Here is a 56,925-nt window from a genome sequence, read left to right as displayed (position 1 = left end):
CGGCCCAGACGATCGTGACGTCGAACCCTGGCTGTCATTTGCAAATGCAGCTCGGGATTCAAGAACATGGCACCCCGACGATGCGGGCCGTTCACTTGGCGGACGTGCTCGCCGAGGCGATGGACCATTAATAAATAAGAAGAGAGAGGCGCGGAAACGCCCTCTCTTTTCGTTTGTCCATACATTCCCCTTGACGGATTCACACATACTTCACAATTCCGATTATTTCACATGGAATTAAAGTTTACACACTTTTTCACATGGGGTAAGAATTGAGTATAGACTGTTTACCTGTCTGTCTAAATGGAGCAAAAGAGAAAGGGGTTTTGAAATGGAAGAAAGGCACTGGCACACGCTATCGATTCATGAGACCGAGGAGCACCTCGACACCGATATCGATCAAGGGCTTCGCGAAGAGACTTCGAAGGAGCGAATCGAGACGCACGGGAAAAACGTGCTCCCGGAACCGAAGAAAGACCCGAAATGGCTCAAATTTTTACGGCAGTTTAACGACGTGCTCATCTACGTCCTCCTTGCCGCCGCCGTCATCACGGCCGTCCTCGGATATTGGTACGATACGATCGTCATCGCGCTCGTCGTCCTCATCATCGGGATCATCGGCTACTTGCAGGAGAACAAGGCGGAACAAGCTCTCGAAGGCATCAAGAACATGCTGTCCCCGTCCGCCCTCGTCCGTCGCGACGGGAAACGGAAAGAGATCGAGGCCGAGTACCTCGTTCCTGGAGACATCGTCTACTTGAAGCCGGGGGATAAGATCCCCGTCGACCTCCGTCTCATCACGGCGGAGAACATGAAAGTCGAAGAATCGGCACTGACCGGTGAAGCGATCACCGTCGATAAGACGCTCGACCCGCTCGAAGAGAAGATTGGTCTTGGAGACCGGACGAACTTGGCGTTCTCCGGGACGTCCGTCGCCGCCGGTACCGGCAGCGGGATCGTCGTCGCGACCGGTTCGAAGACCGAGCTCGGAAAGATCAACGCCTCGATCGCCGAAGTCGAGAAAGTACAAACACCGCTCATCCAACAGACGCAGCGCTTCGGTAAGACCGTCGCCAGCGTCATCGCCGGTGTCGCCGTGTTCGCTTTCATCTTCGGCTACTTCTTGCGTGACTACGAGACGGCCGAGCTGTTGCTCGCGGTCATCGGGCTCGCTGTCGCCGTCATCCCGGAAGGACTCCCGGCGATCATCTCGATCATCCTCGCTCTCGGTGTCCGCCAAATGGCCGACAACAAGGCGATTGTCAAGAGCCTCCCGTCCGTCGAGACACTCGGCGCCGTATCCGTCATCTGTTCGGATAAGACGGGCACGTTGACGAAAAATGAGATGACAGCCCAAAACATCCAACTCGCCGACCGCACGCTTCAAGTGACGGGTTCAGGCTACGCGCCGGAAGGGCGCATCGAATTTGAAGAGGACGTCTACTCGAACAAGCAAGACGAGATCTTAAACGAGATTCTCCTCGCCGGGGTGACGTGTAACGACTCAGACTTGTTCTTCGATGAAGAGTCGAAGCAATGGAAGATCACCGGCGATCCGACCGAAGGGTGCCTGCTCACGCTCGGTGAGAAAGCGGATGAGTCGATTCGCCCGCTCCGTGTCATCTCGAAGATCCCGTTCGACTCGGCGCACAAATATATGGCGACACTCTCGCCACGCGACGACGAACACGTCCTATACTTGAAAGGGGCACCGGACCGTCTGTTCTCGATGGCCGAAGCAAGTGACCCGGACTTCCCGAGCGACATGTGGGAAGAGAAGATGACCGACCTCGCCAAAAAAGGACAACGTGTCATCGGTGTCGCCAAACGGACGTTCAACACATCGAAACAAAAAATCGACCACGATGACTTATATGAAGGCATCGAGTTCCTCGGGCTCATCGGCATCATGGACCCGCCGCGCCCGGAAGCAATCGAAGCGGTCAACGAGTGTCAATCGGCTGGCATCCAAGTGAAGATGATCACCGGTGACCATAAAGAGACGGCCATCGCCATCGGCAACGAGCTCGGCATCTCGACAGAAGCCGGCGCGCTTCAAGGGACCGAGATCGATGACTTGACGGACGAAGAGCTCGCCGACGTCGTCGGCCAGTACAACATCTTCGCCCGGACGAGTCCCGAGAACAAGACGCGCCTCGTCAAGGCGCTCCAGACGCAAGACCATATCGTCGCCATGACCGGCGACGGTGTCAACGACGCCCCTGCCCTTCGCCGCGCCGATATCGGTGTCGCCATGGGGATCAAAGGGACGGAAGTGTCGAAAGAAGCGGCCGAGATGGTGCTCGTCGACGATAACTTCAACACGATCTTCAAAGCCGTGAAAGAAGGCCGCCGCGTCTACGACAACTTGAAGAAGACGATCCTCTTCATCTTGCCGACGAACGGGGCGCAAGGGTTCGTGCTCTTGATGAGTATCTTCCTTGGCACCCAGCTCCCGCTCACAGCGCTTCAAATTCTTTGGGTGAACATGGTCGTCGCCATCACACTGTCATTCGCCATCGCCTTCGAGCCGCTCGAGCCGTCGACGATGCAACGGGCACCGCGTCCGAAGAAGACACCGCTTTTGAGCCGGTACTACATCTTCCGGATCCTGCTCGTCTCGCTCATCATCGGTGGAGGAACGCTCATGTACAACTTGTACATGAACGCCGGCGACTATAGTGTCGAATATATCCACACGATGACGCTCAACACGATCGTCATCGCTCAGATGTTCCACTTGTTCAACGTCCGGGTCGAGACCGAGCCTGCGCTCAACCGCTCGTTCTTCGAAAACCCGATCGCGTTCTACGTGTCCGGGGCGCTCATCGTGCTTCAGTTGTTCATCACGTACGTGCCGTTCATGAACACGGCGTTCGGTACGACAGCGATCGCGGCGACGGACTGGATCATCCCGATCGTGTTCGGTTTCCTCGTCTTCATCGTCATCGAGATCGAGAAGTTGATCTCACGCACCGTGATGAAACGGAGACAATCATAAGTTTCAACGATACGTTCAAAATAATAAGAGGAGCGACGTCCGAACGCGTCGCTCCTCTTATTTGTGTCCTCTTTTTATCATGCCGTAACTTCTCCTTATCCCGTTTTACGACGGTTTCAAACCTTAATTTCAAAAAAAGATGTTTACATTTTCATAACAAGGGAACATTAAGGTTATGTGAAAATAATTTTTGGAAAGAGTTGAGTTGATGATTGAATTTAAACAAGTGAAGAAAACGTTCAAAACGACGACCGTTTTGAAAGAGATGAACCTGACGATTAACAAAGGCGAACTCGTCGTCTTTATCGGTCCGTCTGGTTGCGGCAAGACGACATCGTTGAAAATGATTAACCGATTGATCGAGCCGACGGCAGGAACGATTATCGTTAACGGCCAAGACACGCGAAAGATGGACCCGATTGAACTACGCCGTCAAATGGGGTACGTCATTCAACAGACGGGCCTCTTCCCCCACATGACGATCCGTGAGAACATCCAGTTGATCGCAAGCCTCGAAGGACACGCCGAACAAGACATGGACGCCCGCACGGAGCACCTTCTCCGCATGGTCGGCCTCGACCCGGATCAGTTCATCGATCGGTATCCGAGCGAACTGAGCGGCGGCCAGCAGCAGCGCATTGGTTTTGCCCGCGCCCTCATGAACGACCCGGAAGTCATCTTGATGGATGAGCCGTTCAGTGCCCTCGATCCCGTCACCCGCAACGACCTGCAAGAAGAGCTGTTCAACTTACAAGAAGAAGTGAAAAAGACGATTGTGTTCGTCACCCATGATATGGATGAAGCGATCAAATTGGCCGATCGCATTTGTATCATGCGCGACGGGGAAATCGTTCAATTCGATACACCCGAGCAAATTCTACGTAATCCGAAAGACGCGTACGTCGAATCGTTCATCGGGAAAAATCGGATTTGGAACAGCCCGGAATACATTAAGGCGAAAGATATCATGATCACCGACCCGGTGTCGATCAGCGGGAAACGGACCGTCTTGCAGGCGATCGAGATCATGCGATCACGCAAAGTCGACAGCCTCTTAATCACGGACCGGGACCATGTCCTGAAAGGATTGATCAAGCTAAAAGACGTCCACGGCATCCAAGACAAGACGAGACGACTCGAGGAAGTCATGAACGTGGACTACGCCTTCGTTTCGAGCGACGACTCGCTCCTCGACATTTTAGACGTCATGAACAAGACCGACCAAGGGTATCTCCCGGTCGTCACCGGTCCAACGCTTGATGGACTTATCACCCGCAGCAGTTTGCTTTCCGTCCTCAGTGAGCAATTCATGCAAGAGGAGGAAACTTTATGAACACGATCCAATCATTCTTCACTTATTTCGCGAGCAACACCGACCAAATCGGCACGCTCTTACTCGAACATTTGCAACTGACCGTCTTCGCGGTCTCGCTCGCTGTCCTGCTCGGCGTTCCGCTCGGTATCTTGATCTTACGCATGCCCCGCCTCGCCAAACCGGTACTCGGGTTGACGAGTGTCGTCCAAGCCGTGCCAAGTTTAGCCCTACTCGGCTTTCTCATCCCGTTCATCGGGATCGGCTCGACACCGGCCATCATCATGGTCGTCCTTTACTCGCTCCTCCCGATTGTGAAAAACACGTACACCGGGCTCTCGAGCATCCCGGGCGACACGCTTGAGTCTGCCAAAGGCATCGGGCTGACCGACCGTCAGATTTTAAGCAAGATCCAACTGCCGCTCGCCTTGCCGATCATCATGGCTGGTATTCGCATCTCGGCCGTCACGGCCGTCGGGCTCATGACAATCTCGGCGTTCGTCGGGGCAGGCGGACTCGGTTATCTCGTCTTCGCCGGCATACAGACGGTCGACAACAACCAAATCCTCGCCGGTGCCATCCCAGCCGGTCTGCTCGCCTTGTTGATCGACTTCGTCGTCAGCCGGATCGAGTATAAAGTCGCGCCGAACGGCATCGTCCTCGCCGACGGTCGGATGAAGAAAAAGACACGCCGCTCGAAGAAAGTCGCCAAGCCGGCCATCGTCATCGCGACGGCGTTCGCGCTTCTCCTCGGCGGGTCGATTTACGCCTTCACCCGTGAAGACGACACGATCGTCGTCGGTTCGAAAAACTTCACCGAACAGCTCATTCTCGGGAACATCGTCGCCGACTTGATCGAAGAAGAGACGGACTTGAACGTCAAACGTCAACTTAACCTCGGTGGCACGCAAGTCGCATTCAGCGCCCTCCGTACCGGAGAGATCGACACGTACGTCGAATATACCGGGACGCTGTCGGTCGACGTGTTGAACCAAGAAGTCGACAACGACCCCGATGCCGTGTACGCGAGCGTCAAACCACAAATCGAGGACCGCTTTGACGTCCATACGTTCGACCCGATCGGCTTCAACAACACGTACGCTATCGCCGTCAAACAAGAAGATGCGGAACGATACAACTTAGAAACGATTTCGGACCTCGCCGACGTCAGCAATGAGCTCGTGTTCGGTCCGACAATCGAGTTCTCGAACCGCGAGGACGGGTACCTCGGCTTGAAAGAGACGTATCCGCTCCAGTTCAAAGACGTGAAGCCGGTCGATGGCGGTCTCCGCTACACGGCGCTCATGAACGGTGAGAGCCAAGCGATCGACGGTTTCTCGACCGACGGACTGTTGAAACGGTTCGAACTCGTCGTGCTCGAAGATGACAAACAGTTCTTCCCGCCATACTACGCCGTCCCGCTCTTGAACGGCGACACGCTCAAAGAACATCCCGAGCTCGAAGGTGTGCTCAACTTGCTGTCCGGCAGAATCACAGACGAGGTCATGCAAGAACTGAACTACCTCGCCGACGTCGAAAAGCAACGCCCTGAGAAAGTCGCACGTGACTTCTTAGTGCGCGAAGGACTGATCGCCGAATAAAAAAAAGGACGAACCGAAAATCGCGTGTTGCGATTTGGTTCGTCCTTTTTTTGCTTATTTCGTTCCGAACAAACGGTCACCTGCGTCACCCATACCAGGGACGATGTAGCCGTGGTCGTTCAACTTCTCATCGAGTGCGGCGAGATAAATCTCGACGTCCGGGTGTTCGTTTTGAACACGCTCGACGCCTTCAGGCGCTGCACAGAGGCAAGCGAGCTTAATCGACTTCGCGCCGTGCTTTTTGAGCGCTGCGATCGCATCGGCCGCTGAACCGCCTGTCGCAAGCATCGGGTCGACGACGATGAAGTCACGTTCCGTGATGTCCGTCGGCAACTTGAGATAGTATTCGTGCGGCTCGAGCGTCACTGGGTCACGGTATAAACCGATGTGACCGACTTTAACGTTCGGCATCATTTTGAGGAAGCCATCCACCATGCCGAGGCCCGCCCGTAAAATTGGGACGATTCCCAATTTCTTGCCGGCGATCATCTTCTGTGTCGATACCGAGACCGGTGTCTCGATCTCCACGTCAGTAAGTGGAAGGTCGCGTGTAATTTCATATGCCATGAGCGACGAAACCTCGTCAACGAGTTCGCGGAACTGCTTCGTCCCCGTCTCTGCTTTGCGCATAATCGTCATCTTGTGCTGAATCAATGGGTGGTCATAAACGTGTACTTTTCCCATCATGCTTCACTCCTCTCTCAATCTCTCTTGAGCATTGTACCCTAACTCTTCTGAGAAAGGTAGGGTCAACTTCTGTTTTCCAAGAGGTCAGACGAAACCCCAAGGGCTCATTTTAAATTCCAACCAATTGACTCAGCTGGTCCGCGTCGAGGACGTGTTCACGCCCCGAGTCGAGATCGACAATCCATACGTCCTTGTTGTCGGGCGTCACGTATACATCCAACGTCTGCTCGCTCAGTCGTTCGTACAACGTGATCGTCCCATGGTACATCGCTTCTCGTGGCCGTTTTCCCGCTTCCACATCTGCCAGCAAGGCGAACAGCGCTTGCGTGTTCGGTCCGTCCAGATGCCCCGTCACCCCGTCCCGCTCATACGTCGCCAGCCGAATCCGATCGCTGGCCGGCGACGGCATCATCAACGTCGTCGTCAGCGGCAACCTGACATTGCCCCACACTTCGATGACCGTGCCGTAGCGTTCGGATAACGTCAACGACGATTCGTCCCCGACGTCTGTGATCGGATCATCGGAGACGATGACCCGCTTCATCAACTGACGCTTCGACCCGTCGAGGACGATCATCTCCTCTGAAGAGTCGAGCTGCACGTATTCCCCCGAAAAAATGTCCGGCAACACTTTCCGTTCGAGTTGAACGTCCGTCCCGATTTGGAGTGAGACACGGCCGTCGGCAAGGCGGGTCAAGAACGAGTGCCCGCTCGTTCGCTCTCCATTAAAGACGAACAACCCGGGCTCGATCATTCGGTCCATCGTCCGCCCGTTCCGCTTAACTTCATACGTGACGTAGAGCGAACCGCTCTCAGGTGTCTCATAGCGGAACATCGACCCTGGGATGACCGACTCGTGGATCGGGTCGATATGGAACAACTCGTTTATGTACGATACGTCGGACTCGGATTCAAACGTCATGGCGCGTCTCGCTTCGGTCTCGGCCGCGCCGACCCTCGCAGATTCAAGAACTGCGAGCGGCTCGACTTCGAACGTCCGTACGAACTGCTCATCGCTGTTTGCGCACGAGACGTACCGGCTGTCCCCGCTCGCCCAATAACTGACCGTCTTGCCGCCGAGCTCCTCATATACCGGATGGACGAACGTCGCCTCCGTCAATTTCGCCCGGCGTGCCGGCAATACGTCTGTCGGTTGTTTCTCGCAATATGTAAGAATATGTTGTTTAATTTCCAATGGTAATTCAATTCCGCTTATTTGCTCGAGCGATGATGCCGCGAGCGGACGCATTTCGAGCGCGTTCATGTCTTTTGCCCCGCACCCGCTTAGAATGCCTAGTGCGAGCAAAGTTGTACAATACGGCCGCATCCCCGGCACCTCCGTCCCCGTTCCTTCATGTTTAGGATATGACCCCCTAAAAATTCCTTATTCATCATATCATACAACGTGTTTCAATTATGTTTTCAGAAGTGTTACGAATTCAAAAAGGCGCCACAGCTGTGGCACCTCTCAATCAATCGTCATCGCGGTCATCGTCATCGTCATCATCACGGTCATCACGGTCGTCATCACGATCATCGTCCCGTTCGATTTCCTTGACTTGCTCTTGCATGTTCAACTCGAGCTTGACGCGATCTCCTGCTTTCGGCATCCCGTCGTCAAGCTCATAGCGGGCTGCGAGCGGGAACGTGAGCGTCTGGCCTTCACGCTCGATTGTCACGTCACGATCCGTCAGGCTGACGAACGAGCCGTAGATGTCAAAATCATCGTTCTCCCGATCCACTTCTTTCACTTCGTTGTTGCGGTTGAACTCCAACTTGACGCGATCGCCCGCTTTCGGTGTGTCATCATCGATTTCATGACGTGCGGCGAGCGGATAAGTCGACTCTTTGCCGCTGAAGCTGATCGTCACTTCACGGTCGGTGAGAGCGACAAGCGTCCCGTACAACTCATAGTCATCGTCATCGTCGACCGATTGAATCGGGATCTCACTCGATCCTGACTGTCCTTGTTGCGAGGCGGCCGCTTCTTGGCTCGCGGCTTCGGCATCCTCACGGACGTCATCCCGCGCATCCTCTGACTCGTTTCCTGCATTGTTCGCACTGTCGATCGCCCGCGGGATGATGACCGTGTCCGTCTTGTCGTTCGCGACATACAAGCCGATGCCAGCGACGGCCAGCACCGCCAAGCCAACCCCTAAAATCCATCCGATTAGTTTCATGATGTTTTCCTCCTCGTGTCATGTGGTGTTCCTGATCTACATCTTCATCATAGACGGACGACCTTAGAGCACCACGAGGATTCGATTAGAAAATGATGAGAGTTCGCGAAATGTTTTTCATTTCGTGACATAAAAGACGCTGCCGGTCGGAGCGTTCGCATAACTGCCGACCGACCAGCCATTCAAATCAGCGACTTCTTTGGCGATGGCGAGACCGAGACCGAGACCGCTCCGGTCCCGTGCCTCGTCGAGCCGATAAAAACGGTCGAACAGACGCGCTCGCTCTTCTTCATCGAGTGTCGGGCCGTGGTCCCGCACTTCGATTCGGTTCGGCGTCAGCGTCACACGCGTGTCGGTGGCATACTTCAAACTGTTGTCGATGAAGATGACGAGCAACCGCTGCAATGAATCACGATGTCCGACCCACGTTCCGGTCGCCTCGATCGGGACGTGCTTCCCGTGGGACCGTTCGAAGCGCTCGGTCAAATAACCCCCGAGTTCGAGTAAGTCGATTTCTTCTGACTCCACGTCCTCTAGTGCCGTGAACCGGCTCAGCTCGAGCATCGGCTCGATCAACTCTTCACGCATTTGACGAGACTCGGTCAAAATATGATCGATCGCCTCGTCGCGAACGGCCGGGTCGCTTTGTCCCCATCGCCGCAACAACTTCGCATAGCCCTCGATGACGGTGAGTGGCGTCTTCAATTCATGTGAAACATCGGCGACGAAACGGCGCTGTTGATCCATCGACCCTTCGACACGTGCGATCATCTGGTTGAACCCGGTCGCGAGCGTCGCCACTTCATCGTTACGCTCGCCGACTTCAATCGTCTCGAGCGTCCCGGAGGCGGTGATCCGTTGCATCGTCGTTTCAAGGTTTCGTAGCGGGGCCAACCCTTGCCTTACAATCCACAGGCTGCCGACGAACGTCATCGCCACGGCGATCATGAAAATGATCAACAGAATCGTCGCGAGCGTCCTGAGCGTCTCGCTCACGGCCGCGTCCTCGAACCCATAGGCGAGCCCATTCGATGTCGCGATGACGAACCAATCACCGATGAGCGCCGGTTCGCCATAATTGACAGGGAACCGCAGTCCGTCTCCGGCTGCGCCGCCGATGACGGCCCATTCGTCGTTCGCTTGCCGTTCGAGCACGACACTGTCCTCATGGAGCGAGACGACGGCATCCCGGTTCCGCTCATCTTCTTCGAGCAGACTGAGCGCTTGACGAAGCACGTCATAGCGCGAGTCGATGATTTGATGACGGGAAACGAGCCAGGCGACGCCGAACGACGTGATGAGGAGGAACAGCATGAAGCCGGTCATTGCGAGAGCGATTTTTGTCCGTAGCTTCATGTTACTCACCGCGCTTCAACATATACCCGACGCCCCGTACCGTCTGGATCCAATTGCCGCCAAGCTTCTTCCGGACGTAACGCACATACACGTCGACGACGTTCGTATCTCCATAATAATCAAAACCCCAGACGTGCTCGACGAGTTGGTCCCGGGTGAGGACACGTTCAGGATGTTCAAGGAAGTAGACGAGCAAATCGAACTCACGCCGGGTCAACTCGACCGTCTCTCCGTCGCACGTCACTTCATGACGATGGACATCGACCGTCAGGCCCTCGTAAGACAACACCCGCTCACTCGTATCAGTCTGGACGTGCTGCCGCATCCGTAAAAAGGCACGGATGCGCGCGAGCAGTTCCTCCATTTCGAACGGCTTCGTGATGTAATCATCTGCCCCTAGGTCGAGCCCGCTCACTTTGTCGTAACGGTCCCCCCGCGCCGTCACCATGAGGACAGGTAAGAGCGGTTGTTCTTCTTTGACGCGGCGCACGACTTCAAGGCCGCTCATCTGCGGCAACATGACGTCGAGAAGCATCAGGTCAATCCCTCCTCCGAGCGCCCGCTCGAGCCCCGTGCGCCCGTCGTGAGCGACCTCGACCGCGTACCCGGCATGCATCAGTTCTAGTTGCAACAGTCTCGCAATTTTAGCATCGTCTTCGACGACGAGAATCGTTGGCATCTCATTCATCCTTTCTGAAAAAAGCGCCGAGCAGTCCGCCCGACGCATCCTTATTCTGTTCCCGGACTGTTCAGTCAAAAAACGGACGGACCGTCTCCGGGATCATCTGCTCGAAACGCGTCTCAAGCGAGTCAGTCCACTGTTCGAATCGCAAATCGAGCCCTTCAGCTCGGAACGACAACTCGTTGCCGTATGACAACAGTTGCTCGAGCCATTCGTTACCGCTCATCGTAAACATAAAAAATCCGGCGACCCCGGCCGCCATGAACATCACGGCCAGTATCGTCATCATGAATCGTTTGACGAACCGATTGATTCCACCTCTTCTACTGCGCTGCATCTAATCTCTCCCTCTCTTTTTTCTTCACTATACGAGGTCAAGCTGAGAGGGACGGGTGAATTGCATTAGAATTTGATGAGAAAAAGGCTGCAGCACAGGCTGCAACCTCAGTCTTGTTTCAACACCGATTCGGCGATCGGGGCCCAATACGTCCCTTCCATCGCCGCGACCTCGGCGAGTGTCGTCCGGTACGCGGCATCCCCTTGTTTTTTCTCGGCAATGCCTTTCATCCATAAGACGTCTGCTTTGTAGCCTGATTCCGGGTACGCCTCGATGTAGGCGGCATAGTCCGAAATGTCGGCTTTCTCCAACTTGTTGTCGACGAGCAACCGATAAAAACCGACCGCCTGCTCTTGTCCGGCTTTCGCTTTGCCGACGAGAAGTGCGTCCGCTTCCTCGTACCGTTTATCCGACACGAGCGACTCGACTTCGGCGAGCGGGACCTCTGCCTGGGCCGCTTCCGCCGGGGCGGTCTCTTCCGTCGCCGGGTCTTCGGCTTGGAGCGCCTCGTTCTCTTGTTCAAGACGCGCGACTTCTTGCTCGAGTTCTTCGAGCCGTTTCGCGAGCGCCTCCTCTTCGGTCACGGTCACGACTTCCGGAGTTTCCGTCACGGGAGCGGCCGGCGGTGTCGATGCCTCCGGCCAAAAGACCAAGGCGGCAAGCGCGAGCGCGACGACAGCCGGGAGCCCGAACCATTTCATGTCCCACTTGAAGGCAGAACGCCAATCCGATAAGTCCGCGTGGTTCACGACGGCCGATGAGAACGAACGAAAGCGGCGCTTGGCCGCCTTCTTTCCGTTCGCTTTCACTTCGAGCGCGAGCCCGAGCCGATGAAATGCCGCGGGCACTTTCATCCCGAGAAGCGGGACGATCCGCTCACTCGCTTCGCTGTAATAGCCGTGGTCGAGGAGTGTCATCACGACGCCGAACTCATTGGCGACGAGCCGAAACGTCGGGTCGTGCTCGCCTTTCCTTACGAGCCATTCCGTCATGTCGATGAGCGGCAGTTCCGTCAGTTCTCGGTCTGCGAGTGTCCGTACGTCCATTCGTCAGCCTCGTTCAGGGTAGAGCGGAAACTTCGCCGTCAAGTTGCGCACGGCTTCGTGCGCTTCGGCAAGCACTGCCTCATCTTCATGGTTCGTCAAGACACGGCCGATCAAACGAGCGACTTCGCCCATATCGTCTTCTTTGAAGCCGCGTGTCGTCATCGCCGCCGTCCCGAGACGAATTCCGCTCGTGACGAACGGAGATGCCGGGTCGAACGGGATCGTGTTCTTGTTCACGGTGATGCCAGCCTCATCGAGTGCATGTTCGGCCGCTTTTCCGGTAATGTCGATACCACGGAGGTCGACGAGAAGCAGATGGTTGTCCGTACCGCCCGATACGATGCGGAGCCCTTCTTCTTCAAGACCTTTCGCGAGCGCCTGTGCGTTTTTGATGACTTGGGCTTGATAGTCTTTGAATTCAGGTTGGAGCGCTTCACCGAACGCCACCGCTTTCGCGGCGATGACGTGCATGAGCGGACCGCCTTGAATGCCCGGGAAGATCGACTTGTCGATCGCCTTGGCGAACTCTTCTTTACAAAGGATCATCCCCCCGCGCGGTCCGCGAAGCGTCTTGTGCGTCGTCGTCGTCACGAAGTGCGCATGCTCGACCGGGTTCGGATGAAGACCGGCCGCGACGAGTCCGGCGATGTGGGCCATGTCGACCATGAGGTAGGCACCGACGCTGTCAGCGATCTCACGGAACTTGGCAAAATCGATTGTGCGCGGGTACGCAGATGCACCGGCGACGATCAGTTTTGGCTGATGTTCTTTCGCGAGGGCGGCGACGACATCATAGTCGATGTGTTCTGTATCTTTGTCCACACCGTACTCGACGAAGTTGTATTGCACGCCCGAGAAGTTGACCGGACTTCCGTGCGTCAAATGACCGCCGTGCGACAAGTTCATCCCGAGCACCGTGTCGCCTGCTTCAAGTACCGTGAAGTAGACGGCCATGTTCGCTTGCGCGCCCGAGTGTGGTTGGACGTTAGCATGTTCTGCACCGAACAGCTCTTTCGCGCGGTCGCGCGCCAAGTTCTCAGCCACATCGACAAACTCGCAACCGCCGTAGTAACGACGGCCCGGATAACCTTCCGCGTACTTGTTCGTCAGCACGCCGCCTTGCGCTTCCATGACCGCTTCTGAGACAAAGTTCTCCGAGGCGATGAGTTCGATATTCTCCCGTTGACGACCGAGCTCATGTTGCATCGCTTCAAACAATTCCGCATCCTGCACTTTCAACTTCGTCGTGTTTACCATGTTGAAACCCCCTCTGAATGTCTAAAAATCAACACCCCCATCGTACCATATGCTCGTTTTTTTGGGTATCGTCTTAATCACGTGCAAAGTTGGGTATGGTATGGAAGAAGAACATTTGAGGAGGATCCTTATGATTGAGACGAGACAAGTGACGATCACCCCGTTCGAGCGCGAGCGAGTGATTCGAATTTATACGCCGGACGACTACGAGCTGACAGACAAGCGCTACCCGGTGCTCTACATGCACGACGGGCAAAACGTGTTCCAAGATGAAGATGCGAGCTATAAGATGAGCTGGCGCGTCGGCGATTACTTAGCCGCCTCGAAGCGCGACTTGATCGTCGTCGCCATCGACAGTGCCCCAGGCGAGATGCGGCTCGACGAGTATGGCCCGTGGGAGAACCCGTACATCGGTGAGAGCCTGCTCGGGCAAGACGTGACTCTCGGCGGCCAAGGTTCGGCCTATATCGAATATATCGCCCAAGAGTTGAAACCGATAATCGATGCCAACTATCGGACGAAGCCGGACGAGACCGGGATGATGGGCAGCTCGATGGGCGGATTGATCTCGATTTACGCCGCTTGCGTCTATCCGGACGTCTTCACCCGCGTCGCCTCGCTCTCCTCGGCGTTTTGGTTCAACCAGACCGAGCTCGAGCAGTTGATTGAGGCTAACGACATGAAAGGCGTCGAACGGTTGTATATGGACGTCGGCCGCAAAGAAGTCGAACAGCCGACGGCGGACGGACCGACGAACGAGATGTACTTGGAGTCGAGCGAGCGTGTCTACGCCTTGCTCCGCGACAAAGTCGAACACCTCCGTTTCGAAGTGATCGAAGAAGGCGTGCACAATGAAATCGCCTGGCGCGAGCGTTTCCCGATGGTCGTGTCATACTTGTTCAGTGAAGACTTATGAAAGTAAGCCGGTGTTGGACCGGCTGGTTGCTTATTGACGAACAAAATGCTCACGCCCATCCTTTTGGCGCCTCCGCTTTCCTAGGGGCGAGCAGGAGCCGCATCGCTATACGCTGCTGGGTCTCCCTTTGCTCGCTGGATCCCTCAGGAGTCTCCGGCGCCTTCGGATGAGCGACGCGAGAGTCCCCGACGGCCGATAGAAATAGCCGCCACATGCGAATTAAGAATCAAAGGCTCCGTTTCATGTTCTACCTAGGTCGGAAGGCGTTATAATGCGGTAGTCAGAAGCCGCCACCACGTTGTGTCGAACAAAGCACCTCAAGGTATTCATACATTAAAAAGACGAACCCAATCGCGATATGCGATTAGGTTCGTCAACAGACTTCCAGCCGGTCCATGACCGGCTGGTTTTGTTATTTGGCTGGATAGTGTGCCCGCGGGCCGCCAATCAGCTTCGGCCGTGTGACAGCGAACGTGACGTACGCCTCGCCGAGCTGTTTTGCCGACAAACGGACCGGGATTGCGACCGGCTTCAAATGCATGCCAATCAACGTCGAGCCGATGTCGATTCCCGCGTCCGCTTGAATCGATTCGACGACACACGGGGTCTCGAGATGCTCGTACGCTTTCTCGGACATCGCACCCCCGGCCGCCCGAATCGGGACGACCGTCACTTCCGTCAATCCGAACTGCTTTAACGTCCGGCGCTCGACGGTGAGGGCCCGGTTGATGTGCTCGCAGCCTTGAAAAGCGAGGTGGACACCGGTCCGGTCCCGGAACGACAAGAAGGCGTCGATGAACTCCGCGGCCACGTCGATGGACCCGGCCTTGCCGATCGTCTTCCCGATCACTTCACTCGTCGAACAACCGATGACGAGAATCTTTTCCTCATCTAACGGAAACCGTTCATGCAACTCCGTCAATAAGTTCAAAAGCTCCGTCTTCATCGTCGTCACTTCGATTCGTAAGCACTCATCTTGCCGACACGGTTCGAGTGGCGTCCGCCTTCGAAGTCCGTATCGAGCCACGTTTCGACCAAGTCGAGCGCGAGGCCCGGTCCGATGACACGTTCGCCCATCGTCATAATGTTCGAGTCGTTATGTTGACGCGTCGCTTTCGCGCTGAACGAGTCATGGACGAGTGCCGCACGGATGCCTTTCACTTTGTTGGCGGCGATGCCGATGCCGATCCCCGTCCCGCAAATCAAGATGCCGCGGTCAAATTCACCGGCAGCGACTGCTTCCGCGACCGGGATGGCCACGTCCGGATAATCGATCGACTCGGCCGAGTGTGTCCCGAAATCTTTGTACTCGTGCCCGAGCTCCTCTAATAATCCGATGATGTCTTTTTTCAAGTTGAATCCGCCGTGATCGGCGCCGATTGCGATTTTCATTCCGTCATTCCCCCGTCTTCTTTGGTAGGCGTCTCGGTGGTTTCGTCACCTTTGACCCGTCATTCGTCAATTTTAACACAAGTCGGTTGACGAGTGGTTCGAGCTCGTTCCGCACTTGACGATACACGTTCATCGACCCGCCGAACGGGTCATTGATGTCACGTTCGAGCCCGGTCACGAATTCGTAAAGTGTATACGTCCGGTCGGCGAGTTCCGGGTGCGTGTCCCGAATCTGCTCGCGGTGCGCCCGCGTCATCGTCAAGATGATATCGGCCCAGCGGCCGAGGACGTCGTCAAACGTCTGCGTCACGTGGTCAAGTTCAATCCCACGCTCGCGCAATACTTGAAGGGCATTCTCTGAGGCGTCAAATCCTTGCATCGTCCGCAGACCGGCCGAACGAATATCAAACTCGTCACCGGTCACTTTCGAGCGCAGCAAGGCCATCGCCATCGGGCTTCGGCACGTGTTTCCGCTACATATGAATAATACGCGTTTTATCGACATCGCGTGATCCTCCTCTATGTCCTTAAGCCTCTTCCTCTTACCGGACGACCTTCCCGCCCGCCGCCTTGTAGAGACGGTTATAGACGGCAAGCGCGACTCCCGTCGGCTCGATCCGGTTCACATAAATCTCTTCCACATCGGTCTCATCAAATTTCCGTAACGCTTCGTATAACCGCTTTGCCGCCGTCTCCATCGAAGTACCGAGGGACAACGTGACGTCAGCCGGGGTCGGCTGTTCATCGAACACGAGCGCGCCGACTCGCTTGCCCGACCCTTGCCGTGCGGTGATGATCCGGACGAGGTCGTCGCGCCCACCGTCGACGAGATAAAGCGGGGCGCTCGGGGCATAATGGGTGTACTTCATGCCGGGTGACCGTGGTGCGGCTGCTTCGTCGCTCAAGTTGGCGTCCAAATGGACCGGACCGATAACGGCCTCGATCGCTTCTTTCGTCACACCGCCGGGACGTAAAATCGTCGCCGGTTCCGTCGTACAGTCAATCACAGTCGACTCGACGCCGATGCCTGTCGGTCCCCCATCCATAATACCCGCGATGCGACCGGACAAATCATCGGCCACGTGTTTCGCAGACGTCGGGGACGGTCGTCCGGAGCGGTTCGCACTCGGTGCCGCAAGGCCGAGACCAGACGTACGAATCAAATCGAGTGCGGCTTCGTGGTCCGGCATCCGGAGCCCGATTGATTCGAGTCCTGCCGTCACGAGTGACGACGCCCGACCGTTCGACGGTAAGATGATCGTCAAGGCACCGGGCCAAAACGCTTCCATCAAGCGTCTGGCGGTCGGCGGGATGGTTTGCGCGAAATGTTCGGCTTGCTCGACCGATGCCACATGAACGATGAGCGGGTTGTCTGCCGGTCTGCCTTTCGCCTCAAAAATTTTGCGGATGGCGACATCGTTCGTCGCGTCTCCAGCGAGGCCGTATACCGTCTCCGTCGGCATGGCGATGACTTCGCCCGCTTTCAAGAGATCTACCCCAATCTTCACTTCAGTCGGCTTGATCCATTTCGTTTCCATGCGCAATCCCTTCCCTCACGGCGAAGACGATTCGGTCTTTACCGTTTATATCTTTTAAAATACCCGTTTCTGCTTCAGGATAACGTTCGGACAGGTACGTTTTCACAACTTGTCCTTGGTTATACCCGATTTCAAACGCGATCAACTGCCAATCCGGCCGCAAGACACGCTTTGAATCGGCGATGATCTGACGATAAAAGTCGAGCCCGTCCGCTCCGCCGAACAAAGCGAGTTGCGGCTCGAACGCTGCGACCGTCTCATCGAGCAGTTCGTCCGCTTCGATGTATGGCGGATTCGAGACGAGCACCCGAATCGATTCGTCCGCGATCGGGGCTAAACAGTCACCTTCATGGAATACGACGTCGGCGCCGAGCACCTTCGCGTTCCGCTTCGCCACCGCGATCGCTTCCCGGGAAATATCGACGGTGTGGACGCGTTTCCCGAGCTCGAGGCTGAGCGTGACGGCGATGGCACCCGTACCGGTGCCGACGTCGACAATCTCGTCCTCCCCGACCGTTCCGACATGTTCGACGACCCACTCGATCAACTCTTCCGTCTCCGGCCGCGGAATTAAGACGTCCCGGTTCACCTCGAACGTCCGTCCGTAAAACGGCGCGGACCCGATCAAATGTTGGACCGGCTCGCCAGTGACGAGTCGCTGCATGCCTTCGTCGAACGCGGCTGCCTCTGTAGCGGTCAACGACTCGGACAGACGGACGAGCAGACCCGTCCGGTCGACACCGAGGATATGCATGAGCCACCACTCGGCCATCGAGGCGTCGCGACCGGCTTCGGTCAATGTTCGTTCAGCTGCTTTCAAGACGGCGGCGATCCGCATCATTCCGCATCCTCCATGAGACGAGCCTGTTCGTCCATGACGAGGGCGTCGATGATGTCATCGAGCTCACCGGCGAGCACGCGGTCAAGTTTTTGAAGCGTGAGCCCGATCCGGTGATCGGTCACCCGGCTTTGCGGGAAGTTATACGTCCGGATCCGTTCCGAACGGTCCCCGGTCCCGACAGCCGACTTGCGTTGGGCCGACAGTTCTTCCAAATGTTCGCTCTGCATTTTGTCGTACAGGCGGGCCCGGAGGACTTTGAGCGCCTTGTCCTTGTTTTTATGTTGCGACTTCTCGTCTTGACACGACACGACGAGACCGGACGGGATGTGGGTCAAGCGCACGGCCGACTGCGTCGTGTTGACGGACTGGCCGCCCGGACCGGATGACGTGAACGTATCGACCCGGACGTCTTTCATGTCGATGTGCACCTCGACGTCTTCCGCTTCCGGAAGGACCGCCACAGTTGCCGTCGACGTATGGATGCGTCCGCCCGATTCCGTGGACGGGACGCGTTGGACACGATGGGCCCCGTTCTCGAACTTCAGCTTCGAATAAGCGCCGGTCCCGTTAATGAGGAACGTCACTTCTTTAAAGCCGCCGAGCTCGGTATAGTTGGCGTCGATCAGCTCAGCTTTCCAATTTTGCCGTTCGGCGAAACGTGTGTACATCTTATAGAGGTCACCCGCGAAAAGCGCCGCCTCGTCCCCGCCGGCCGCCCCGCGAATCTCGACGATGACGTTCTTATCGTCGTTCGGGTCTTTTGGCAAGAGCAGTACCCGGAGTTTTGCCTCGAGCGCTTTCACTTCTGGTTCGAGAAGCGACATCTCTTCTTTGGCGAGCTCGCGCATGTCACTGTCGAGCGTGCGGTCCTCGAGCATTTGCTTCGCTTCTTTATAGGCCGCGCTCGTCTCTTTGTAGCGTCGGTACGCTTGCACCGTCTCTTCGAGCTGAGATTGCTCTTTCGAATATTGGCGCAATTTATTGGAGTCGCTGAGCACTTCTGGGTCAGCGAGCATCTCATTCAATTGCATATAGCGTTCTTCTAATACACTTAAACGGTCAAACATGATGATCCGTCCTTTCTCCGTCAAATCGAACTGTCTTCATTATAGCAAAAAACGAACCGCCGAGGCGGTCCGCATTGGTCATCAATCGGCCACCGTATGGCGGACCGGGCGTGGTTTGTTCGGGACGTCATGACAGTGGCGGCAACGCGGTTCGTACGATTCCGCGGCGCCGACCAAGATGACCGGGTCCTCATAGCGGGCCGGGTGCCCGTCAATCAAGCGCTGCGTCCGTGACGCCGGGGCGCCGCAAGACAGGCAGATCGCCTGCAGCTTCGTGACGAACTCTGCACGCGCGAGCAGTTCCGGCATCATCGTGAACGGTTCACCGCGGAAGTCCATGTCGAGACCTGCGCAGATGACACGTTTGTCTTCTGACGCTAACTGCTCGATGACGTCGACGATCCCTTCGTCGAAAAACTGGACTTCGTCGATGGCGATGACTTGCGTCTCTTCACGCACCGCGTCGTACAAATCTTGGCTCGACTGAATCGGGACGGCCACGACCGAGTTGCCGCTATGCGACACGACGTTCTCCTCGTGATACCGGTCGTCGATGGCCGGTTTGAACACTTGTACCGGGATTTTGCCGTAATGGGCCCGGCGGACACGACGAATCAGTTCCTCCGATTTCCCAGAAAACATACTCCCACAAATCACTTCAATCCAACCGTATCGGTTCGTCACATGCATCATTTTTCTTCGCCCTCTCCATCGATAATCGCTTCCCGATTATACCCATCTTTTTCTTCAAGAAAAAGGGTTGACTTCTATCTACAAAAAATAAAAACCGCCAAGGGCAATCCCTAGGCGGTGTGCATACAAGTTGACGATTAACGTTGGTACTTCTTGTTGAAGCGCTCGATACGACCGTCCGCAGATGCGAATTTCTGGCGACCTGTGTAGAACGGGTGCGAGTCAGAAGATACATCGACACGGATGAGTGGGTATTCGTTACCATCTTCCATCGTGATTGTCTCGTTAGAGTAACGAGTCGAACCAGAGATGAATTTGAACTCAGTCGTCGAGTCCATGAATACGACTTTACGGTATTCTGGGTGGATTCCTTGTTTCATTGCTTTTCAACTCCTTCGGCCCTAAGTATTCTTTCAACCTAGAGAAAGTTCACTAGAATATAATAGCACCCGGTCCACAGATTTACAAGTCAGTTTTTGTTTTTTTCACCGGGCGGCGACTCTTTTTCTTATCGGCCTCAAGCGCCGCGAAAAAGTCGACGTTCGTCTTCGTCTCGCGGACACGCCGCAGAAACTGATCGACGAAGTCTGGAGACTCGTTCATCGTGCGTCGAATCGTCCATAACATATCGAGCTCGTCCTTGCCGAGAAGGAGCTCTTCTTTCCGCGTCCCCGACCGACGGATGTCGATGGCCGGGAAGATGCGGCGTTCCGCGAGCTTCCGGTCAAGATGGAGCTCCATGTTGCCCGTTCCTTTGAACTCTTCATAGATGACGTCATCCATCCGTGAACCGGTATCGATGAGCGCCGTGCCGAGGATCGTCAAGCTGCCGCCGTCTTCGATGTTCCGGGCCGCTCCGAAGAACTTCTTCGGCTTGTGGAACGCGGCCGGGTCGATCCCACCGGAAAGCGTGCGGCCGCTCGGCGGGACGGACAAGTTGTACGCCCGCGTCAAGCGCGTGATCGAGTCGAGCAAAATGACGACGTCTTTTTTATGTTCAACGAGGCGCATCGCCCGCTCGAGCACGAGTTCGGAGATGCGGGCATGGTTTTCCGGTGTCTCGTCGAACGTCGAGTAGGCCACGTCGGCCCCAGGCACAGAACGTTGGATGTCCGTCACTTCTTCCGGGCGTTCGTCAATCAACAAGATGATCAGTTCAACGTTCGGGTGGTTCGTCGTGATCGAGTTGGCGATCTCTTTCAATAGAGACGTCTTCCCCGCTTTCGGCGGCGCGACGATCAAGCCGCGCTGTCCGAATCCGACCGGTGCGATCATGTCCATGACGCGGACCGACAGATGGTTCGGTTCCGTCTCGAGCACCATCCGCTCGTCAGGATAGATCGGCGTGAGCGCCGGGAAGTAGTCGCGGTTGCGCGTCGACTCGGTCGTCTCTCCGTTGACGGCCTCGACACTGAGCAACCCTTGGAACCGTTCATTCTCTTTCGGTTTCCGGACTTTCCCCGTCACGAGATCTCCGTTGCGGAGATTGAAACGACGAATTTGGGAAGCGGCGATGTAGATGTCTTCGGAAGACTGCGAGTAGTTGATCGGACGGAGGAATCCGAAGCCGCCATCGTTTTGTGACTGCGGGTTCGGCGGGATGATTTCAAGGATGCCTTCGAGGAAGTAGAGGTCCTTCGATTCGGCTTGCGATTTTAAGATGCGGAACATGAGCTCCCGTTTACGCGCCTCCCGATATTGCGGCACGTTCACTTCTTTGGCGATCTCATATAACTCTTTCAACGTCTTCGTCTCAAGTTCACGAAGCGTATAATTTCTGGCCGGTTCAGTCTGTGGACTCATTCAAGTCACCTGTCTTTCATGATTCTATATTTGAAAAATAATTGTAAAGTCCTCATTCATCTAATCACAATTCATAGATGACGTCACTTGTTAAAAATGGCTTTATGACAGTCTATTCCCCTGATGTTTAAAAGATAACAGTCATTTTTGTTTCTATGTAACAAATAAGTCTTTATCCTCGCATATTGTTTCAAATATGTTACAAGAAAACCGTTTTTGTCTTGTGATTGAAAAATGCCATTGGTCTCGCGCATGATATAGTTTATTTGCAAAGGAAACCGGGTAACACTCGTAACTTATGCTTAACAATCGTAAATACACATCGTCCATATACAATCACAGGGTTTTATTTTTGAAAACGGAGGGAATTACATTATGTTAAAGCGTTTCGCATCTATCATCGTCGCTGCCACTCTCGCGTTCTCGGGTCTCGCCTTCACTACGAGCGAACAAGCAGAAGCTTCAACTGGAACATTTGCTTACTCGAAAGTAAACGGTTTGAACATCCGTACATCGGCGTCACTCAACTCATCAGTCGTAGCTAAGATGGATAAAGGCCAACGTTATACATACCTTGGTAAAGTCGGATCTTTCTACAAGATTAACTACAAAGGGACTCACCGTTACATCTCAGCTTCAGCAACGTACACGTACTTGCAAGCAGCTACAGCAACGACTGTAAAGACTGCTTCAACAACAACGGCAACAGACGCTCGTTCGAAACTCGTCGCTGAGTCGAAGAAATACCTCGGCGTACCGTACCGCTTCGGCGGCACGACAACAGCTGGTTTTGACTGCTCTGGTTACACAGGCCACGTTTACAAGAAAGCGATCAACAAGTCGATCCCACGTGACTCACGCTCACAATACGCAAACTCGAAAAAAGTTTCGAAGTCAGCGATTCAAGCTGGAGACCTCGTGTTCTTCTCACATAACGGAAGCACGATCCAACACGTCGGTATGGCACTTAGCAAAACACAAATGATCAACTCAGAAACAGGCGGCGTTAAATACGCGAGCTTCACATCAGGTTACTGGGCGCCACGTTACGTCGGTGCTGGAACGTACCTCTAATCAAACGACTTCAACGACTCGGTTCATCGGAACCGAGTCGTTTTTTTGTGTCCACATGTTGAAGCACCTTCTCTGTTCCCGTGAGCACGGAAAACGTTCCGTCCGTCTCGAGAACGACGGCTTCGACTTGTTTAAAATCAGTGCCGCTCGAGCGGATTGCTTGGAGCACTTCAATCTCAAGCACACGCTCTTTACGCATCGGTCCTTTTAGATACGTCCCTCTATAAAATAAGAGCGTCGGGGTCGACTTGATCATCTGATTGATCCGTTCGGATTTCGTCGCCAGCTTCGCCACGATGTATTGCAGCAAGACGAGCGTCGCAAAAGCGGTCAGCCCGTTTAAGAGCGGCGTCTGCTCACTCGTCAGCGTCGTCGCTACAATCGAGCCGAGCGCCACGGTCACGATGAAATCAAAAGCGTTCATCTTGGCGAGCGTGCGCTTGCCTGAAACGCGTAAGATGACGATGATCGACACGTACGCCCCGATACCTGTCAAAACAATCCGCAGCATCGCGTTCAACTGTTCCATCTATGCTCCCTCCCTTCTTCCCGTTGTTCCACGCGTGAACTGAAGTTAACCTTCATTCATATTGCGTTCACATTCGTCCGGTACACTTGAGACGATTCTAATAAGGAGTGATCACATATGGTAGAAAAAACTTGGAGTCTGCGTCTCATCCGCCTCGCCGCCGTCTTCGGCGTCATCGGGACGGCCATCGGCTCGCACATGTCAGGGGCCGGGAGCTATGCGTTTCGACCGATTCACGCCCACATCTTGCTCGCCGGTTGGTTATCCGTCTTTGCTTGGGGCGTCTTTTATCGGTTGTATCGCGTGAAGCACCCGTTGCTCGTCACTGTCCATGGCTGGACGGCCGTCATCGGCTCGATTGGATTGACGAGCGGGATGTGGCTCTATGCGATGAACCCGTTTCAGTGGAACGAGACGTTCACGATGGTTTATTTCATCATCGGTGGTACGGTCTCCTTGATCAGTTTCATCTTCTTTTTGATCGTCACCTATATGATTGAACATGACGAGCAGGATTAACCCTGCCCGTCATTTTTGTTTCAAGGCTCCCCTCGCGTTCGTCGCGGCGAAGACGACCATGATGACACTCATCGCACCGGCGACGGCGAGGCCCGCCGACAAGGCGCCCCAGTCAATCGTCGGCTGTGTCAAGACGGCGCGCATCCCCTCGAAAATATACGTCGTCGGATTGAGCGTCGCCGCTACTTTGAGCCACTCCGCTTCAATCAACTCTTTCGGGACGAACGTCGTCGACAAGAAGATGAGCGGGAAGAAGAGAAGCGTTCCGGCTTGTGCCGCCTGAGCATTCCGCGTCTTCAACGCGACCCCGACCGAATAACCGGCAAAGCCGAGCCCGAAGCCGAGCGCGAGCAACACCGTGAACAAGAATCCCGGCAAACCGACCGGGATGTCGAGTCCGAGCATGAACGCGACGGCAAAGATGAGGAGCGTCTGGACGAACAACTGCAACATACCGGCGATCATCGGACCGAGGACGATTGCCGTCCGCGTCGCCGGCGTGAGGAGGAGCCGCGCAAAATAACCGCTCTCAATGTCACGGACGAGCGCTTGTCCGGTCCCCCCGGCCCCGCCGACCGCCCCGGAGACGATGGAGACGGGCAAGATGAAGTTCAAATAGGCGCTCCCGTCAAATTGAGGCAACGAGGCTATGCTTGACAGCCCGCTCGTATAAACGAGCAAGAAAAACACGGAAATGATCAAGTTCGGAATGAACGAGAACGGATTGCGGATCGTCGTGACCAGACTCCGTTTCGTGAACAGCCACGTCTCAGTCCACATTCGGGACACCCCCTTCATACGACTCGCCGGTCACTTTTAAGAACACGTCGTCGAGCGATGGTTGCTTCACGGTCAAACGTTCCGGTTGTAAGGCACGGTCATCGAGCAACCGAATCACTTCCATCAGCGTGTAGTCGCGCAGCTCGAACGTGACGTTCGCGCCCGTCGCCGCATGACCGAACAGACGGGCCGCCGTTGCCGCTTCTTCATCGTTGTGAAACGTCATCGCGATCGTCTCGCCGCCGACGAGCCGTTTCAACTCTTCGGCCGTCCCTTCACTGATGAGCTTTCCATGATGAATGATGGCGATACGATCAGCGAGTTCATCCGCCTCTTCCAAATACTGCGTCGTCAAAAAAATCGTCGTTCCGAATTCGCGATTGAGCCGTCTCACTTCGTTCCATATCTCGATACGGCTCGCCGGGTCGAGCCCGGTCGTCGGCTCATCCAAAAACAACACGGTCGGCCGGTGCACGAGCGTGAGCGCCAAGTCGAGACGGCGCCGCATCCCGCCTGAGTACGTCCCGCTCCGCCGGTCGGCTGCATCTGTCAACGAGACGACCCGCAACAGTTCCTCGGCCCGTTGTTCCGCTTCTTGCTTCGTCATCTTGAAGAGGCGTCCTTGGAGGACGAGCAGTTCACGACCGGTGAGCACCTTGTCGATTCCCGTCTCTTGAAGGGCGACCCCGATCGAGAGCCGGACTTCTTTCTCTTGTTTGACGACATCGTACCCGTTGACGCGCGCCGAGCCTGCCGTCGGGCGGACGAGCGTCGTCAACATTTGTACCATCGTCGACTTGCCGGCCCCGTTCGGACCGAGAAAGGCGAAAATCTCTCCTTCGTCCACAGAAAACGAGACGCCATCGACGGCCGGGACGTCCTCGTACGTCTTGACGAGCGTTTCGACTTCAATCATTCGCTCCACCTCCTGCCTGTTTTATTCCCGTTCCCGTCGCTTCTTAAATATGTAGACACACATCAAAAAAGCTGCAGACACGAAGTCTGCAGCTCGAGAGAATCAAGGTTTCATGACCATTTTCGGTTTTTTCTTCAAGGAATGGATCCCTTCGACGAAACGGACCGTCCCCGACTTCGCCCGCATGACGACCGAGTGGGTCTGTCCGCCCTGTCCGGTGAACTGGACACCGCGAAGCAACTCCCCGTCCGTCACACCGGTCGCGGCGAAGATGCAGTCCTCACCTTTGACGAGGTCGTCGAGAAGTAAAATCCGTCCCGTGTCGGCAATCCCCATGTCTTGGCAACGCTTTTCTTGCGCCTCGTCTTCCGGGAGCAAGCGCCCTTGGAAGTCACCGCCGAGACATTTCATGGCGACGGCTGCGATGACGCCTTCCGGCGCCCCGCCCGACCCGAGCAACAAGTCGACCCCGGTTTTCGGGAACGCCGTGTTGATTGCCGCGGCGACATCGCCATCCGGAATCAATTTGATTCGGGCACCCGTCGCCCGAACGCGTTGAATCATCTCTTCGTGGCGGTCGCGGTGCAAGATTGTGACGACGACGTCTTCGACGTTTTTGCCTTTCGCCTTGGCGACGATGGCGATATTTTCTTCAATCGAGTTGTCGAGACTGATCAGCCCGGCCGCTTCCGGTCCGACCGCAATCTTATCCATGTACATGTCCGGTGCGTGGAGAAGGTCACCGGCGTCGGCAACGGCGAGCACGGCGAGCGCACCCCACGTTCCGGTCGCGACGATGCTCGTCCCTTCAAGCGGATCGACGGCGACATCGAGACGTGACCCATAGCCGTTTCCGACTTTCTCGCCGATATAGAGCATCGGGGCCTCGTCCATCTCGCCTTCGCCGATGACGACGATTCCTTTCATCGGAATCGTATCGAAGACGTCACGCATTGCCGTCGTCGCCGCGTCATCAGCCTCCACTTTCAAACCTTTTCCCATCCAGCGGGCCGAAGCGAGCGCTGCCGCTTCCGTGACCCGGACCAATTCCATTGATAAACTACGTTCCACCCGAATTCTCCCCTTCGTTACTCGGACACCTCATCTACCCAGACGAGCGCGCCGAGTCGTTTTAGTTTGCCGACGAAGTCGACGTATGAGTCGTTCAATCTTTCTGCATGAAGCACGGTCGATTCCCCACTCGCCTGAAGGCCCGATAAGACGAGCGCCGCCCCGCTGCGCGCATCCGCGCATTCCATCTCGGCGTTCGCGAGCGGATTGCCGCCGCGGATGACGGCCGATGCGTCTTCGAGCGTGATTTGTGCGTTCATGCGGCGCATCTCGGCGATGTGACGGAAGCGCTGTGCATACAGCTTGTCCGTCACGATGCTCGTCCCGTCCGCCTTTAAGAGTGCGGCCGACATGATCGGCTGAAGGTCGGTCGGATATCCCGAGTAATGGAAGACGCGGATATCCGTCGGCACGAACGTGTTCGCCCGGACGGTGATCGCCTCTTCCCCGACTTCGACTTCAGCGCCGTAGTCGAGCAGTTTTTGAATGACCCCTTCGAGATGGTGCGGGATGACGTTTTGAACCGTCACTTCCCCGGCTACCGCCCCGTAAATCATGAACGTCCCGGCTTCTAACCGGTCCGGGATGAGCGTGTGCGTACATCCGTGCAGACGCTCGACCCCTTTGATGCGGATCTCGTCCGTTCCGGCGCCGATGACGTGCGCCCCCATCGAAGTGAGCATCGTGGCGACGTCGACGACTTCCGGGTCGATCGCGGCGTTCTCGATGACCGTCGTCCCTTCGGCAAGTACGGCGGCGAGCATGGCGCTCACCGTCGCCCCGAACGAACGCAAGTCGAGATAAATCCGATCGCCGACCAATTTGTCGACACGGACGTGATAAAGACCCGACTCATTTTCGACATGGATGCCGAGCCGCTCTAACGCTTTCAAGTGCAAATCGATCGGTCGTGGACCAATCGCATATCCTCCCGGCAATCCGACGGCTCCTTTTTTGAACCGGGCCGCGAACACGCCGAGCAAATAGACAGCAGCCCGGACTTTTCGTGTCTCCGAGCCGAGTAACGGCATGGCGACGGCATCTTTGGCGTGAAGTGTCACCCGTTCGCCGTCCCGTTCCACTGTGACCCCGAGTTCTTGTAATAGACTGAGCATCACTTCGACGTCCTCGATGCCCGGGACGTTTTCGATCGTCACCGGTTCCTCGGTGAGGAGCGCCGCGACGAGGCACGGTAACGCGCTTTGTTTGGCGCCGCTGATGTCGACTGTACCTTCAAGTTTTTGCTGTCCTACGATATGGAGAATTTCCACGATGATCAAACCTTTCTACGACGAACTTATTTGGATTGAGCGTTGTTCCAATCCGCTAGGAACTGCTCGATTCCTTTGTCAGTGAGCGGATGTTTCATCATCTGTTCGATGACTTTGTACGGTACGGTGGCGATGTCGGCACCAAGTAAGGCCGCTTTCGTCACATGTACCGGATGACGGACCGATGCGGCAATGATTTCCGTCTCGATGCCGTGGATCGCGAAGATGTCTGCGATCGTCTCGACAAGGTCAAGACCGTCTTGCCCGATATCATCTAGACGACCGATGAACGGCGAGACGTATGACGCGCCGGCACGTGCCGCTAAGAGTGCTTGGTTGGCGTTGAAGATGAGCGTCACGTTCGTCTTGATGCCGAGTTTTGAAAATTCATGGACGGCTTGCATGCCATCCGGTGTCATCGGTACCTTGACTGTAATATTCGGTGCGATGGCCGCAAGTTCCTTTCCTTCTTCCACCATACCCGCTGCATCGAGTGCAATAACTTCCGCACTGACCGAGAGATCCCCGACGATCTCACAAATCTCACGAAGCCGTGTATGGAAGTCGACGCCTTCTTTCGCGACGAGCGATGGATTGGTCGTCACGCCCCCGATGACGCCCATCCGGTGAGCTTTCTTGATGTCTTCCACGTTTGCCGTGTCAATGAAAAACTGCATGTGTATTCCTCCTTGAAATGTGATCGCTTACACTCCTTATTATGAGGAAACCTCCCTCGAATTGCCACACCATTTACACCCTTGTGCACCAGAGATCGAAAAATGAAAAAAGCCGACTCTTCGAAAAGAGTCGACTTGGTGGGACAGGATTAAGCTTGGTTGCTTGAACCGAACTCACGCATCTTGCCAGTAACGACGTTGTAGATCGCTTCGATACCAGGTCCGATGATTTTACGTGGGTCATATACTTTCGAGTCAGCAGCGACTTTCTCACGTACTGCACGAGTCCATTCTTGTTGGCACTCTGTGTTAACGTTGATTTTGCTGTGGCCGAGCTCGATTGCTTTTTTGATTTGGTGCTCAGGAATTCCTGAACCGCCGTGAAGAACGAGTGGAGTTTTTGTCGCTTCCGCGATTTCTTCCATCTCTTTGAAGCCGAGTTTTGGCTCGCCTTGGTATTCGCCGTGTACAGAACCGAGTGCTGCCGCAAGAGCGTCAACTTTCGCTTCTTTGACGACACGTACGCACTCTTCGAGGTCAGCGTATTGTACGCCGCCAACGACGCCGTCTTCTTCGCCGCCGACTGTGCCGACTTCCGCTTCAACTGAAGCGCCTTTAGCGTGTGCGTATTCAACGACTTGTTTCGTCATTTCGACGTTTTCGTCGATCGGGTGGTGTGAACCGTCGATCATGACTGATGTGAAACCAGCGTCGATCGCTGCTTTACACTTGTCGAATGAAGAACCGTGGTCGAGGTGGATTGCAACTGGAACAGTGATGTTGTAGTCGTGCATGAGACCTTCAACCATTTTGACAACTGTTGTGAAGCCACCCATGTACTTCGCTGCACCTTCTGATACACCGAGGATAACTGGTGATTTCTCGTCTTCCGCAGCGCGAAGAATCGCTTGCGTCCACTCGAGGTTGTTGATGTTGAATTGGCCTACTGCATACTTGCCTTCGAATGCTTTGTTAAGCATTTCTGTCATTGATACTAATGGCATAATGACATCCTCCTGTCTGTTCGCTATTGTGCACTTTGGGAAAAATGCCCCCGTGCAATTCGTTCCCATTATAACACACGTCGAAACGTGTGCCTATGCTATTCGGAGATAGAAATGGCTCTGCGCAAGCGTTTACATATGTCATCTTCGTGACGAAACATCAGATTTCTAACACTTCTTTCACTTTCTCGATCATTCCGTAAATGTCGAACGGCTTCTCGAACTGGGCGGCGATGCCGAGCCGTTTTACTTCTTCGATCGTCGTCTTCTCCCCAAACGCCGTCATGATCATGACCGGTGTGTCGATGTCTTGCTGTCGCATGTTCCGAAGCACTTCATGCCCGAACATACGCGGCATGTTCATGTCGAGTAGTACTAAATCATATCCGTTCTGTTCGAGTTTTTCCCAGGCAGAGAGCCCGTCGTTCGCCGTATCGACCTCGATGCCGAGGTTTTGAAATACTTGGGCGAGCATCAATCGAATCCCGTCCTGGTCGTCTGCAATTAACATGCGTGACATCGGTTACCCTTCTTTCCTGTTCGTGATCTAGTTTACGCTCCATCCATAACCATACCAAATCCGGTTTCGTTTGGCGACGCGTCGATTTCTAAAAGAAGGGAACGAGGCTCAAAGCCCCGTCTCCCCGGCCTGTTCCATCTTCAATTCCGGCGGGACGTCCCGTTCGTCGACTTTCTCGAACGTCGTCACCGTTCCTTCGTCTTTCACGTACAGCTTGAAAAAATCGCCTTCCGCGAGCCGTGAGGCGGACGTGAACGTGAAAGATCGTTTCTTCTTCTCTTCATGATAGCCAATCGTCGTATATTCGTAATCTGCCCCGTCTCGGCCCGCCGTCTCGATGCTCGGGATGCGGACGTAGTAAGTGTCCGCAAACAGACGGTCCGTGTCGATGAGGAACCATCCGGCGAGAGCGGCAAGAAAGAGGATCGTGGCTAGTAGTCGCTTCCGCTTCATCGGTATCCCTCGCTTCATATGATCGCTATCTTTCCATACCATATTCTAGCGATTCCTAAACACCGCACCGCTTGCTATACTGAGTTCATTGACACAGATAGGAGATACGATATGAAATCATTATTCGGCTTTATGCTGTTTTTGCTCGCCATGTCCGGCGGTGTCGCCGTTACCGCTTGGGCGTTCGGGAATGAAGCGGTCCCTCTCGCCTACGATGAGTTTTACGAAGACGACGTCCCGCTCGCCACGTCCATCGATGCCGAGCTAGAAGACATCCCTGAGACGTTCGGCGTCATCTCTGAAGTGTTTGACACACCGATCGCGGCAACCGCTGTCGACGCGATTCAACAACAAGTGTCGGACCCAAGTTTGCAAGAAGCGATTCTCCATCCGCTCGGTGAGATCGACGTCATGTTTGAAGGGCGTCCGACCACACTCACGGTCGAGGCCGAAGTGTATCGGGAAGACGGAACGTATATCTTGTTCTACTTCACCAGTGACGAAGATGTCGTCCTCGCACTCGACGACCGAATCATGGCGTATTACGACGAGCTCGGCATATGAAAACGGAACTCCGCCCTTGAGCGAAGTTCCGTTTTTTTTGCTCGTTTATTCGACTGTCACCGGCACGACCGCGAGTTCGATCTCTTTCTCGACCTCGGCCCGCTCTTCTTCGAGACGTGCGTCCGACCATTTGAAGACGTCCGCCATGCAGCGCAACACGCCGTCTTTGTAATTTTGGACGAAATCGATGTCAAAGAACATCGCGCCCGTACGGCGAACGAGGAAGTCGATGGCCCGGACGACCGCCTCTTCTTCGATGCCGTAAAGAAGTTGAGCGTAGACGATCTCTGGGAGGTCGTACGCGTTCGAGTCCATCCGTTCAGTGACACGGTCAATGTTTGATCCATATAGACGGACGAGTTGTTCCGCCTTGTCGTCTTCGATCCCGAGGTTTTTCAACTCGGCTTTCTTCTTCGTCAAGAAGTCTTCGAAGCCTTTCGAGCCGCCGACGTGACCGCCCGACATCGGCATGTGCTTCGTCCGCGAAGCGAGGAAGACGATGCCTTCTTCTTGTTTCAACAGTTTCGCCACGAGATCGACGACCGTCTCTGACATTTTGCGGTAGCCGGTCAGTTTCCCGCCGGCAATCGTGATGAGGCCGCTCTCCGACTGCCAGACTTCATCTTTCCGCGAGATTTCAGACGGATCTTTCCCTTCTTCATAAATGAGCGGACGGATACCGGCCCAGCTCGACTCGACGTCGTCCGCCGTCACCGTCACATCCGGGAACATATAATGGATCGCGTCTAAGATGTAGTCACGGTCTTCCGTCGTCATACGCGGGTGCGCCTTGTCTTTATCAAAGAACGTATCCGTCGTACCGACGTACGCTTTCCCGTCGCGCGGGATGGCGAACACCATCCGGCCGTCCGGTGTATCGAAGTAGATGGCTTGTTTGAGCGGGAATTTCGATTGATCGATGACGAGGTGAATCCCTTTCGTCAAACGCAACATCTTCCCTTTGTTCGAGCCGTCCTGTTCGCGCAGCACGTCGACCCATGGCCCGGTCGCATTGATGACTTTCTTCGCATACACTTCGTACGTCTTCCCGTCGATTTGATCCTCGACGTTGACGCCGACGACTTTGCCGTTCTCATAGATGAGGCCGGTCACTTTCGAATAGTTCAACAAGAGCGCCCCATGGTTCGCCGCTTCCTTCGCGACTTCAATCGTCATCCGTGCGTCGTCCGTGCGGTACTCGACGTAATAGCCGCCGCCGACAAGGCCGTCTTTTTTGACGAGCGGCGCTTTTTGGATGACTTCTTCCGGTTTCAACATGAGTCGGCGCTCGGCCCGTTTGACACCGGCGAGGAGATCGTACACCATCAAACCGACCGCCGTCGAGAGCGGTCCGAACGTGCCGCCCGTGTGCATCGGCAACAACATGCGTTCCGGTGTCGTGACGTGGGGACCGTTCTCATAGACGATGGCCCGTTCTTTTCCGACTTCGGCGACGAGCGCGATTTCGAACTGTTTCAAATAACGGAGTCCCCCGTGGACAAGCTTCGTCGAACGGCTCGACGTGCCGGCCGCGAAATCTTGCATCTCGAGAACAGCCGTCTTCATCCCCCGTGATGCGGCGTCAAGGGCAATCCCCGCTCCCGTGATCCCGCCACCGACGACGAGGACGTCGTGACGTTCCCCTGTCAATTGTTCGTATCGCTTGGCTCGTTCTTTTGCTGAGAAGTTTCTGATTTCCATCTTGTTCCCTCCTATAATGAATCCGGCTCGATGTATACGAAAAGAGACCACAACAAAACAAGGCTTCGCCCCCCATGTCGTGGTCTCTCTGTAGTCTCCAACCGGTTATCAACTTTTCTCCTGTATTATACCCTATTCTCCTACGTTCAACCATCGAACGGCTCACGCGACGTGCGACGTGCCGAACCGAAAGCTTCCGGCTCGCAATTTTGAAACCATAAGACTAGACTTCAAAGTATCATGACGAAGGAGGAGTTTGAATATGCAACGCATGCTACAACCTTTCCATTTCAAAAACGGTGTCGAGCTGCCAAACCGGCTCGTACTCGCACCGATGACCCATTATTCATCACAGCCGACAGGGGAAGTATCGGAACACGAACTCGCCTATTACCGGAAACGCGCGAAAAACGTCGGGCTCGCCATCACGGCGTGCGCTTACGTAACCGAAGACGGCAAAGGTTTCCCGAACGCGTTCGGCGTGAACGATGACAAGTTCATCCCGGGTCTGCGCCAACTCGCCGAAAGCCTGCAAGCGGAAGGCTCGAAAGCCATCTTACAAATCTTCCACGCCGGTCGCATGTCACCGCCGAATCTCGTCCCGAACGAGCAACCTGTGAGTGCGAGCGCGGTCGCACCGGTCCGTGAAGGAGCCGTCACACCACGTGCACTCGAGACCGAGGAAGTCGAGGCAATCATCGCAGCGTTCGGTGACGCGACACGACGTGCGATCGAGGCCGGATTTGACGGTGTCGAGATTCACGGGGCGAACACGTACTTGATTCAACAGTTCTTCTCACCGCATTCGAACCGACGCGACGACCGCTTCGGCGGAGATGTCTTTGGGCGTCTCACGTTCCCGCGCGAAGTCATCCGGGCGGTGAAACGGGCAGCGGAAGGCGCGGAGAACTTCCTCGTCGGCTACCGCTTCTCGCCTGAAGAAGTCGAGGAACCGGGCATCACGCTCGATGATAGCGACGTATTGATCGACATGTTGCTCGAGGAAGGGCTCGACTACATCCACGCCTCGCTTTGGAACTTCAACACCGCCTCGATGCGAAATGAAAATGTGACGGAGCGGTCCATCGATCGAATCGCCAAGCGTATCAACGGTGCCGTCCCGCTCATCGGAGTCGGACAGCTGCATCGCCCGGGCCAAGTCGAAGACGCCCTCGACGTTGTCGACCTCGCCGCGCTCGGCCGCGAGCTCATCATCGATCCGGACTGGCTTTAAAAAGTGAAAGACGGCCGTGAAGACGAGATCGAGACCGAGCTCGACTTGAACAAACAAGCCGAGCTCGCTGTCCCAGCCCCGCTTTGGAACGCCATCACGACACGTGCCGGTTGGTTCCCGATTAAAGATCAACACGTGAAGTAAACGAAATGCCCGCAGCGATCTGATGGCACTGAAAAACTTTAAATGATTTTAAGCAGAGGAGCGCCGTCCCGGATGGGATGACGCTCCTCTGCCTTCATCGCCCTTCGAGCCGCCCTGTCCGGCACGCCGCTTTCCTGGGGGCGGGCAGCGAGCCGCATCGCGACCGCATCGCTGCTGGGTCTCGCCTTGCCCGCTGATTCCCCAGGAGTCGGCGTGCCCTCGGGCGGCGCTGTACGTGCGCGTCATTCCGAAATATACTGGCTTTAACCAATTAATATGGAAAAAGGGAGATTGTCCCGACATGAGTCGGTCCAATCTCCCTTCTTTCTGTTCCAGCTTGGATAAAGCGGAGGTTTTTCAGTGCCTGAAGCGATCTCCGGGCTTTTTTTTGTTCATTGAATCGTTAACAACTCGCTCATCGTCACGAACTCGTACCCTTCACGTTCGAGCGTGGCAAGGACGCGCGGCAGTCCTTCCGCCGTCGAGGCGTGGATGTCGTGCATGAGCACGACCGCACTCGGGTGGACCCCGTCTACAATCAGCTTATGCATCTCGGACGGGTTGCGGTGACTCCAATCGAGCGAATCGACCGTCCATAAGGCCAGAGTCTGGCCACGCATTTCAATGACTCGTTCTACCTCTTCATTTTTAGCCCCATACGGTGGACGGACGAGTTTAGCCCGTTCGCCGACGAGCTGTTCGATTCGCTGATCCACGCTCTCGAGCTCGGCTTCAATCCCGTCAAGCGGCAATTGGGCCAAGTTCGGATGGTGCTCCGTATGGTTCGCCAGCTCATGCCCTGCCGAAGCGACCGCTTTTGCCACATCCGGATAAAATTCGATTTGGCTGCCAAGCATGAAAAACGTCGCGCGCGCATCGTACGCTTCGAGTGCTTCGAGCACTTTCGGCGTCACCGTCGGATGCGGACCGTCATCGAACGTCAACGCGACGTACTTTCCGTCCGGGTCGAGCGGAGGTCGGGATGGCGTGACCGTCGTCTCTTCGATGTTGTCTTCTGATTGCTCGCTAATTTGTTTCGACACGTATGGGGTGACATCTTCAAGCGGGATGTTCACTTCCACAACACCCGCCGCTCCGGCTGCCACTTCATATTCGTCGAACCATACCGTCAGCCCGGACGATGTGAGCATCCATTTCGTCGTCTTCGGGTCAGACAGTGCCTCTTCGACTAGTTCTTCAAACACGTATTCGTTTCTATGTAACTGCTCGGCCACGGTCGTCTGGAACCACGTTAGCGTGTCTTCGTCATCGTGGAAAACATCTCCCCATTCGAGAAATTTCCCCGCCTCGATATCTAAGTGAAACACGTCGACCGTCGATTGACCGTTCGCGCCTCCTGTGAACGCATACGTTTGCAACACAAGCGTGTAAGACGATTCACTCGTCTTAAATGAATCGGTTTGGATGTTCAAGTGGCCTTGTTGTCCACGACTCACCGTAAGGCGTTCTTGAAATCCTTCTTTTTTTTCCTTAATGAAAGTGTCGAGCGTCTCGTTCAAGGCGTCATGGTCGGTCTTTGGGACAGACACTGCCATCGTATAGTGCCTCGTCTGTTCACTTTCGACCGTCAAATAGAGGCCCGGATACTTGCCAGTGAAAGAAGGCGCTGGTACTTTTTTCGTCGTCGGAGCCGCCCCCGCCATATAGTACCACGTCCCCAACCCTAGTAAAATGAGCATGACAAGCAACAAGTTTCGTTTCATCGTTCTCTCTCCTATTCAATTTTCATCGTTTCGATTGTAGCAAAAGGCTTGCCTGCGATGTTGACAAATTAGCGTCAACGTCATTTGTCCGCCAAAAAGAATTTGTGTGATGCCCGCGACTGTCTTCGTCACATTTTAGACACATTTTTATTCGTTTTCACGCCTCCTTTTCAGTTGACCTAACTTTCCAAGTATCATTCCCATTCGTAAGCTAAGTGCAGACAGCCAATTCCCATTGAGACAGCGGTATGACGCCGCTTCTGTCTGTTTATCCGTCTTTTGAAGGGGGGATATGTATGACTAGAAAGCCAATCGATCTCGATGCTTATAACAAACAGCTCAATCAGCACCAACGACGAACAAAACAAGTCGCTGAAACGTATCGTCAAAAGAGCAAGGCGCTCGAAGAACAGCTCGAGGCCGCTACCCGCTCTCGCGAAGAAGCGCTCGTGAAAGAGCTCGCCGAACTGAAGCAGACGACGAAACGACAAGACCCGCGAACCGACAAATGAATGAGGAAAGAAGTGAAAGTACCGCTTGGAAACTAAAATCAAACGTCAATTCCTCCACCACCTGCATCGGGACAAGAACTTGTTCGATGATTTTTCCCATGTCGACAACTTTTATACACTCGACCAACAAATTGTGAGCGCGCTCCGAAACGCCCACCCTATCCGGGCCGAGCAGTTGCTCGAGACGTTGACGCTCGATTTATTGACTCTACCGACGGAGGATGAGTATGTCAGTGTCCGCTTCTATTACCGCGGTCTCGTCTACCATGTCATCCGCCTCATCCCGATCGACAATCCGAACGTGCAGACCGCACTCACTTATACGAGTGCGCTCTTGACGTTGATCGATGAGTTCGAGACGACGCTCGATTTTTTATATGCGATTCCGGTCATCGTCGACTATTTGACGAAAATGACAGCCTTCTTGTCACCGCCCGTCTCGACGAACCCGAACGTCTCGGCGACGCTTCAGTTAATTGAAGAGCATTTAAAAGACGACACGTTGTCGCTCCCATGGATTGCCGACCAAGTCGGTCTCTCGAACAACTATCTGTCCGCTCTCTTCAAACAAGAAGTCGGCGAGAGCGTCCCAGAACGGATTCGCCGCCGCCGAATCGACGCATCCATCGCCGATCTGCTCGGGACGAGCCTACCGATTTGCACGATCGGTGAGAAGTATCGCTTCGCCTCGTGTACGGCGTACATCAACGCTTTTAAATCATATAAGCGAATGACACCGCTCCAATATCGGCAACTGTTCCACCTATAAAAAGCGCAACGCCTCAATTTGAGACGTTGCGCTTTCGTTTGTCTTCCCATTCTTCCCGTAGCATCCCCATCCGAATCGAGTCGTAACGTTCCCCGCGGACGACGCGCACTTGGCGCATTCGTCCTTCGAGCTGCATGCCGACTTTTTCGGCGACACGCACCATCCGCTCGTTACCGGACCACGTCGTCAATCCGACCCGGACCGTCGGAAGCGTGCGGAAGAGGTGATCAACCCAAAGCGTGAGCGCTTTCGTCCCGACACCTCGATTCCATCGTTTCGATTGATGAAGGATGATCCCCACTTCGAGCCATTCTTTGCCGGCATCTTCGAAATAATAGGAGACAGTACCGGAAACCGTCCCGTCGACTTCGATCACCCACATGTCCTCGCGGCCGACGAACGTGTCCGCTATGTGCGCGAACTCGGCTTCAGACATGGCGCGATGTTCGAAATACGGAGCGTCCCACTGTTTCCACTCCGGCTGTGCTTCTTTATACATCAATTCCCAAATCCGATTTAAATCGGTTGCTTGGATCGGTCGAATGACCGGTTCTTTTACTAGATTCATGACGTCTTCCTTTCATACATACAGAGTCCAAATCCCTTTCAAGACGTCAGTTCGAATTCCCTTTTTTTCGTTTTCGCCAAATAAGTGCCAAGACGATGAGCATAAGGCTCGCCGTCACGGAAACGATGGCGAACGGACTCGCCCCGGTGATGAACAGTTCGCCGAGCGATACCGAGTAAGCGAGGCCGAACGAAGTCACGAGTTTCGCCGACACGGCGATCGCGGCGAAGCGGACGAACGGAACCCGGCTGAACCCGGCCGCAAGACAAATGACTTCATCCGGCAAAACCGGAATGATGAACAAGACGAGCAAGACGCCGAGACCATACTTGTCGACGTAACGGTCATACGTCGCGAGCTTGTCCGCATCGATTAAACGCATGACCCGGTCCCGGCCAAAGCGGGCAAACCCGTACATGACGAGAATGCCGAGCGTCGTCGCGACACTGCCGACAAGCGCCGCCCGAAACGGCCCGAGGGCGACACTTCCGATCGGGACGCTGATTGCTTCCGGTACCGGCAAGGCGATCGGTTGCAGGAAACTGAAGGCGGCGAACACGAGCAACGCTTGATCTTCGTAACGTTCAAGCAGCCGGTCGAGACCGTACGTGTCGTAAAGGATGAGACCGAACGACACGTAGTAGATGAAGACGAACAAGATGAACAGGCTGAACGTCACTTTCAGCATCTGCTTTAAATAGATGTTCGACCCGTCCCGGATCGAACGCAACAAGCCGATTGAGAGCGCGAGTAAGACGACACCGGTCCACCCTAATTGATACGGCAACAACAGCGTCGGCAAGACGAAGAAAGGCAACAGGCTGAGCATGACGAGCGCCATCCCGTATCCTCCATAAATCATCCATCGTTCCCGCATATCGCATCGCCCTCTCCCGGTTCTACTCTTAGTGTACCCGGATTTCAGCCAACATGTATCCACCGGAAGCAGTTGACACGTTCAGCCTTTGGGCCGAGAAAAAAGGCCACAGTGAACTGTGACCTTCCGCTTATTCGCCGAGTGAAGCTTTGATGAAATCGTGGAACAAGCGCTGCGGGCGCTCTGGACGCGAAATCAATTCTGGGTGGAATTGTGACGCGACGAACCACTTGTGTTCCGGGATCTCGATGATCTCGACGAGACGGCCGTCCGGGCTCGTCCCAGAGAACTTGAACCCTTCCGCCTCGAACGCTTCCCGGTACTCGTTGTTGAACTCATAACGGTGACGGTGACGCTCATAGACGAGCTCTTGGTTGTAAGCGGCATGCGCTTTCGTGCCTGGATCGAGCTTACATGGGTAGAGACCGAGACGGAGCGTGCCGCCGAGGTCCTCGATATCTTTTTGTTCCGGAAGAAGATCGATGATCGGATAGTCCGTCGCCGGATCAATCTCTGCCGAATGGGCGCCATCGAGCTTCAACACGTTACGGGCGAATTCGACCGTCGCGAGCTGCATACCGAGACAAATACCGAAGAACGGAACGTTGTTCTCACGGGCGTAGCGTGTCGCTTCGATTTTTCCTTCAATGCCGCGTTCCCCGAAACCGCCAGGGACGAGGATGCCGTCAGCGTCGCCAAGAAGCGTCTCGACGTTTTCCGGTGTCACGTCTTCTGCGTTGACCCAGTCGATGTCGATGTCGGCGTTGAACGCATAACCGGCATGTTTGAGCGACTCTGCGACCGAGATATAGGCGTCACGGAGCTCGACATATTTCCCGACGAGCGCGATCTTCACTTTCTTCTCGAGGTGTGTCACAGTGTGGACGAGCTCTTTCCAAGCTGTCATATCGGCTTCCGGCGTGTTGAAGCCGAAGTAGTCGTTGACGAGCTGGTCCATGCCTTGTTTTTGAAGGTTGAGCGGTACTTCGTAAAGCGTTGATGCGTCTTGCGCCTCGATGACCGCTTCTTTACGCGTATCACAGAAGAGGGCGATTTTCTCACGCATGTCTTCCGGGATATCGTGCTCGGTACGGAGGACGATGATGTCAGGCTGAATCCCGTAGCTGCGGAGTTCTTTGACGCTATGTTGTGTCGGTTTCGTCTTCATTTCACCAGCTGCCCGAAGGTAAGGGACGAGCGTACAGTGGACGTACATGACGTTCTCTTTGCCGATATCGTTTTTCACTTGGCGAATGGCCTCGATGAACGGAAGCGACTCGATGTCACCGACTGTTCCGCCAATCTCCGTGATGACGACGTCCGCGTTCGTCTCGCGGCCGGCACGGAAGACACGGTCTTTGATTTCGTTCGTGATATGCGGGATGACTTGAACCGTCCCCCCGTTATAGTCGCCGCGACGCTCTTTTTTCAAGACTGTCGAATAGATGCGGCCTGACGTCACGTTCGCGTTTTGCGACAAGTTGATGTCGATGAAACGCTCGTAGTGACCGAGGTCGAGGTCCGTCTCGGCGCCGTCATCTGTGACGAACACTTCCCCGTGCTGGTATGGGCTCATCGTCCCTGGGTCAATGTTGATGTACGGGTCAAACTTTTGAATCGTCACGTTCAATCCACGGTTTTTAAGCAAACGTGCGAGTGAAGCGGCTGTGATCCCTTTACCGAGTGAAGATACTACCCCACCTGTTACGAAAATATACTTTGTCATCATCATTCTCCTCTCTTGAGTGCCCATTGCTGGGAAACGAAAAAACAAAAAAAGCAAAAGTGCCCCCACTGAAATGGAGGACACTTTTGCTGCATCGGCATGTGCTAAACGAGCCCATGACTAATTTACGTCAGAGACGATGCAGTCGTCAAGTTATTATTTTTTCTTTTTCACGAACCGGCAAAAAAGAAAAAGAGACACGCCTAGCCGGGACAAATGCCCGGCTTTTTGCGGTCTCTTATAAATCATCCTCGTCTTCGACATCGAGGTCGTCGTCCAAGTCTTCGTCCTCGAACTCGTCAAGGTCTGGAACTTTTTCGGCGTCATCTTCTGTGTCGAACTCAGATGCATCAAAATCTTCACCTTTTGCAAAGACGTCAAGGTCGTCTTCGATATCGACGATTCCTTCGTCCGTCTCATCGAGATCTTCTTCGAACTCGTCAAGCTCACCGCGTTGACGTGCCTCGATGACAAGATCCTCGTCCGACTTATCGAACGGATACCAAACACGAAGCGCCCAACGGTTAGCTCCCAAGTTGACGAATAGTCCGTCGATGTTCATGTCCGTGTAGAGTTGCGCGATTTTCTCGAGCTCTTCCTCTTCACTGGCGAACGTATAGTTTTGTCTGATTTGCGCACGGATCTCATCAAATGATACTGGTTGCTCACCAGTCTCTTGAAGAATCTCGTAAACGAAATCGATCAACGATTTATTCATTAAAGGACACTCCTTTTCCGTCACTTGTTAAACATCACTCCTCATTATAAACAAAACCGATATAAAAAAGCTAGAAGAAATTGTTTCGACTTAGTTGCGAACGATTTGACGCCAATAGACTGTGATGACGGCGACGTTTACCGTCCACGTCACCGCGAGCACTCCAACCATCCAACTTTCAGGGATCGCGAACGACAAGTCGGCATTGACGGTTTTCCCGACGGTCAGTCCGTAAGCGAGGATGCCGAGCATGAGCGATACTTGCGCGACGACCATCCCAAACTTCTTCCATAGCTGCATGACGAGGGCGGCGAACTCCTTGTTCTGACCGTACGCTGTATACAGGTGCATATGTCCGACGCTCGAATACATCGTCTGGACGTAGCCGCTCACGAACAAGACTGGAAGGAATGCGATTGGATGCCAAAATCCAAGAAAGAAGCAGAGGGATGAGACGAGTAACGACATATAAGGATGCTTCACACCGGGCAGCATCCGTCCGAAGAGAATCCAGCCGATGACGCCAAGTAAAAACGGCACGAATACGTAAAAGAGAAGAACGTTGGACGAATATAAGGCCAGACTCGTGAAGACGGCCCCAATCAACGTCCATCCGCCGAACAGGCCGACCGCATACGCCAAAAACTGGACTTGTCGTGTCGATTTCGCCGTCACATAATCCCGCGTCTTTCGTTGCACCATGAGCCAGACGACGTAGCTGACGAGAAGCAGCGTCAAGATGAAGATTTCGAGGTAGCCGCGCATCCCTTCCAGTAAACTGACGAGCCGGCTTGCGAGCGTGAAGACGGTGACGACGAGAAACGCCCGAAGAAACAAGGTCGTCGAGAACGTCCACGTCGCTTCGCGCGTGAGCGGTAGCTTTCTTATGAACGACAATGGCAAGATGAGGCTGACTAAAAACAACAAGACCGCGAAATCGTACGAGCGTGTGAGCGTGTATGAAAACAATGCGATCCATGTGATGAGCATGACGACGAGCGGAAGGGAGCTGCCCCCATCACTTTGCGGAGAACCCTCTTTCAATTGGGACAAGATTGTCGTCCAAATCGTCCCAACTCCAATCGATCCGACCCCGACGAGAAACGCACTCACTTCGATTCCCCAAGAAAACGGTAAAAACCAGCAACAGAGACCGAGCGCCAACACGGCGAGCGCCATCAAAAAAGTACGTTTTGAGCCGGCACGACCGATCACATACATCCACACCAACAATCCTGACATGCTGGAGACATAAAAGATCATGAACGGGATCAAGCGCTCCACCCCGTCACCGAGCGCCATGACGGCGAGAAATAAGATTTGCGGCAAGATTTGACTGCTGAGCGCACTGACGATCGTCAACAGCACGACGATACTTTTCATGTTCCGCCCTCCTTCAACCTATGATATGCCAGGTTCTATATGACTCATTCCCGGATTTTCAAGCTTACACATCGACTTCTCATTTATTTCACTATTTAGCCGATATAGAAGAGAACATACTTTTAGCTTCATGAGAAAAAGGAGAAACAACATGGCACTTTTCCGAAAATCATCACCAGTCGCGTATACCGCCTCGATTGAATTTCCCGATGTGACGACGATCGCCACACCGAGCGATCCCAATCTTCATGGCCGGGCCCACTACATGGGCTACACCGCCGCCCAAGTCAAACAACTGCAAACGATGGCCCCGCTCGTCGAGTCCGTGTTAGATGAAGTACTCGAAAACGTGCTCGACCACTTGATGCAACAACCCGATATGGCCCAACTCGCCAGCGTCTCGTCGACACGGGAACGGTTGAAAAACGTGTTCGCGGCGTATTTCCGCAGCCTTCTCACGGGGAACATCGATGACAAGTTCCTCGCCATGCGTAAACGGATGGGACAGACCCACCACCATTACTCTGTGCCGGTCACGTGGTTCCTCGCCACGTATTCGGCGTTCAATACGCTCCTCGTCCCAAAAGTCGTCGAGCACTATCAACACGATCCGGCCACGATGACCGAGGCGCTGCTCGCTTTGTCACATGCGATGAACTTGGACGCACAAATCGTGACCGAACAGTACGTCGACGCACGGCTCGATGAAATCGAGGCAGCGAGCGTCGCTCGGGACGCCTTGTTGAGCGATATCGGCCACGTCAGTTCGGAAGTCGCGACAACGATGGAACGGACCGGCAGCGCGATGGCAGAGACGAGCGACCGGGCCCATCAAGTGTTACGTGAAACCGAACAGACGGAGCAGATGAGCCGTCACTTGATGACGCTCACGGAAACGAACGGACAACAGATCGAACAGATGGAATCCGAGTTCACCCGCTCGGCCACTTACGTCGATACATCGCTCGAACGCATCACGGCACTTAAGAACGGATCTGAAGAGATCGTCAACATGACCCGCAGCATCGAGCAAATCGCCAACCAGACGAACTTGCTCGCGTTGAACGCGTCGATCGAAGCGGCACGGGCCGGTGAACACGGCAAAGGGTTCGCCGTCGTCGCGACCGAGGTACGAACGCTCGCCGAGAACGCCAAACAGCTGAGCAGTCAAATCAACGGTCTCATCCACGAGAACGAAACGAACATCGCCGCGCTGCTTGAACAGATGGGTCAAATGCACCGGACGAACGATGAAGCGATGCGTCAACTTGGGGCGGTCAAGGAAGGGTTTATGACCGTGAAAGATGAAATGGGCAACTACACCCTCTCGTTTGAACGCAACAAAGAAGATCTTAGCCAAATGGTCGAAACGATTTCGGCCATCAACGAGACGACGCAAGGGCTGTCTCACCTCACCTCGTCGCTGTTGACGAAAGCGGAACAATAAGCAAACACCCGGACAAATTTGTCCGGGTGTTTTCACATGAGCCGCGCCAAAAAGGCGGTCGCCACTCCAAAGTAGATGAGGAGCGACAAAATATCATTGATCGTCGTGATGAGCGGACCCGAGGCGACGGCCGGGTCGACGTTCAACTTGTATAAAATGAGCGGGATGATCGTCCCGGCGAGCGTCCCGATGATGAGCGTCGCAAGCAGCGAGCTGCCGACGACGAAGCCGAGCGTCCAACTACCTTGCCACACGAAGGCGATGATAGCGATCAAAATGGCACACGTCACCCCGATGATGACCCCGACCCATAGTTCCCGGAAGATGAGGGCGATGACTTGGCGGAACGTCAAATCACGCGTCGCGAGACCCCGTACGACGACCGCGAGCGACTGTGTACCCGTGTTCCCGGTCATGCCGGCAATCATCGGCATGAAGAAAGCGAGCGCGACGACTTGTTCGAGCGTGCCTGAGAAACCATCAATGATGCTGCCTGAAATCAATCCGATGAATAAGAGCAAGATGAGCCAAGGCAAGCGGCGATAGGCGGCGACGAGCGGTTTCGTATCGAAGTCGATCGCCTTACCGGAAGCCGACAACTTCTCGATGTCCTCGTTCGCTTCTTGAATGACGATATCGAGCACGTCGTCGACCGTGATGATCCCGACGAGTCGGTCTCCATCCTCGACGACCGGGATCGAGATAAAGTCGTACCGGTTGATCAGTTTGGCGACCACTTCTTGGTCGGTCATGACATCGACTTTGACGACACGTTTGTACATGACGTCAGCGACCGCGTCATCGATATCGGCCAAAATCAAATCTTTGTATGAGATAACGCCGACGAGCCGTTTCTCTTCATCGATGACGTACAAATAGTTCAAATACTCGGCGAGCGCCGCAAAGTCTTTCAATTTGTCGACCGCTTGCCGAATCGTATAATGCTGCGGGATCCAAACGAAGCGGTTGTTCATGAGCCGTCCGGCCGTCTCTTCCGGATACGTCATCATGTTCTGGACGACGCTCGACTCTTCATGCCTCATCTCCGACAACAGCTCCTCAACCCGTTCCGGATCGAGCTCGGACATGAACGACGTGACTTCGTCGTTCTCCATCAAATCGAGCACTTCGGATGTCCGCTCGAATCCGAGCCGGTGCAACACTTGGAGCCGCGTCGTCTGGTCGAGCTCTTGAATCATGTCGGTCATCTGTTCGAGCGTCAAATAAAGCAAAAACTTATTTTGATGCTTGCCAGGCAACAGCTTGTACTGTTGGGCGACGTCGTACGGTTGCAGTTCATCGACAATGTCCTGGAACTCGGGACGTCTCCCGTCTTTCAACGCTTGGATGATGGCCAAGGCAATCTCGTTATCCGTCATCATTTCAACCATACAATCACTTCCTCTGCTTCATGTCTCTTCTTTCATATTCCGACATTTTGCCATTCCAAAACAATAAAAATCCGCTTCAGCTAGGCTGAGGCGGATTTTTTTGTTCACTGGACGAGCGGTTCTGGCACATCGAGCGGTGCGAGTGAGCGGTCAAGCAATTCGACGACGTCGAACGTTCCGACCGTCTCGTCGACTTCTTTCGCTTTCGTCCCGTCCGAGAGCATCGTCAAGCAATACGGACACGCCGAGCCGATGACAGTCGGCTTCGTCTCGAGCAGTTGCTCGGTCCGGGCCACGTTGACGCGCGTCCCGACTTTCTCTTCTTGCCACATGAGACCGCCGCCGGCGCCGCAGCACATGCCGTTCTCCCGGTTGCGTTCTGCCTCGACGAGCTCGACACCCGGGATACGCTCCAAGACGAAACGCGGGGCATCGTAAATGCCGTTATAGCGCCCGAGGTAACACGAATCGTGATAGACGACGCGCTCGTTCACCGACATGTCCGGCTTGACCCTTCCTGTGTCGAGCAGTTCTGCGAGAAGCTCGGTGTGGTGATACACTTTCACGCCGGTGAGGCCGAAGTCCGGATACTCGTTTTTGAACGTGTTGTACGCATGCGGGTCGACCGTGACGATTTTCGTGACGCCATACTTCTCGAACAGTTTAATGTTCGCTTCGGCGAGCTCTTGGAACAACAGTTCGTTCCCGATCCGGCGCGGCGTATCGCCTGAGTTCTTCTCTTCATTGCCGAGGATAGCGAACGAGACGCCGGCCTTGTTCAATACGCTTGCGAAACTTTGCGCGACTTTTTGACTGCGGCTGTCGTATGAGCCCATCGCGCCGACCCAGAAGAGGAATTCGAACTCTTCGCCGGCCTTCTTCTTCTCTTTCGCCGTCGGGATGACGAGTTCTTCCCGGTCTTTGCGCCAGTTCTCGCGCTCTTTCCGGTTCATCCCCCACGGGTTGCCTTGACGTTCGATGTTCGCGACCGTGCGCTGCGCCTCTGGATCCATCTTCCCTTCCATCATGACGAGGTAGCGGCGAAGGTCGATGATTTTATCGACGTGTTCGTTCATGACCGGACATTGGTCTTCACAGTTCCGGCACGTCGTGCACGCCCAAATCTCTTCTTCTGTGATGACGTTGCCGATCAATTCGTCGGCAACGAGCATGTTCCCGTCCATCGCCGCGGCCGCGATCTCTGCCCCTTGCGTGTTTTGGAACATGAGTGCCGGGGCCCACGGTGACTTCCGTGTGATGGCGGCCCCTTTCATATTCATGTGATCGCGCAACTTGACGATGAGGTCCATCGGCGACAGCATCTTACCGGTACCGGTCGCCGGACAGACGTTCGTACAGCGTCCACACTCGACGCAAGCGTACAAATCGACGAGCTGTTTTTGGTTGAAGTCTTCGATTTTGTTGACGCCGAAGACGATTTCTTCATCCGACTCTTCCGCTTCTTCCATCGCCGAGAAATCGACCGGTGCGAGACGGCCGACTTTATGTGTCCGGCCGAGCCAGACGTTGAGCGTGCCGGCGATCAAGTGAGCGTGTTTGCCTTGCGGGATATACACCATGAAACTGAGTAAGAACAACAAGTGTAGCCACCAGAAGACGACGAAGAGCGCGAACGCGACACTTCCCGGCACCCAGGCGAACGCCGAACCGATGATCGTCGCGACCGGTTCGCCCCACATCGGGAGCTCTTCTTTATAGACGAGGTAAAATCCGTTCCCGAACAGGACGGACACCATGAGTCCCCCGATGAAGATGAGGGCGAGACCGGCCAAAAAGTTGCGTTTTAAGCGCACGAGCTTCTCGATGTAACGGCGGTAGAATCCCCAAACGACCGCGACGAGAATCATGAGCATGACGATTTCTTGCATGAACGTGAAAATCGGATAGAGCGGTCCGAGCGGCACGTGCGGGAAGCGTGTCCCGACGGCGAGCCCTTTCCAAATGAAGTCGATCGCCCCAAACTGGACGAGGATGAACCCATAGAACATCATGACGTGAATGATGCCGCTCTTCTTATCTTTCAACAATTTCTTTTGCCCGAACACGTTGATCATCACTTGTTCAAGCCGTTCTTTGTTCGTCTGGCTCCATTCCGCTTTCTTCCCGAGCTTGATGAACGTGTAACGCTGATAGACGAGCGACGCGAACAAGTACAAGCCATAGCCGAGAACGAGCAAGAACAGAATCCAGTTGACGATTAAAAATGTAGACATCCCCAACATCCCCCTTAATGAAAACGGATTCATTCTTGGAATCAGTATACCAAACAATGAATGAACAGTCATTCATTTTATTGAAGGAACTTAAAAATAGAGCACGTGCTTCAAGATGAGGAGAAGACCACCATAAATCGTGACGGCGAGCGCGAACGTACGAAAGTGCAAGTTCCGGTCGGCCGGCAACTCGAATTTGACGATGTTCAAAATCATCGCCCCGGCGACGAACGCGAACACAATCGTCTCGACGTGCGAGGCCAAGTCGATATAGCGAGCGACGTAGCCCGTGACGAGAATCCCGACCGTGAAAAAGTAACGCCCTTGCGTCAAATAAATGTCCCCGTAATGGCGATACAAGTCGTGCCCGACGGCGAGGAAATGGACGCCGAGAGCGGTCGCGTAAAACATTTGAGCGACGTTCGTCACCGACGTCTCCGTCACGACATAAGCCGAAAACGACATGTACGCTGTGAGGAGCGTCACTTGAAGCCAATACGAGACGGTCCGGTCCACTTTTTCATCTTTGGCATCCGGTGTTCGTACGACGCGCATCGTCCCGTAAAAGACGGTAAAGCCAATCAGGCTGATCACGTAAATCTCTGAAGGTAAGGCGAGATCGAGCCAATCGACGCGGAGCGTGTCTTGACGTTTATTGAGAGATGGAAGCAAATACATGAAGAAGTACGTGATCGCGATCCCGCTCGAGAACGAGAACCACTTCTTCGACGGAATCCGGTCACGCGGAAACAAATAGATGCCAAAGAAGTTGATGGCCGCCAAGTACACTACGATCCAATCGCCCATGTCGTCACCCTTTCAGCTCAATCCAAAACCGCTCGACGACCGTTCCATCTGCTTCTATGAACGGCTCGTCCGGCACTCCGCCGTTCCGCAAGATGACGTGTTTTGATGCGATGTTCGTTTGATTGCACGTGATCAAGGCCCGCTCGATGCCGAGTTCCTTCGCTTTTTCAAGTGCGAGCCCGAGCTGTTTCGTCGCGAGACCGCGTCCCCGCACGCTCGGTTTGATTCCATAACCGATATGACCGCCGAAGTTGAGCAAGTGCGCATTCAATTCATGTCGAATGTTCGCCGCCCCGAGCAGTTCTTCCCCGTCGGTCAGCCAATACGTCGTGCTCGGCACCCACCCGTCCTCGATTTTTTCCCGGTCTTCCGCGTCGCGCAGCCGTTTGACGTAGGCGTCAAAGTCACTCGTATCTTTGTTGATTGTCGTCGGGACGATGTTGCTCCCGTCTTCTTGCCACTCTTTCAACAAGGCCAACACGTGTTCTTTCTGTTCGCTTGACGTTTTGACGAGTCTTAACATGTCCAATCCCCCCTAATTATATGTATGAAAAAGACCGCAATGCGGCCTTATCCTTCGAGTCCTAATCGTTTCGGCATCTCAGGTGCGAGCGTGCGCGCCTCATCTAAACGTCCGGCGTCGACGAGCGTGTGGAAACGTAAAAATTGCTCATGCGTCGCGTCCCCGATTGCCGCCAAGTAATCGACGTACCGTTCGTATACCGACTTGTCTTCTGGCCGCGCCTCGATCAAGGCGAGGTAGAGCCGGACCGTGTCTTCTCCGTAAAGGAGCGGAAACTCATCGTTCAACTGGAGCAGCTTGTCGACCGCATCCATATCGACTCCGGTCTCGTTGTCGTAATGCCCAATGACATGTTCGGCATGGTCTTCGAGGCGTCCGCGCCACTCTTCATACTCGTCCTCGTTCGTCTCGAGCATCTCGAACCAATCTTCGTTCAACATCTCTTCAATCTTTTTCACACGTTCTGTAAAGTTCATGTTTCGTCTCCTCCTTCAAACGTCCACGTGACATCGACTTCGTACGTCCCTGCCACATCGTCGTTCATCGATAACGCATAGTCGAAACGGCAACGGCCGTTTGAAATCTCAAGCCGGTCCGTCGTCGTCGCCATCGTCATCGACATATATGGATTTTTATATACACTCTGCGTCAACCGTCCTTCGATGAACGAATGGTTCATCTCGATCGGCCCTTTACAGATGAGAGCGAGCCGTCCGGTCGTATATTTTAACGTCGTCGGGACGATGCCATCCTCGCGTTCTTGGTCGAACGTCAAGATGAACCCGGTCTTCAGTTCGTAGTAGAGACCATCCGCGATGAGCTCGATTGGGGTGTCCAGCTCGCTCATTTTCGTCGTCTGACTGACGCGCACTCGTTTCGGTTCAATTGCCATAGTGATTCCCCTTTCCGCTGTCCAATCGTACCATACCTTCTAAACGGTCCGGAATCGCTAACTTTTTCTTTCCCGGTTCGTTCGTGCTTCACACTACAAAAAAGACAGGGTTTCCCCTGCCTTGAATCAGCTCAACTTATAGACGCGTCCTTCGAACGGCTTCAAGTGAAGGAGGGTCGTCTCATCATGTGGCTCGAGCGGCATGTTTTTCAAGACGACGTCTTCTGAGCGAAGTGTGATCTCGGTCGCAAAAATGGCTTCTTTGCCCGTCAAGTTCGTCATGACGAGGTATTGGCTGTCGCCGAGTGTGCGCGTGTACGCGTAAATCTCCGGGTGTTCCGGCAAGATGACGTCGTACTTACCGTAAACGAACGTCTCGTCTTGTTTACGGAGGCGGATCATTTCTTTGTAGAAGTTGAGGATCGAGTCTTCATCTTCAAGTTGCGCGTCGACGTTGATGTCCGTGTAGTTCGGGTTGATGCCGAACCAAGGCGTCTCCGCGAACGTGAATCCAGCGTTCGGTCCCGCGTTCCACTGCATCGGCGTCCGCGTGTTGTCACGTGACGAGTTCCACGTGATTTCCATCATCTCTTCATGGCTCTTGCCATTCTCGAGGCCGATATAATAGCGGTTGCGCGTCGCGATGTCATCATACTGGTCGATCGAGTCGAACTTGACGTTCGTCATGCCGATCTCTTGTCCTTGGTAGATGAACGGCGTCCCTTGCATGAGGAAATACATCATCGCAATCGACTTCGCGCTCTCTTTCCAATAGCGCTCGTCATCCCCCCATGACGACACGGTCCGTGTCTGGTCATGGTTCTCGACGTAGAGGGCGTTCCATCCATCTTCCTCGAGTCCTTTTTGCCATTTCGTGAGGACGTTCTTCAAATGGACGACGTCGAGTTTCGACTCGGCGTCTTCGCGCCAAAGACCCATGTGTTCGAATTGGAACACCATGTTCATCTTGCCGTCTTTCTCTCCGACCCAAAGGTGGGCGTCGTCAGGCGAGACACCGTTCGCTTCGCCGACCGTCATGATGTCGTGCTTGTTGAACGTCTCGTCGCGGAGTTCTTCCAAATAACCGTGAATCCCGTCGACGTTCATGTGCATCTCGAACGATGGCACGAAGTCGAGGCCTTCCGGATTCGGCAAGTCGCCGAACGACGGATGCTTCCGAATGTGGCTGATGGCGTCCACGCGGAAGCCGTCGATGCCTTTATCGAGCCACCAGTTGATCATGTTGTAAATCGTCTGGCGCATCTCCGCGTTTTCCCAGTTCAAGTCCGGCTGTTTCTTCGAGAAGACGTGTAAGAAATACTGCTCTGTCGTCTCATCGAACTCCCACGCTGAGCCGCCAAAGATCGACTCCCAGTTGTTCGGTTTCGAGCCGTCCGGTTTCCCGTCGCGCCAAATGTACCAGTCGCGTTTCGGGTTGTCTTTCGAGCTCTTCGACTCGATGAACCACGGGTGCTCGTCCGACGTATGGTTGACGACGAGGTCTAAGAGCAGCTTCATGCCGCGCGCATGGACTTCTGTCAACAGGCGGTCGAAGTCTTCCATCGTCCCGAACTCGTCCATGATGTCTTGATAGTCGCTGATGTCATAGCCGTTATCGTCGTTCGGCGACTTGTACATCGGGCAAATCCAGATGACGTCGACACCGAGTTCTTTCAAGTAGTCGAGCTTGTCGATGATGCCTTGGATATCGCCAATCCCATCTCCGTTCGCATCGTAAAAGCTGCGCGGATAGATTTGATAAGCGACGGCTTCTTTCCACCAGTTTCGTTTCAGTGTTTTCGTTTGTGTGTGTTGGTCACGTTGTAAAAGTTGCATGTGTCAATGATACTCCCTTATCCCTAAACTCACTGTGCGTCCTATATACTTATATCAGTGCTGTTGGCTTTCTGTATCGATAGCGCAATCGTTTGCACGATGCACTACATGTATCTTAACAAAAAACGTGCATCGACACAAAAGATGTTTTCAACAGCTTACTCACCGTGTACCCTACACGAATTTGAAATGAAATGAAAGCGAGGCGACTTATATGATTCGTTTGGCCACACAGGCCGATCTTGAAGCGGTCGATCAGTTGATTTTAAGGAAAGCACAAGAATTTCAAGCAGTCGGAAAAACACAGTGGCAGAAATATTTAGAACCGAGCCGGACCGAATTTGTTCGTCATGACGTCACGAACGGGACCGTGTACGTATACGAGCAAGACGAGGTGGTCGTCGGGTCGGTCAGTTTGATTCCCCCGACGTCTTGGGATAAGAATTTATGGGACGACGCGGAGGCGGCCGTCTACTTGCATCGCCTTGTGGTCGCTTCGGACATGAAAGGGAAACGCGTCGGCGAACAGTTGATGCGCCATGCCCTCATCGAGGCGACCGGTCCGGTACGCCTCGACTGCGTCGCGACGAACGAGTTTTTGAACGGCTATTATCCTCAATTCGGTTTCTTGTACGTCGGGGAACGGGACGGATTCTCTTTGTTTGCGAAAGAGTGTTGACGTTGACGCGACGTCAAGGCTTACGCTGTATATAAGGAGGTGAGCGCATGTATTCGATTCAACAATTGACCACCCTGGCCGGCACGACGTCGCGGACGCTTCGTCACTATGACGCGATCGGATTGCTCGTGCCGAAACGCGATGTGAACGGTTATCGACAGTATACGAAACAGGACATGGAGCGGCTCCAACTCATTTTGTTTTACCGTTCGCTCGATTTTCCGCTCGAGACGATTCACGAGTTGCTCGAAACGAAACCGTACGATCGGACGCGCGTCCTCGAACGACAAGTGACCGCCTTACGGGAAAAGGCCGCCTATTTCGAGACGCTCGCCGACACGGCCGAAGCGACACTCACCTCACTCAAAGGGGGAATTCCAATGGAAGACAAATCGCTGTTCAAAGGCTTATCGTTCGATGAGCTAAAAGCACATGAGGCCGAACATGAGGACGAAGTTCAGACACGCTGGGGCGAGAGCGCGGCTTACAAGACGTCACGCGACCGGGCCGCCAAACGCTCGAAGGAAGAATGGGAAGCGCTCAATCAACAACAAGTCGACTTGATCAAACCACTCGTCGACTTGTATCGTCAAGACGTCCCGATCGAGGATGAACGCGTCCAACGAGCGGTCTGGTCGAACCATCAATTCATTCATGACCATTTCTACGACTGCTCGCTCGACATGTTCAGCGGACTCGGTCAGATGTATGTCTCGGATGAGCGGTTCACCGCTTTCTACGACAAGTACGCCCCCGGTCTCGCCGTCTACTACAATGACGCGATCCAACATTATTGCATCACGAACAGCTAACGATTAACAGGCCAAAGCAGTGTGCTTTGGCCTGTTAATCGATTCTCCGGTCATAAACGCCTTCTTCCAACATTGCCTCGATTTGCCGCCGCAGGAGCGGGAGTCCGACCGACAGTTGTAAGTACGGGTACGTCGCGAAGTTATCGGTCCCGCCGATGTAGAGGACGGCCCGGTCGAGGACGCTCCATCCCCGCTCCGTCCACTGTTCGATCCGCACTTCACAGACGTCCGGTTTGGCTCGGAACGCCCAGTACGCCTCGAGTTGTCCTGCCGCCATCGATGGCCGTACCGTCAACACGGGACAGTCGATCCGGTTGAGTACTTCCGGCTCGATCGGACCGGTCTCATGAACGATGACGAGTTCCGGCATGAGGCGGTCGAGCCACATCTTCGCCCGCGCATCGTTCAATGACGTCACTTTCAAAATATGATGCATTGGAATCGGCTGATCGTTTAACGGATAACGTCGCTTCAGTTCCTTGATTCGTGATTTACTGGATAGATGGAAAATCGGATAAGACAAACGACGATACATGTCATATGCTAGTTCTTTGTAGGAATTGGTACTAGATGATGACGGTCCACTCTCCATGAGAACGTGAGTCACTCCTAAATTCCGAATTGCATGATAGACGTAAGCTGAACTCCAATCTTCTCCAATACATAGTACGATTGGACGCTTCATGGCTACACCTTCTTTTCCTCATATTCATGACTCTCATAATTCATTTGACGTGGCAAGTTTCATCGTCCAATTCAAGATCATCTAGCGCGTCATGCCACGATCCAAATCGTCTGGCAACTTTTGCGACACTGGGGCGTTTTTGTTGTTTCGCCCACTTCTGATACGTCTCTGCATTAAATGGATGAAGAATTTGTGAGGCTTCCAATAAAGCTTGAATCATTTCTGCTTTCTCTCGTTCTGGTTGCATAACATAACGTGGATCGACCGCTCGCTCTGCCTTTTTCACGGCGAGACTCCATGACCCAAAATACGAAATAATATCGCCTAAAGAAGGAGCACCTCGACTGTCTGCCCATTGTCGATAACTCGTGCTCGTCAGCTTCCCGTCTTCTTGTAGAGCTTGTCGAAGTGCCGTCACCAACTCGTGTTGTGTATATATTTTTTGGCTTCCTGATACGCCAGCAGCATCTAGCGCCTCTGGCCAGGAATCGTAAATGTCTAGAATGTCGAGCACAGTTGGAACAGCTCGTCCTCGGCTCCATAGTTGATATTGTTTAACAGTGAGGGTCGGAGTCAGAGATGCAGCAGCTTGTAGCGCTTGTATGATCTCTGCTTCCTGATTCATCAGGATTCCTCCTCAAACAGTTTTCTCAGCTATTACACTTTGAGTCTCAAGCACTGTTCGAATTACTTGGTGTTGCTCCCCGATTTTCAAGTCCGAACCGGAAGGCAAGCAAATTCCATTTTCAAATAAGCGGCGGCTTACATCCTCGCCGTCTACGGTCACGTACTCCGCGTCTTTAAACACAGGTTGCAGATGCATCGGCTTCCAAACCGCTCTAGATTCAATTCCAGAATTCGCGAGACGATCAATCAGCACATCCCTAGACATGTCCGTTTGATTGAGTTGTAGGGCGGTTAACCACCGATTAGCTCTAGAGTGTGGAATTTCTTCTTGGTAAGTGAAACCTAAAGGACGAAATAATCGTTCATATCTCATAAACACACGGCGCCTTGCTTGGACGCGTTGTTCAATCACTTGTAGCTGTCCCCTTCCAATCCCAGCCGACACGTTGCTTAAGCGGTAGTTGTATCCGACTTCGTTGTGTTCATAATAGTGAACACGCTCCCTCGCTTGCGTCGCTAATTTCAAACCGTGTTGCCGTTCACTTTCCGAACGCACGAGTAACATCCCCCCTCCCGATGTAGTAATAATTTTATTGCCATTAAATGAATAAAATCCGAAGTCCCCGATCGTTCCAGTCATCTGTCCTTTCCACGTCGCACCTAGAGATTCCGCAGCATCTTCAATCAAAGGGACGCCAAACTCCTGACAGATGTGACGAATTTCTCCGACTTTAGCAACCACTCCATATAAATGAACGACAATCACAGCTTTCGGAAGCTTCCCTTTGGTCGCAGCTTGCACTAGCGCTTTTCGAAGTGCTTGCGGTGACATATTCCACGTAGCATCTTCCGAATCGATAAACACGGGATTCGCACCGACATATCGAATCGGATTGACTGACGCAACGAATGTAAGCGATTGACAGAAAACTGAATCTCCTCGTTCCACACCTAATAATAAAAGGGCCAGATGAAGTGCAGCCGTCCCAGAACTTGTCGCGAGAGTGAATGAATGATCCACGTATGTCGCCATCTCTTGTTCGAAACCATCTACATTCGGACCAAGAGGTGCCACCCAATTCGTAGAAAAAGCCTCTTCAACGTATTTCATCTCATAACCTGACATATGAGGTCGTGATAGCAAGATTTTCATCGGATTCCCTCCCTGATTAATGTCTGATATGCCTTATACCATTGTAGAAATGCATACAAGCCTTCAAGAAATGACGTTTCTGGCTTGTATCCGGTCAAAGAGGATAATGTGGGTAGTCGCTCAGATCTATTCAAATCTTCGTCATCAGGAAGTGTGATGATCATGTGGTGGGAAGGATGATTAATTGCTTCCCACACTCCTTGCATACTGATCATATCGGAAGCTTCGATTCGGTAACTGCCTCTCACTGTCTCACCATTTTCTACAAGGCGTATAACACGTAGAGTCGATTCAACAACATCATCGATAAAAGAAAGTCGAATCAGGTCTGTATTCCTCGTCTCAATGACTTGTTTATGTTCTTCCATCATTTTCACAATCGTTGAGAAGAACGACTGTCCACTCTCCCATGGGCCCGCTACTGTTTCTGCGAACAGATGAATGCATGAATTGTCTCCTCTATTTTTGATTGGAAGGTTTAATGTAATCAGTTGCTCTCTTTTTGGTTCGATTTGGTCAACAAATAGACAGTCTCGTGTAAGTTCGTATCTAAAAATGGAGGGGTCTTTCTTCAAGTCATCTTTATTTGGACAAACAATCACTTGGTGCACCGGATGTTCGCTCAGAACACGCCATAGCCCCTTTTTATTTAAACGCTTCATTTGGACCAACTGAAATGAGGGGTGCGTCAAGACATAGAGACGGTGCTCCTCAAGACGGGTCTTCGCTTTTCCGTCGTCATCAATTCCGACGACGGAGTATCCTTCTTTTAATAGACGCCGAGCGATGTGAAACCCTTCTAATCCACCCACTCCAATTACAAGCATCGTGCGATTTGTCATAAGTACGCCTCCTAGGTGTCCCATCTAAGATCGTGTGCCGTTAATTTCCATCCACGAGTCTCATATTATTCATTGAAGGCGTCATCCGCTTAATTTCGCTTTGGAATAGGCGCTCAACATCACGATCAATATCTGTGCTATTCGCGACGTATAATAGCAAGTAAATCAGCGCTTCACGTTGATCGTGGAGCTGTTCGATGAGTGACAATATAGGTTTGACCGATGTAAAAGGTCTTGTGCAACCGACGAATATTTTTTCAAAAACGTTCGCATCTGCTCGAAGCTCATTTGTTGCTAAAAGCTCCTCATACATTTTTTCACCCGGACGGATTCCCGTTACTTCAATTCCGATTTGTTCAATAGTAAAACCACTTAACTCAATCATTTTTTTGGCCAAATCGACAATTTTCACGGGTTCTCCCATATCAAGCACGAACACCTCCCCGCCTCGAGCCAATACACTGGCCTGTATTACTAAACGACTTGCTTCAGGAATTGTCATAAAATATCGCGTCATTTCTGGATCAGTCACCGTCACCGGTCCCCCACGCATA

Annotated in this window: 58 protein-coding genes and 1 pseudogene (2 of these 59 only partly in view); 14 read left to right on the top strand and 45 right to left on the bottom strand. The window is 54.0% G+C overall.

Annotation, left to right across the window (positions count from 1 at the left end):
• The 4 genes from JJU47_RS00840 to JJU47_RS00825 all read left to right on the top strand — a co-directional run.
• Positions 1–131 carry the 3' end of a (Fe-S)-binding protein gene (locus JJU47_RS00840; protein ID WP_228615682.1) on the top strand. It extends 1,192 nt beyond the left edge of the window, so the window shows 131 of its 1,323 coding nt (coding positions 1,193–1,323); the start codon falls outside the window, past its left edge; the stop codon is at positions 129–131.
• Between the two features lie 200 nt (positions 132–331).
• Entirely contained in the window at positions 332–3,001 is a 2,670-nt protein-coding gene (locus tag JJU47_RS00835; RefSeq protein WP_228615681.1) for a cation-transporting P-type ATPase, read from the top strand.
• Between the two features lie 208 nt (positions 3,002–3,209).
• Entirely contained in the window at positions 3,210–4,334 is a 1,125-nt protein-coding gene (locus tag JJU47_RS00830) for an ABC transporter ATP-binding protein (RefSeq protein ID WP_228615680.1), read from the top strand.
• Positions 4,331–5,914, top strand: coding sequence for an ABC transporter permease/substrate-binding protein (locus tag JJU47_RS00825; RefSeq protein WP_228615679.1), 1,584 nt, complete (start codon positions 4,331–4,333; stop codon positions 5,912–5,914). Before JJU47_RS00830 ends, JJU47_RS00825 begins: the two co-directional genes overlap by 4 nt.
• Positions 5,915–5,968: 54 nt before the next feature.
• On the opposite strand, the gene upp is transcribed toward JJU47_RS00825, so the two are convergent.
• The 8 genes from upp to glyA form a co-directional block, all read right to left on the bottom strand.
• A complete protein-coding gene (gene upp / locus JJU47_RS00820; protein ID WP_228615678.1) occupies positions 5,969–6,598 on the bottom strand; it encodes a uracil phosphoribosyltransferase in 630 nt (209 codons plus the stop codon).
• A 112-nt stretch (positions 6,599–6,710) separates the two neighbouring features.
• A complete protein-coding gene (locus JJU47_RS00815) occupies positions 6,711–7,928 on the bottom strand; it encodes a hypothetical protein (protein WP_228615677.1) in 1,218 nt (405 codons plus the stop codon).
• A gap of 145 nt (positions 7,929–8,073) precedes the next feature.
• Positions 8,074–8,781, bottom strand: coding sequence for a hypothetical protein (locus tag JJU47_RS00810; RefSeq protein WP_228615676.1), 708 nt, complete (start codon positions 8,779–8,781; stop codon positions 8,074–8,076).
• Positions 8,782–8,898: 117 nt separating this feature from the next.
• A complete protein-coding gene (locus JJU47_RS00805) occupies positions 8,899–10,137 on the bottom strand; it encodes a sensor histidine kinase (protein WP_228615675.1) in 1,239 nt (412 codons plus the stop codon).
• 1 nt (position 10,138) lies between these two features.
• Entirely contained in the window at positions 10,139–10,816 is a 678-nt protein-coding gene (locus JJU47_RS00800; RefSeq protein WP_228615674.1) for a response regulator transcription factor, read from the bottom strand.
• A 70-nt stretch (positions 10,817–10,886) separates the two neighbouring features.
• Positions 10,887–11,156: a hypothetical protein gene (locus JJU47_RS00795; protein WP_228615673.1), complete on the bottom strand. Its 270-nt coding sequence runs from the start codon at positions 11,154–11,156 to the stop codon at positions 10,887–10,889.
• Between the two features lie 107 nt (positions 11,157–11,263).
• Positions 11,264–12,202 (bottom strand): hypothetical protein, encoded by a 939-nt coding sequence (locus tag JJU47_RS00790; protein WP_228615672.1) that lies wholly within the window; start codon positions 12,200–12,202, stop codon positions 11,264–11,266.
• A gap of 3 nt (positions 12,203–12,205) precedes the next feature.
• Positions 12,206–13,459, bottom strand: coding sequence for a serine hydroxymethyltransferase (glyA, locus tag JJU47_RS00785; protein ID WP_228615671.1), 1,254 nt, complete (start codon positions 13,457–13,459; stop codon positions 12,206–12,208).
• 130 nt (positions 13,460–13,589) lie between these two features.
• Here glyA and JJU47_RS00780 point away from each other — a divergent pair, with 130 nt between their 5' ends.
• Positions 13,590–14,375, top strand: a complete 786-nt coding sequence (locus tag JJU47_RS00780) for an alpha/beta hydrolase (protein ID WP_228615670.1) — start codon at positions 13,590–13,592, stop codon at positions 14,373–14,375.
• Positions 14,376–14,787: 412 nt separating this feature from the next.
• On the opposite strand, the gene JJU47_RS00775 is transcribed toward JJU47_RS00780, so the two are convergent.
• The 9 genes from JJU47_RS00775 to rho all read right to left on the bottom strand — a co-directional run bounded on the left by JJU47_RS00775 (position 14,788) and on the right by rho (position 21,709).
• Positions 14,788–15,321 (bottom strand): TIGR01440 family protein, encoded by a 534-nt coding sequence (locus JJU47_RS00775; RefSeq protein WP_228615669.1) that lies wholly within the window; start codon positions 15,319–15,321, stop codon positions 14,788–14,790.
• Positions 15,322–15,326: 5 nt separating this feature from the next.
• Positions 15,327–15,767: a ribose 5-phosphate isomerase B gene (gene rpiB / locus JJU47_RS00770; protein WP_024370859.1), complete on the bottom strand. Its 441-nt coding sequence runs from the start codon at positions 15,765–15,767 to the stop codon at positions 15,327–15,329.
• A gap of 4 nt (positions 15,768–15,771) precedes the next feature.
• Positions 15,772–16,272, bottom strand: a complete 501-nt coding sequence (locus JJU47_RS00765; RefSeq protein WP_228615668.1) for a low molecular weight protein arginine phosphatase — start codon at positions 16,270–16,272, stop codon at positions 15,772–15,774.
• Positions 16,273–16,309: 37 nt separating this feature from the next.
• Entirely contained in the window at positions 16,310–17,305 is a 996-nt protein-coding gene (locus JJU47_RS00760; RefSeq protein ID WP_228615667.1) for an L-threonylcarbamoyladenylate synthase, read from the bottom strand.
• Positions 17,277–18,143 (bottom strand): peptide chain release factor N(5)-glutamine methyltransferase, encoded by an 867-nt coding sequence (gene prmC / locus JJU47_RS00755; RefSeq protein ID WP_228615717.1) that lies wholly within the window; start codon positions 18,141–18,143, stop codon positions 17,277–17,279. The genes JJU47_RS00760 and prmC overlap by 29 nt, the downstream gene beginning before the upstream one ends.
• Positions 18,143–19,213, bottom strand: coding sequence for a peptide chain release factor 1 (gene prfA / locus JJU47_RS00750; RefSeq protein ID WP_228615666.1), 1,071 nt, complete (start codon positions 19,211–19,213; stop codon positions 18,143–18,145). The genes prmC and prfA overlap by 1 nt, the downstream gene beginning before the upstream one ends.
• An 81-nt stretch (positions 19,214–19,294) precedes the next feature.
• Entirely contained in the window at positions 19,295–19,906 is a 612-nt protein-coding gene (locus JJU47_RS00745; RefSeq protein WP_024370864.1) for a thymidine kinase, read from the bottom strand.
• 137 nt (positions 19,907–20,043) lie between these two features.
• Positions 20,044–20,286 carry a type B 50S ribosomal protein L31 gene (locus JJU47_RS00740; protein WP_021066109.1) on the bottom strand — a complete coding sequence of 81 codons (243 nt, stop codon included), beginning with the start codon at positions 20,284–20,286 and terminating at the stop codon, positions 20,044–20,046.
• 82 nt (positions 20,287–20,368) lie between these two features.
• Positions 20,369–21,709, bottom strand: a complete 1,341-nt coding sequence (gene rho, locus JJU47_RS00735) for a transcription termination factor Rho (RefSeq protein ID WP_228615665.1) — start codon at positions 21,707–21,709, stop codon at positions 20,369–20,371.
• Positions 21,710–22,084: 375 nt separating this feature from the next.
• On the opposite strand from rho, the gene JJU47_RS00730 reads away from it, so the two are divergent.
• The gene (locus JJU47_RS00730; RefSeq protein WP_228615664.1) at positions 22,085–22,783 is read left to right on the top strand and encodes a C40 family peptidase; all 699 of its coding nucleotides are present in this window, start codon (positions 22,085–22,087) and stop codon (positions 22,781–22,783) included.
• A 10-nt stretch (positions 22,784–22,793) separates the two neighbouring features.
• Here the strand turns inward: JJU47_RS00730 and JJU47_RS00725 are convergent, their stop codons facing one another.
• On the bottom strand, positions 22,794–23,312 hold the full coding sequence (locus tag JJU47_RS00725; protein ID WP_228615663.1) for a DUF421 domain-containing protein: 519 nt from the start codon (positions 23,310–23,312) through the stop codon (positions 22,794–22,796).
• Between the two features lie 117 nt (positions 23,313–23,429).
• Between JJU47_RS00725 and JJU47_RS00720 the strand changes: the two genes are divergently transcribed.
• Positions 23,430–23,831 (top strand): hypothetical protein, encoded by a 402-nt coding sequence (locus tag JJU47_RS00720; protein WP_228615662.1) that lies wholly within the window; start codon positions 23,430–23,432, stop codon positions 23,829–23,831.
• A gap of 9 nt (positions 23,832–23,840) precedes the next feature.
• Here JJU47_RS00720 and JJU47_RS00715 read toward each other — a convergent pair whose 3' ends face one another.
• From JJU47_RS00715 to JJU47_RS00680, 8 genes are all read right to left on the bottom strand, one after another.
• On the bottom strand, positions 23,841–24,611 hold the full coding sequence (locus JJU47_RS00715; RefSeq protein WP_228615661.1) for an ABC transporter permease: 771 nt from the start codon (positions 24,609–24,611) through the stop codon (positions 23,841–23,843).
• Entirely contained in the window at positions 24,601–25,527 is a 927-nt protein-coding gene (locus JJU47_RS00710; RefSeq protein ID WP_228615660.1) for an ATP-binding cassette domain-containing protein, read from the bottom strand. The genes JJU47_RS00715 and JJU47_RS00710 overlap by 11 nt, the downstream gene beginning before the upstream one ends.
• 102 nt (positions 25,528–25,629) lie before the next feature.
• Positions 25,630–26,598, bottom strand: coding sequence for a class II fructose-bisphosphatase (gene glpX, locus JJU47_RS00705; protein ID WP_228615659.1), 969 nt, complete (start codon positions 26,596–26,598; stop codon positions 25,630–25,632).
• Positions 26,599–26,615: 17 nt separating this feature from the next.
• On the bottom strand, positions 26,616–27,869 hold the full coding sequence (gene murA, locus JJU47_RS00700; RefSeq protein WP_228615658.1) for a UDP-N-acetylglucosamine 1-carboxyvinyltransferase: 1,254 nt from the start codon (positions 27,867–27,869) through the stop codon (positions 26,616–26,618).
• A 26-nt stretch (positions 27,870–27,895) separates the two neighbouring features.
• Positions 27,896–28,546: a fructose-6-phosphate aldolase gene (gene fsa, locus JJU47_RS00695; protein ID WP_047376171.1), complete on the bottom strand. Its 651-nt coding sequence runs from the start codon at positions 28,544–28,546 to the stop codon at positions 27,896–27,898.
• A gap of 149 nt (positions 28,547–28,695) precedes the next feature.
• The gene (gene fba / locus JJU47_RS00690; RefSeq protein WP_228615657.1) at positions 28,696–29,550 is read right to left on the bottom strand and encodes a class II fructose-1,6-bisphosphate aldolase; all 855 of its coding nucleotides are present in this window, start codon (positions 29,548–29,550) and stop codon (positions 28,696–28,698) included.
• Positions 29,551–29,710: 160 nt separating this feature from the next.
• Positions 29,711–30,070 carry a response regulator gene (locus JJU47_RS00685; RefSeq protein ID WP_228615656.1) on the bottom strand — a complete coding sequence of 120 codons (360 nt, stop codon included), beginning with the start codon at positions 30,068–30,070 and terminating at the stop codon, positions 29,711–29,713.
• Positions 30,071–30,178: 108 nt separating this feature from the next.
• Complete coding sequence (locus JJU47_RS00680; protein ID WP_228615655.1) at positions 30,179–30,565, bottom strand: YxeA family protein; 387 nt, start codon at positions 30,563–30,565, stop codon at positions 30,179–30,181.
• Positions 30,566–30,634: 69 nt separating this feature from the next.
• On the opposite strand from JJU47_RS00680, the gene JJU47_RS00675 reads away from it, so the two are divergent.
• Entirely contained in the window at positions 30,635–31,087 is a 453-nt protein-coding gene (locus JJU47_RS00675; protein ID WP_228615654.1) for a hypothetical protein, read from the top strand.
• Between the two features lie 45 nt (positions 31,088–31,132).
• Here the strand turns inward: JJU47_RS00675 and JJU47_RS00670 are convergent, their stop codons facing one another.
• Positions 31,133–32,788: a glycerol-3-phosphate dehydrogenase/oxidase gene (locus tag JJU47_RS00670; RefSeq protein WP_228615653.1), complete on the bottom strand. Its 1,656-nt coding sequence runs from the start codon at positions 32,786–32,788 to the stop codon at positions 31,133–31,135.
• A gap of 262 nt (positions 32,789–33,050) precedes the next feature.
• On the opposite strand from JJU47_RS00670, the pseudogene JJU47_RS00665 reads away from it, so the two are divergent.
• A pseudogene (locus JJU47_RS00665) lies at positions 33,051–34,166 on the top strand (NADH-dependent flavin oxidoreductase).
• 392 nt (positions 34,167–34,558) lie between these two features.
• Here the strand turns inward: JJU47_RS00665 and JJU47_RS00660 are convergent.
• Positions 34,559–35,890, bottom strand: coding sequence for a polysaccharide deacetylase family protein (locus JJU47_RS00660; protein WP_228615652.1), 1,332 nt, complete (start codon positions 35,888–35,890; stop codon positions 34,559–34,561).
• Between the two features lie 296 nt (positions 35,891–36,186).
• Here JJU47_RS00660 and JJU47_RS00655 point away from each other — a divergent pair, with 296 nt between their 5' ends.
• Together JJU47_RS00655 and JJU47_RS00650 are read left to right on the top strand one after the other, a co-directional pair.
• Complete coding sequence (locus tag JJU47_RS00655; protein WP_228615651.1) at positions 36,187–36,402, top strand: hypothetical protein; 216 nt, start codon at positions 36,187–36,189, stop codon at positions 36,400–36,402.
• Between the two features lie 25 nt (positions 36,403–36,427).
• Positions 36,428–37,171: a helix-turn-helix transcriptional regulator gene (locus JJU47_RS00650; protein ID WP_228615650.1), complete on the top strand. Its 744-nt coding sequence runs from the start codon at positions 36,428–36,430 to the stop codon at positions 37,169–37,171.
• Between the two features lie 13 nt (positions 37,172–37,184).
• Here the strand turns inward: JJU47_RS00650 and JJU47_RS00645 are convergent, their stop codons facing one another.
• The 5 genes from JJU47_RS00645 to JJU47_RS00625 all read right to left on the bottom strand — a co-directional run bounded on the left by JJU47_RS00645 (position 37,185) and on the right by JJU47_RS00625 (position 42,443).
• Positions 37,185–37,739 carry a GNAT family N-acetyltransferase gene (locus JJU47_RS00645; protein WP_228615649.1) on the bottom strand — a complete coding sequence of 185 codons (555 nt, stop codon included), beginning with the start codon at positions 37,737–37,739 and terminating at the stop codon, positions 37,185–37,187.
• A gap of 46 nt (positions 37,740–37,785) precedes the next feature.
• On the bottom strand, positions 37,786–38,616 hold the full coding sequence (locus JJU47_RS00640; protein ID WP_228615648.1) for a TVP38/TMEM64 family protein: 831 nt from the start codon (positions 38,614–38,616) through the stop codon (positions 37,786–37,788).
• Between the two features lie 130 nt (positions 38,617–38,746).
• On the bottom strand, positions 38,747–40,342 hold the full coding sequence (locus JJU47_RS00635; RefSeq protein WP_228615647.1) for a CTP synthase: 1,596 nt from the start codon (positions 40,340–40,342) through the stop codon (positions 38,747–38,749).
• Between the two features lie 238 nt (positions 40,343–40,580).
• On the bottom strand, positions 40,581–41,060 hold the full coding sequence (gene rpoE / locus JJU47_RS00630; RefSeq protein ID WP_228615646.1) for a DNA-directed RNA polymerase subunit delta: 480 nt from the start codon (positions 41,058–41,060) through the stop codon (positions 40,581–40,583).
• Positions 41,061–41,150: 90 nt separating this feature from the next.
• A complete protein-coding gene (locus JJU47_RS00625; protein ID WP_228615645.1) occupies positions 41,151–42,443 on the bottom strand; it encodes a hypothetical protein in 1,293 nt (430 codons plus the stop codon).
• A 151-nt stretch (positions 42,444–42,594) separates the two neighbouring features.
• On the opposite strand from JJU47_RS00625, the gene JJU47_RS00620 reads away from it, so the two are divergent.
• Positions 42,595–43,890: a protoglobin domain-containing protein gene (locus tag JJU47_RS00620; RefSeq protein ID WP_228615644.1), complete on the top strand. Its 1,296-nt coding sequence runs from the start codon at positions 42,595–42,597 to the stop codon at positions 43,888–43,890.
• Positions 43,891–43,922: 32 nt separating this feature from the next.
• On the opposite strand, the gene mgtE is transcribed toward JJU47_RS00620, so the two are convergent.
• From mgtE to JJU47_RS00585, 7 genes are all read right to left on the bottom strand, one after another.
• Positions 43,923–45,281 (bottom strand): magnesium transporter, encoded by a 1,359-nt coding sequence (gene mgtE, locus JJU47_RS00615; RefSeq protein WP_228615643.1) that lies wholly within the window; start codon positions 45,279–45,281, stop codon positions 43,923–43,925.
• Positions 45,282–45,385: 104 nt separating this feature from the next.
• Positions 45,386–47,515, bottom strand: a complete 2,130-nt coding sequence (locus tag JJU47_RS00610) for a (Fe-S)-binding protein (protein WP_228615642.1) — start codon at positions 47,513–47,515, stop codon at positions 45,386–45,388.
• A 90-nt stretch (positions 47,516–47,605) separates the two neighbouring features.
• On the bottom strand, positions 47,606–48,322 hold the full coding sequence (locus JJU47_RS00605) for a hypothetical protein (protein ID WP_228615641.1): 717 nt from the start codon (positions 48,320–48,322) through the stop codon (positions 47,606–47,608).
• Positions 48,323–48,326: 4 nt separating this feature from the next.
• Positions 48,327–48,851 (bottom strand): GNAT family N-acetyltransferase, encoded by a 525-nt coding sequence (locus JJU47_RS00600; protein WP_409630858.1) that lies wholly within the window; start codon positions 48,849–48,851, stop codon positions 48,327–48,329.
• 41 nt (positions 48,852–48,892) lie between these two features.
• On the bottom strand, positions 48,893–49,321 hold the full coding sequence (locus tag JJU47_RS00595; protein ID WP_228615639.1) for a hypothetical protein: 429 nt from the start codon (positions 49,319–49,321) through the stop codon (positions 48,893–48,895).
• Positions 49,318–49,737 carry a YwiB family protein gene (locus tag JJU47_RS00590; RefSeq protein ID WP_228615638.1) on the bottom strand — a complete coding sequence of 140 codons (420 nt, stop codon included), beginning with the start codon at positions 49,735–49,737 and terminating at the stop codon, positions 49,318–49,320. Before JJU47_RS00590 ends, JJU47_RS00595 begins: the two co-directional genes overlap by 4 nt.
• A 126-nt stretch (positions 49,738–49,863) precedes the next feature.
• The gene (locus tag JJU47_RS00585) at positions 49,864–51,573 is read right to left on the bottom strand and encodes a glycoside hydrolase family 13 protein (RefSeq protein ID WP_300997340.1); all 1,710 of its coding nucleotides are present in this window, start codon (positions 51,571–51,573) and stop codon (positions 49,864–49,866) included.
• 214 nt (positions 51,574–51,787) lie between these two features.
• Between JJU47_RS00585 and JJU47_RS00580 the strand changes: the two genes are divergently transcribed.
• Positions 51,788–52,252 carry a GNAT family N-acetyltransferase gene (locus JJU47_RS00580; protein ID WP_228615637.1) on the top strand — a complete coding sequence of 155 codons (465 nt, stop codon included), beginning with the start codon at positions 51,788–51,790 and terminating at the stop codon, positions 52,250–52,252.
• 47 nt (positions 52,253–52,299) lie between these two features.
• On the top strand, positions 52,300–53,064 hold the full coding sequence (locus JJU47_RS00575) for a MerR family transcriptional regulator (RefSeq protein WP_228615636.1): 765 nt from the start codon (positions 52,300–52,302) through the stop codon (positions 53,062–53,064).
• A gap of 34 nt (positions 53,065–53,098) precedes the next feature.
• Here JJU47_RS00575 and JJU47_RS00570 read toward each other — a convergent pair whose 3' ends face one another.
• The 5 genes in view from JJU47_RS00570 to JJU47_RS00550 are tightly spaced (at most 40 nt apart) and all read right to left on the bottom strand, a layout consistent with a single transcriptional unit that may run on beyond the window.
• A complete protein-coding gene (locus tag JJU47_RS00570) occupies positions 53,099–53,749 on the bottom strand; it encodes a hypothetical protein (protein WP_228615635.1) in 651 nt (216 codons plus the stop codon).
• A 40-nt stretch (positions 53,750–53,789) separates the two neighbouring features.
• Positions 53,790–54,374: a hypothetical protein gene (locus tag JJU47_RS00565; protein ID WP_228615634.1), complete on the bottom strand. Its 585-nt coding sequence runs from the start codon at positions 54,372–54,374 to the stop codon at positions 53,790–53,792.
• Positions 54,375–54,386: 12 nt separating this feature from the next.
• On the bottom strand, positions 54,387–55,529 hold the full coding sequence (locus JJU47_RS00560) for an aminotransferase class I/II-fold pyridoxal phosphate-dependent enzyme (RefSeq protein ID WP_228615633.1): 1,143 nt from the start codon (positions 55,527–55,529) through the stop codon (positions 54,387–54,389).
• Complete coding sequence (locus tag JJU47_RS00555; RefSeq protein WP_228615632.1) at positions 55,526–56,371, bottom strand: NAD-dependent epimerase/dehydratase family protein; 846 nt, start codon at positions 56,369–56,371, stop codon at positions 55,526–55,528. The genes JJU47_RS00560 and JJU47_RS00555 overlap by 4 nt, the downstream gene beginning before the upstream one ends.
• Before the next feature lie 40 nt (positions 56,372–56,411).
• Positions 56,412–56,925 carry the end of a polysaccharide biosynthesis protein gene (locus tag JJU47_RS00550; protein WP_228615631.1) on the bottom strand. The gene runs 1,400 nt beyond the window's last position, so the window shows 514 of its 1,914 coding nt (coding positions 1,401–1,914); its start codon lies beyond the right edge, outside the window — the gene reads right to left on this strand; its stop codon occupies positions 56,412–56,414.

Origin of the sequence: Exiguobacterium sp. (assembly GCF_020832205.1) — a bacterium.
Classification (GTDB): Bacteria; Bacillota; Bacilli; order Exiguobacteriales; family Exiguobacteriaceae; genus Exiguobacterium.
The sequence above is the reverse complement of the archived record's forward strand: the minus strand, read 5'-3'. Positions and strand labels throughout refer to the sequence as shown.

Bases quoted from the DNA above. Each gene is read 5' to 3' on its own strand.
- rpoE (WP_228615646.1), bottom strand. From the start codon at position 41,060: ATGAATAAATCGTTGATCGATTTCGTTTACGAGATTCTTCAAGAGACT.
- JJU47_RS00825 (WP_228615679.1), top strand. From the start codon at position 4,331: ATGAACACGATCCAATCATTCTTCACTTATTTCGCGAGCAACACCGAC.
- JJU47_RS00830 (WP_228615680.1), top strand. From the start codon at position 3,210: ATGATTGAATTTAAACAAGTGAAGAAAACGTTCAAAACGACGACCGTT.
- JJU47_RS00685 (WP_228615656.1), bottom strand. From the start codon at position 30,070: ATGTCACGCATGTTAATTGCAGACGACCAGGACGGGATTCGATTGATG.
- JJU47_RS00715 (WP_228615661.1), bottom strand. From the start codon at position 24,611: ATGTGGACTGAGACGTGGCTGTTCACGAAACGGAGTCTGGTCACGACG.
- JJU47_RS00645 (WP_228615649.1), bottom strand. From the start codon at position 37,739: ATGAATCTAGTAAAAGAACCGGTCATTCGACCGATCCAAGCAACCGAT.
- rpiB (WP_024370859.1), bottom strand. From the start codon at position 15,767: ATGAAAATCGCAATCGGCGCCGATCACGGCGGATTCAACTTGAAAAAA.
- glyA (WP_228615671.1), bottom strand. From the start codon at position 13,459: ATGGTAAACACGACGAAGTTGAAAGTGCAGGATGCGGAATTGTTTGAA.
- JJU47_RS00590 (WP_228615638.1), bottom strand. From the start codon at position 49,737: ATGGCAATTGAACCGAAACGAGTGCGCGTCAGTCAGACGACGAAAATG.
- mgtE (WP_228615643.1), bottom strand. From the start codon at position 45,281: ATGGTTGAAATGATGACGGATAACGAGATTGCCTTGGCCATCATCCAA.
- JJU47_RS00565 (WP_228615634.1), bottom strand. From the start codon at position 54,374: ATGAATCAGGAAGCAGAGATCATACAAGCGCTACAAGCTGCTGCATCT.
- JJU47_RS00765 (WP_228615668.1), bottom strand. From the start codon at position 16,272: ATGTCGATAAAACGCGTATTATTCATATGTAGCGGAAACACGTGCCGA.
- JJU47_RS00775 (WP_228615669.1), bottom strand. From the start codon at position 15,321: ATGAAGACGGAGCTTTTGAACTTATTGACGGAGTTGCATGAACGGTTT.
- fba (WP_228615657.1), bottom strand. From the start codon at position 29,550: ATGCCATTAGTATCAATGACAGAAATGCTTAACAAAGCATTCGAAGGC.
- JJU47_RS00835 (WP_228615681.1), top strand. From the start codon at position 332: ATGGAAGAAAGGCACTGGCACACGCTATCGATTCATGAGACCGAGGAG.
- JJU47_RS00780 (WP_228615670.1), top strand. From the start codon at position 13,590: ATGATTGAGACGAGACAAGTGACGATCACCCCGTTCGAGCGCGAGCGA.
- JJU47_RS00675 (WP_228615654.1), top strand. From the start codon at position 30,635: ATGAAATCATTATTCGGCTTTATGCTGTTTTTGCTCGCCATGTCCGGC.
- JJU47_RS00610 (WP_228615642.1), bottom strand. From the start codon at position 47,515: ATGTCTACATTTTTAATCGTCAACTGGATTCTGTTCTTGCTCGTTCTC.
- JJU47_RS00605 (WP_228615641.1), bottom strand. From the start codon at position 48,322: ATGGGCGATTGGATCGTAGTGTACTTGGCGGCCATCAACTTCTTTGGC.
- JJU47_RS00620 (WP_228615644.1), top strand. From the start codon at position 42,595: ATGGCACTTTTCCGAAAATCATCACCAGTCGCGTATACCGCCTCGATT.
- prfA (WP_228615666.1), bottom strand. From the start codon at position 19,213: ATGTTTGACCGTTTAAGTGTATTAGAAGAACGCTATATGCAATTGAAT.
- JJU47_RS00625 (WP_228615645.1), bottom strand. From the start codon at position 42,443: ATGAAAAGTATCGTCGTGCTGTTGACGATCGTCAGTGCGCTCAGCAGT.
- JJU47_RS00805 (WP_228615675.1), bottom strand. From the start codon at position 10,137: ATGAAGCTACGGACAAAAATCGCTCTCGCAATGACCGGCTTCATGCTG.
- JJU47_RS00810 (WP_228615676.1), bottom strand. From the start codon at position 8,781: ATGAAACTAATCGGATGGATTTTAGGGGTTGGCTTGGCGGTGCTGGCC.
- JJU47_RS00725 (WP_228615663.1), bottom strand. From the start codon at position 23,312: ATGGAACAGTTGAACGCGATGCTGCGGATTGTTTTGACAGGTATCGGG.
- prmC (WP_228615717.1), bottom strand. From the start codon at position 18,143: ATGCGGATCGCCGCCGTCTTGAAAGCAGCTGAACGAACATTGACCGAA.
- JJU47_RS00555 (WP_228615632.1), bottom strand. From the start codon at position 56,371: ATGACAAATCGCACGATGCTTGTAATTGGAGTGGGTGGATTAGAAGGG.
- JJU47_RS00655 (WP_228615651.1), top strand. From the start codon at position 36,187: ATGACTAGAAAGCCAATCGATCTCGATGCTTATAACAAACAGCTCAAT.
- JJU47_RS00745 (WP_024370864.1), bottom strand. From the start codon at position 19,906: ATGATGCATGTGACGAACCGATACGGTTGGATTGAAGTGATTTGTGGG.
- JJU47_RS00595 (WP_228615639.1), bottom strand. From the start codon at position 49,321: ATGAACTTTACAGAACGTGTGAAAAAGATTGAAGAGATGTTGAACGAA.
- JJU47_RS00710 (WP_228615660.1), bottom strand. From the start codon at position 25,527: ATGATTGAAGTCGAAACGCTCGTCAAGACGTACGAGGACGTCCCGGCC.
- JJU47_RS00790 (WP_228615672.1), bottom strand. From the start codon at position 12,202: ATGGACGTACGGACACTCGCAGACCGAGAACTGACGGAACTGCCGCTC.
- JJU47_RS00635 (WP_228615647.1), bottom strand. From the start codon at position 40,342: ATGACAAAGTATATTTTCGTAACAGGTGGGGTAGTATCTTCACTCGGT.
- JJU47_RS00730 (WP_228615664.1), top strand. From the start codon at position 22,085: ATGTTAAAGCGTTTCGCATCTATCATCGTCGCTGCCACTCTCGCGTTC.
- JJU47_RS00670 (WP_228615653.1), bottom strand. From the start codon at position 32,788: ATGGAAATCAGAAACTTCTCAGCAAAAGAACGAGCCAAGCGATACGAA.
- JJU47_RS00800 (WP_228615674.1), bottom strand. From the start codon at position 10,816: ATGCCAACGATTCTCGTCGTCGAAGACGATGCTAAAATTGCGAGACTG.
- JJU47_RS00580 (WP_228615637.1), top strand. From the start codon at position 51,788: ATGATTCGTTTGGCCACACAGGCCGATCTTGAAGCGGTCGATCAGTTG.
- JJU47_RS00575 (WP_228615636.1), top strand. From the start codon at position 52,300: ATGTATTCGATTCAACAATTGACCACCCTGGCCGGCACGACGTCGCGG.
- JJU47_RS00640 (WP_228615648.1), bottom strand. From the start codon at position 38,616: ATGCGGGAACGATGGATGATTTATGGAGGATACGGGATGGCGCTCGTC.
- upp (WP_228615678.1), bottom strand. From the start codon at position 6,598: ATGGGAAAAGTACACGTTTATGACCACCCATTGATTCAGCACAAGATG.
- JJU47_RS00585 (WP_300997340.1), bottom strand. From the start codon at position 51,573: ATGCAACTTTTACAACGTGACCAACACACACAAACGAAAACACTGAAA.
- rho (WP_228615665.1), bottom strand. From the start codon at position 21,709: ATGAGTCCACAGACTGAACCGGCCAGAAATTATACGCTTCGTGAACTT.
- fsa (WP_047376171.1), bottom strand. From the start codon at position 28,546: ATGCAGTTTTTCATTGACACGGCAAACGTGGAAGACATCAAGAAAGCT.
- JJU47_RS00680 (WP_228615655.1), bottom strand. From the start codon at position 30,565: ATGGTATGGAAAGATAGCGATCATATGAAGCGAGGGATACCGATGAAG.
- JJU47_RS00720 (WP_228615662.1), top strand. From the start codon at position 23,430: ATGGTAGAAAAAACTTGGAGTCTGCGTCTCATCCGCCTCGCCGCCGTC.
- JJU47_RS00660 (WP_228615652.1), bottom strand. From the start codon at position 35,890: ATGAAACGAAACTTGTTGCTTGTCATGCTCATTTTACTAGGGTTGGGG.
- JJU47_RS00795 (WP_228615673.1), bottom strand. From the start codon at position 11,156: ATGCAGCGCAGTAGAAGAGGTGGAATCAATCGGTTCGTCAAACGATTC.
- JJU47_RS00570 (WP_228615635.1), bottom strand. From the start codon at position 53,749: ATGAAGCGTCCAATCGTACTATGTATTGGAGAAGATTGGAGTTCAGCT.
- JJU47_RS00760 (WP_228615667.1), bottom strand. From the start codon at position 17,305: ATGGAAACGAAATGGATCAAGCCGACTGAAGTGAAGATTGGGGTAGAT.
- JJU47_RS00740 (WP_021066109.1), bottom strand. From the start codon at position 20,286: ATGAAACAAGGAATCCACCCAGAATACCGTAAAGTCGTATTCATGGAC.
- JJU47_RS00815 (WP_228615677.1), bottom strand. From the start codon at position 7,928: ATGCGGCCGTATTGTACAACTTTGCTCGCACTAGGCATTCTAAGCGGG.
- JJU47_RS00560 (WP_228615633.1), bottom strand. From the start codon at position 55,529: ATGAAAATCTTGCTATCACGACCTCATATGTCAGGTTATGAGATGAAA.